This is a genomic window from Flavobacterium sp. (assembly GCF_027533505.1).
GTDB lineage: Bacteria > Bacteroidota > Bacteroidia > Flavobacteriales > Flavobacteriaceae > Flavobacterium.
Genome location: NZ_JAPZUB010000006.1, coordinates 1 through 57,671, shown reverse-complemented (window position 1 = coordinate 57,671; position 57,671 = coordinate 1). Strand labels below are relative to the sequence as shown.

Sequence of the window (57,671 nt, the reverse complement as noted above, 5' to 3'; positions counted from 1 at the left end):
TTTACCCATCGATCATTTTTGTGATATGTTTCGCAGTGCAACCAATGTGTTGGGGAATGCATTAGCTACAAGTGTGGTAGGGAAATGGGAAAAATAAAAAAATGTTAAGGGAATCTTTCATTTTCAAGACTTTTTCCTAAATTTGTACAAACTTAAAAATAAATCAATGAAAAAAGTATTACTCGCAGTTTTAATGTTACCCGTTGCGCTACAAGCACAAGTTCTGCTAACAGAAGACTTTAATGGATTAACGGTAGGTAATGTTAGCGATAACATTACTGGCGCTACACCTGGTCAAGGTGACTATTTCTTTTTTGCATCCAATGGTGCAGCCCCTACAACATCAACAAACGCTGCTGTAACAAATGCACAGATTGTGTCACTTGGAGCTGGAGATTTAGCTCTTTCACTACTTGGTCCCAATGGTAATAATGGATCTCGCTTTGTTTGGCAAGATACTTTCCCTGGCATATGGGCAACCCGTACCTCAGGAAACAACATCATTGAATTGGAGGTCGATATCAATCCTGGCGATGGAACCTCTACAAGTCGCAATACTTTTGGTGTGTATATTTTTAATGCTGCAGGAGATCGCGTTTTAGGTGGTTTTGTAGTACGTGCGGCAACGCGTGAGTTGTTTTTAGTAGCGTATTCTACACCTGCTGGAAATCCTGTGGGGAACTACAATTATAGTTTAGCTGCTGCTCCAGGTATTCAATTACCCGCCAATACGGTTAGTAGAATCGGGGTTTCATACAATGTTACAACGCGTCAAGTACTCATCAAAGGGCCAGGCATTGCAGCTGCAGGTGTTAGCGTAGTCGGAAGTTCTACTGCTACTGATCCAGCTGAAATTGATTTTGTATCCTTCTCAGGAAATACAACTGCTGCACCTAACTCTGAATCGACCACTATGGTAATGGACAATTTGGTTGTTCGTGCTTCAAATACAGATACATTATTAAATACTACCGAAATTACTTCTGAGGGTACTCTTACAGTTTTCCCGAATCCCTCCTCTGATGTTTTCAATGTGAATTCTCCCTCAGCATTTACTTCTTACACCATCACAGACATCAACGGAAGAGTAGTAAAAACGGCTAGCATGGAAGCTGCAACTCAAGCACAAATCAATGTGGTTGACCTAGCTCCCGGCGCATATATTTTAAATATTGTTTCTGAAAATGGTTCAGCAACACACAAAATTATCAAGCAATAAATTATTAATTACAAATCTTACTTGATAAAAAAAGACTAAGCTTTTGCTTAGTCTTTTTTGTTTTTAGCGCCCGAGGCCATAAGCATCACGGCTCCCACCAAACCGATAATGACAAGGCCAAATAGGACAATCATAACAAAGGCACCGTTATCCCATGAATACAGCGGTAAAATTCGATTTAACATCTTTTCTCTTTTTTTAAATTATACGTAAAGGTATGGGGATAAAAAAAGAAAAGAGCTGATAATTGTCATATAAACCGATGTTGCCAACTCACGTCAATTAAACCGCAGGTTGTCTTTCGGCCAAACCATTTATAGCGATTTTTAGCAACGATTGTATACATTTTGTCTGTAACAACATGAGGAAGAATTTTAAAAATCAATATCCCGTAAAAAAACCAAGGTAATGATTTTACTATTTCAAAAATGGCTGTAGATTTGAGATAATACGCTTTTTTGGGGATATACAAAATAATACTCTCCACCTTTTGATTTTCAATCCCTAAATATTTTTGAACTGATTTCCCGGTTTCAGATTGAAGTTCCGTAAAGTAAAACACTTCTTTTTTATCATGACGCAAGAGCACACGAACCCAATAATCGCATAACACACAATGTCCATCGTAGAGGATTAGTTTTTTGGAATCGGGTAGGGAAATCATTTTTTGGGTCGTTCTACAAATTCCAACATCTCGAGACTTACTTTGGACGTGAAAAGTCCGTAATTTACAGTAGCCTTATTTTTTTCAATACTATCCAATGTCCCCACCGCTTTTCCATCGGTCATCCGAACACGATCTCCCAGTTGAAGTGTCATTTTGGGTTTGGCGCTGGCCTCTTGTTGGGCTTTGATCTTCTTTTCCTTTTTCTCAGTTCGAATGGATTCTACGGCAACATTCAATTCGGCAACCACCTTTTTTTGAACGATTTCTTTTTGTTTTTTCTCTTTAGCGCTGATTTTTTTACGCTTTGAATTTTCAATTTCCACAAATTTAAGAAAATCTCCAATCAGCACTTTTTTATTTTTATCCAAAAAATATTTCTCTGCAATATCATCGATTTTCTGTCCCATATAAATCAACCGCTGATTGGCATCATACATTTCCTGATAGCGCTCCAATTTTTCCTGAATTTTTTTATTGGTTTGCTCTAAACGTTTGCTTTCTTCCCGTGCTTTACTTTCTTCTTCTTTGAGGTTTTCCGACGTTTTTTCCATACGGCTCCGCTCTTTCTGAAGCTTGGCAATGGTTTTGTCAAAGCGAACTTTCTCGCCTTCTACTTTCTTTTTTGCCCGATTAATCAATCCATAAGGAATTCCATTTTTTTGGGCCACTTCAAAGGTAAAACTGCTTCCTGCTTGACCGAGGTGTAATTTATAAAGTGGTTCCAACGATTGCTCATCAAATAACATGTTGGCATTGGTCGCACACGGCAATTCGTTGGCTAGTATTTTTAAATTGGTATAGTGCGTTGTGATGATCCCAAAAGCTTCCCGATGGTAAAACTCTTCCAAAAATACTTCTGCCAATGCCCCTCCTAAATCAGGATCAGAACCTGTACCAAACTCATCGATAAGAAACAGGGTTTTAGCATTGCATTTTTTTAGAAAGTAATTCATGTTTTTCAACCGATAACTGTAGGTACTTAAATGATTTTCAATCGATTGATTATCTCCGATATCGGTTAAAATACGATCAAACAAAAAAGTCTCGCTGCGTTCATGTACTGGAATGAGAATACCCGATTGCAACATCAATTGCAAGAGTCCCACCGTTTTCAAAGCAATCGTTTTCCCACCAGCGTTGGGTCCAGAAATCACAATAATACGGTTGTCTTGGGTCAATTCTAGGGTTTGAGGGTAGGTAACTTCATTTTTCCTTTTGTTGGTCACATACAAAATCGGATGGTAAGCTTCCCGTAAAAAAATACGTTTCTCTTCGGTGATGTTGGGAAGTACACCCTGAATTAACTGGGCATATCGAGCTTTGGCATGAATGACATCTATGGTACTCAAATACTCCTGATATTGATGGAGCAATGCAGCAAAAGGGCGAATCTCAAAAGTAAGACGTTTTAAAATGCGTACGATTTCTTCCCGCTCTTCGTATTCATATTGATTCAATTCGCGGCTATACTTCAATGTTGCTTCGGGCTCAATGTAGGCAATACTTCCCGTCTTTGAACTGCCCATGATCGAACCCTTGACTTTACGGCGGTACATGGCCAAGACGGCCAATACTCTGCGGTTTTCAACTACTGTTTCTTTGATATCATCCAAATAGCCTAAACTTTGGTAATGGACTAAAGCTTGTCCAAAACTTTGGTTCACTTTACCGCGCACCATGTTGATATTCCGACGGATATTAACCAAATCGGGAGAGGCATTATCACGAATAACACCATATTTGTCAATGACAGCTTCAATTTTTTGAATAATGACTTTGGTGAATTCTACTTCCGAAGCCAAATGATGGAGCGAAGGATAATAGGTGTTGAATTTTTTTAAAAAGAGTAAATGGGTATTGACCGTCTCTGAAATCGCTGCCATTTTTCGAAAGCTTTCTACTTCAAGGAAACTATCCTCAATTGAAAGCATTTGTATGTCGGACGAAAGGGTTTCAAACCCATGGTTGGGAATCGCATTATTGTTTGAAAACGAGGAAACATACTCCGAAGTTTGGTGCAACGCAGCCATCAATTGTTCTTTATTTGAAAAAGGGGCTATTTGTTGCGCCTTTTCCAACCCTAATTCAGTGACACAGTATTGAGAAATAGTTTCCAAAACGGTGTGAAATTCGAGATCTTTTCGCGTTTTTTCTGTAATTGCAATCATAATAAAATTCAACCAATCAAAGGTACAAAGTCAACCGTGCCTATCCTTTACTTTTTCCTTATTTTTGATAAAAAATTAAGAAATGTTGTGTGTGCCGTCTACCTGGTCTTTTTTACTTCAAGAAGAGATAGAAAAACCTTATTTTCAGGATTTAAACCGTTTTATCTCAGAGGAGTACAGCCATAACCTTTGCTTTCCACCCGTTGCGCAAATTTTTACTGCTTTTGACCATTGTACATTTGACAATACCAAAGTGGTCATTATCGGGCAAGATCCCTACCATGGATTGGGACAGGCACATGGATTGTCGTTTTCTGTTCCTGATACCCTACCGTTTCCGCCCTCGTTGCACAATATTTTTAAAGAATTAGCGTCCGATTTAGGCATTCCTGTGCCACAATCGGGGTGTCTTCAGCATTGGGCAACCCAAGGGGTACTTTTGTTGAATGCCATTCTGACTGTTCGAGCGCATGAAGCAGGAAGTCACCAGCGAAAAGGATGGGAGAAATTTACGGATGCAGTGATTCAAAAACTCGCCAATGAAAAAAACAATCTGGTTTTCTTATTGTGGGGGAGTTACGCCCAAAAGAAAGGACAATGGATTGATCGATCGCGCCATTTGGTGCTCGAATCAGGACACCCTTCGCCACTGAGTGCCAATCGCGGACTTTGGTTTGGAAATCGTCATTTTAGTCAAACAAATGCTTATCTCTTAAAGCATCACAATCAAGAAATTAGGTGGTAATTAGTTGACTGTAAAGGTATAAAAGCCGCTGTTGTTCAACGCATTAGAAGTGGTGTAAATCAGCAAAGTTATTGCATCCGATACCGAATTGGAGCGCAATTCTACAACATCTGTTTCTTCACTATTGTACCCATAACTCAAGCGGTACGTACCCGAACTCAACAAAGGCAAGCCGGCTCTAAATACATAGGCGTCTTGAGTGGAATTATAGGGTGCTGTAGCTAAATAAAAGCCAACATTTTGGAGCTGTCCACTGCTTACATCCATTTGATTTGCAGGCACCGAAACAGGAATCCATTCAGAACCACTTTGTTTTTCTAAAACATATGAAAAGGTTAAGGAAGGTGCATTATTTGTCGTTTTTCGTATGTCCAAAGGTGTACTTTGTCCCAACTCATTTACCAAACGATCTACGACACAATTGACCGTAATTTTGTCCCCTACAGCATAATTGGCTTGGGTTTCAATAGTGACCAGTCCATTAACACGAACATATTCGGTATTGTAAAAATCATCATCGTTGGTATCACAACTGCTGAGGCTTACGACAAAAAAACTAAGAAATAGTAAAACAATTTTTTTCATGACTTTGAACATTAAAAACGATACCCTAAATTAATACCTACACGACTAATCACATCGGGACTCATTTCTTTATTGGTAAGATTGGAGCCAAATCCGACGAGGACCTCCAAAGCAAAGGCGTCTTTGAAATACATTTTATACCCTAAACTTCCTCCTAAAGCAAAATCATTGTATTGGGTTTCTTTGATGGTATAAAATCCATTTCCGCCACTGTTTTCTCGAACAATTTCTTTAAAATCACCCCCATTGGCTGAGGCAAAAATTTCGGCAAAATAGTACCGTGCTTTACTCTTAGAAAGCGCGTAGCGTACATACGGATTAATTTCATACCGTGGAATATTGTTCCGAAATCCGTTGTTGTAATCCTCCTCAATTCGTGCACTATTGGAGAAATTACCATTGACGCCTACAGAAAAACTGCCCACGAAAAATCGCTCGTAACTAATACTAATTTTACCATACGCTAAGGCCTGAAGGACATCAACACGAAATTCATTTTTCTTATCTACTAAGGGTGAGGTTTGCTCTTGCGACCAAGAATAACCAAAACTAAAAAGGAGTAGGAGTATAACTAATTTGCGCATAGTTTCGAATTTATAGGGCTAATATACTAAATATTTTAGCCGAGACCACTTAATTCAACGTCAAAGCACTTAAAATTTCTTCTTTCATAAATGGACCCCCCGGATATTTGGCAGTGTAATCCAAGTTTAACCACACATTGCCCCGTTCGTCGATGTGATAATGCACGGCTTTGTGCTGACTTTCGTTGGGGAAAAGCACTTTTTTAATTAAATAATTGACGGTTTCCATGTCTTTTCGTGTACCAATGTACAATTCAGGGTAAATATGACCCGGGGTATGAATCAATCGTGGAATGCCTCCAATCGATTTAACTGCTGCCGCCATAAGAATGGAATGGTCGTCACAATCGCCCGAAAGGTATTTAAGCGATTCGTCGGCTCGTGCAATATATTCGTGTCCTACAGGATCGTGAACATAATTCCACTGGGAATTGATTTCTTTAAAAACAGCAAAACACTGAATAAGGGTCTGATAATCCTGATACCCTTGAACCGATTTAAAATGGGTATTAATCGCTTTTAGGGCAAAGTTGCGCACCTGCGGATGGTCATAATCAATGGCTTTGATGATTTTGGATTTGTTAGGAAAAGGAAGCAACCGATCAATCACAATATCCTGCGGAAATGGACTTTCCTCCATGGCATAGAGCATCGATTGATATTCTTCAAATACATTTTGGAATCCGTAACCCCCCACCAAGGTGCCCCAAATCAAAAAAAGGAGATAGCCCGCAATACTTATAAAAATTACTTTTCGAAGGCGTACTAAAATCCATTGAAATACTGCTAAAATTAGCAATAATAGTCCCACACGATCAATCGCTAACGGCCATTCGGGATCTGTAATATTTTGATGCAGAATTAAAAAAATAGGAATCGTAAGCAGTAGGTTGAGTACCCCAATAATGACTTTATCCCAAGGATTGGGAATCGCGAGTTTCTCTTGCCATTGACGGAAACGCGAAAAGAAAGGATTTGTCATTGAAGGACTTACTACAGTATGTTTACAACGGTAGCAAAGGTATCTTTTTTATCGATAAGGTGTAAGTTCCACAAATGATTTTGAACCAACTCAAATTCTTTTTCTGACAACGGATTTTGACTCCACTCAGTGCAGGAGAGCCAAGCTTGAAGCGCTTCCTCTTTTTGATGAAAACGTTGTGCGAGTTGGGCTACCAATTGGGTTTGTTCTTTAAAATGTGTTGTTTTGGCATTGATTGTATTTACGATTGAACGTACTGCCTCTTTTTCATTGGCGAGTACTTCATCGCGAACCGCAATCACAAAACAAGGCCACGGGGTGGGACAAACACCAAGGCGACGAAAAACGCCAGCATCGACTAAGGGTTGGGTCATGAAACGCTCCCACATAAAATAATCAGCGGTTCCTTGTTGTAAGGCATCCACGGCGCCGTCTAGGGTATGTACGATTTCAAACTGTAAAGTAGCAGTATCCCAACCTTGTTGTTGCGCATGAACGTACGCCATCAAATGCGAACCCGACCCGTAACGCGAAATAGCCGCGGTAGTATGTTGTAGGTTGGAAATATCCTGAAATGCAGATTTTCCATCCACATGAATGCCCCAAAGGAGGGGAGTAGCAACATACACTTGCACTATTTTGGCGGGACACCCTCCGAGTATATCCTTGACCATGCCTTCGGTCAAAACGACCGCTACATCGGTCTCGCCAGAGCGGAGCATTTGACACATTTTTCCCGTACCTTCAGGGATATCGGTCCATTGTAAATCAATACCAACACGCTCAAAATCACCATTGGTGATGCTTTGGTACCAAGGCATATTAAAATGTTCGGGAACTCCTACAATTTTTATAGATTTCATGGTTTTAATGTGGGATTATTGAAAGCGTACCAATTCCAAAGTACACCTGCAGGATCAGGGTAAGTTGCTTGAAAGATAAACCCTGTTTTATGTAATATGTGGTTTGAGGCACCATTTTCACGATGGGCATACGCATGCATCATTGGAATATTCATCGTTTGAAAACCAAACTCAAGCCATTTAAGGGTAGCTTCGGTAGCATACCCTTTGCCCCAATACGCTTCGGGAAGACGGTACCCGTAATCATAGAAATTCGTATGCCCATTTTCAACATGATCGTCGATAAATTTGATTCCTGTCCACCCAATAAATTCATCGGTTTCTTTTAAAAAAGTGGCAAATCGTCCAATTTGGTTGCGATGGTATTGTTCCAAAATATACGCAATAGTTTTAACCGATTCTTCCTGGTCAAGCGTGGGTTGTTGCCATAAATATATGTGTACCTTCGGATTGTTATCCATGGCAAACAAATCGGCAGCATCGGCGGTTTTGAAGGGACGCATGTACAGTCTTTCGGTTTCTAAACGTTGTATCATTTCGGTTAGTTTTAGCCCCGATAGAGCCGATATCCTCGAAGCTTTAGCGGAGAGATAAAGGCGAAAGCGGGAAATAGCTCCAAATTAGGATTACGCCAATTTATGGAGGGTGTATTCAATTAACGCGTCAACTGCTTTGTAGGGATCGGCACTAAATGTCCCATTGGCACGGTTGGCAATGATGGCATTTAAGGACAAACATTCATGTCCTAAAAGTTTACCTAAGCCATAAATAGCCCCCGTTTCCATTTCTAAATTGGTCATTTTGATTCCTTCAAATTCAAAGGCATCCATTTTTGTATTGAGTTCAGCGTCTTGAATAGGCAAACGCAAAACCCGGCCTTGAGGACCGTAAAATCCGCCTGCTGTACCCGTAAAGCCTTTGTAGATTTGGTCACTTTCGATACGTTTTACCAAGGTTTCAGAAGCCTTGATCACATAGGGCCGACCCTTTCGCAAGTCCCAACTCGTTTGTTGGATAAATGCGTCTTCAATATTTTTTTCTGAGATGTCATCAATTAAATAGGAGCGAAGCATATTGTCAAGTCCTAATCCGTATTGGCTCATGACAAAACTATCGACGGGAATGTCGGCTTGCAACGAACCGGAGGTGCCGATTCGAATGATATTTAGCGACGTTAATTCGTCTTTCACGGTTCGCGTAGCCAAATCAATATTGACCAAGGCATCCAACTCATTCATGACAATGTCAATATTGTCGGGACCAATTCCGGTGGACATCACCGTTATGCGTTTGCCTTTGAAATACCCAGTTTGCGTTTTGAATTCCCGTTTTTGTTGCGAAAATTCGATGCGCTCAAAATGTTGGGTGATTTTTTCGACACGATTTTGATCCCCCACAAAGAGGATGTCGTGAGCAATGTGTTCGGGAAGTAAATTTAAATGGTAAACACTTCCGTCGGGATTGAGTATTAATTCGGATGAAGCTATCATCGGTTATTGTGATTAGTGACCTGCCTATGCCGGCAGGCAGGTTAGTGACTGGTGATTAGCCCCGAAACTTCGGGGGTGACTGGTGATTAGTGACTGGTGATTAGTGACTGGTGACTAGTGATTGATGAATTAGAAAAAATTGAATTACTTATTTAGGTTTACACATTAACTCCTAATTCATAACTCATAACTCATAATTTCTATTCATCCTCCCACGCGTTTAACTTTAAAACCTTTGTCTTTTAACAAGTTCATGATTTTATCGCGGTAGTCGCCTTGAATGATAATTGCACCATCTTTAAAACTACCACCCACGCTTAATTTGGTTTTGATTTCTTTGGCTAAGATTTTAAAATCTTCATCTTCACCTTCATATCCTTCAATAATTGTGGTTGGTTTTCCTTTCCGCTTTTCATATTTGCAAATCATGGGTTCTTTTTGAACGAATAATTCGTGTGCTTTTTCTTCTTCAGGTTCGAAATCTGCCGCAACATGGTCGGGAAAAAGTTTTTTTAATTGGTCTTCTAGGTTACTCATGGGAGCCTACTTTTGTTATTTTGTTTTTTTGAAAAATCAAGGGCTTAAAAACTAAATTCCAAATCCCAACAGTACATTGGAATTTGGAATTTTTAGTTTCGGAATTATTGAATTTCCTTATTTTTTAATCAATCCTAATTCCACCAAACGCTCATTTAGGAAATCGCCTGCGGTGATGTCTTCATACAATTTCGGATTCTTTTCATCGATACATTGGGGTAAGCAATCCAATTTCATATCGCTTACAGGGTGCATGAAAAACGGAATCGAGAAACGTGAAGTACCCCACAATTCACGGGGTGGATTTACCACTTGGTGAATCGTTGATTTTAATTTATTGTTGGTATGTCTTGACAACATGTCGCCGACATTTATCATCAATTCATCGTCTTGTGCAATAGCATCGATCCACTGGCCTTCATGATTTTGAACTTGTAACCCTTTTCCTTGAGCTCCCATTAGTAACGTAATCAAATTGATATCACCATGGGCGGCAGCTCGAACGGCTCCGTCTTTGGGTTCGTCGGTAATCGGCGGGTAGTGGATGGGGCGTAAGATACTGTTGCCATCTTTGATGTAATTGTCAAAATAGAATTCGTCCAAACCAATGTGTAACGCGAGCGCGCGAAGGACATAGACTCCGGTTTTCTCAAGCATTTGATAGGCTTTTTTCCCTACTTCATTAAATTTGGGTAACTCTTCAACGATAACATTATCAGGGTATTCGCCTTCCCATTTAGAGCCTTCACTCACATATTGGCCAAAATGCCAAAACTCTTTTAAATCCCCCGCAGAGCGTCCTTTGGCATGTTCTTTACCAAACGATACATAACCGCGCTGACCGCCAATACCTGGGATTTCGTATTTTGCTTTGGTTTCCAATGGAAGAGTAAAGAAGTTACGCACTTCATCATACAATTCTCCCACCAATTGGTCATCAAGAAAATGACCTTTTAATGCTACGAATCCGATTTCTTCGTAGGCTTTTCCGATTTCATTTACAAATTTTTGTTTACGTGCCGGATCATCCGACAGGAAATCACGTAAGTCAACACTTGGAATTTGTTGCATACTAAACCTTTTTTGTTAATAACTTAAACGCTGTGAAATCAAAGCGCAATCACAAATGTACAGTTTTTTATTCAGTTGCAAACGAAAGTTATCAACATCTCCTTTTGGTCATTTTATCGGTAAAAATAGGTCGCCTATCGAGAAAACTTGTGCCCTCCCAAAACATCCTTTACTTTAGGAGGGATAATCCCTTAATACCTAGCCTTATGAAACGAAACTACTTCTTGTTCCTTTTGTGTACCACATTCGGTTTTGCACAAACGGGGTCGTTGTGCAATAACCCCATTGTCATTTCATCCTTACCCTTTACCGTTTCGGATAATACCGCCAATTTTGGTGATAATTACGACCCGCAAACCACAACGCATCCCACTTGTGCCACGACCACTTTTGGCAATTATTACCATGGAGGCAATGATGTGATTTATGCCTACACTCCTTCTGTGAGTCAAACTCTTAAAATTGAAATTCCCAACGCACTGGGTTGGACAGGAATGTTTGTCTACACCGATTGTGCAGCTATCGGAGTGCAATATGCGGCTTGTGCCACGGGAGTTTCTGCTGGCGCTCGTACGATAAACAACTTTTCAGTTACAGCAGGTCAAACGTACTACATTTACATTTCAAGTTGGCCTTCTCCGCAAACCGTGACGTATACCCTGAATGTAACTGAAGTGGCATTGTCTACCAATGATCTGAGTTCCGCTTGGGAGCAAACCTTGATTTATCCCAATCCCGCAGGAAATATGTTAAATGTTAAGAGTTCCTTGCCCTTAGAAAAAGCAATATTGTATAATTCCAATGGACAACAACTAGGCACCGTTCCATTAATTGACAACACCATCGATGTAACACAACTGCCAACAGGCCTGTATTGGGTTGAACTCATGACCAACGAGCAACAAAAGACCGTAAAACGATTTATGAAATCGTAATTTCTTACTTACATAAAAGCGATTCAAAAGCACACAAATAAGTGTGCTTTTTTTATGGAAAAACACCTTGAAATCCTACATCGTTTTAGTACATTTGGCGTCACAAACCACAAACAAAACGAATGGACTTTAATCGTCACAATTTATCCAACGAACAATTGTTGGATTTGTATAAAAAATTACTGAAACCCCGTTTGATCGAAGAGAAAATGCTCATTCTTCTCCGTCAAGGAAAAGTATCTAAATGGTTTTCAGGCATCGGACAGGAAGCAATTTCAGTGGGAATTACCGCTGCTCTGGATAAGGACGAATACATTCTTCCGATGCACCGCAATCTCGGCGTATTTACGGGAAGAGACATTCCTTTGCACAAACTTTTTTCGCAATGGCAAGGTAAAAAATCGGGCTTCACCAAAGGACGTGATCGCAGTTTTCACTTTGGCACGCAAGAGTATAAAATCATCGGCATGATATCGCATCTGGGGCCCCAAATGGGCGTCGCCGATGGTATTGCCTTGGCCAATAAGTTAAAGAGAAATGGCAAAGTCACCGCTGTGTTTACAGGGGAAGGCGCTACTTCGGAAGGCGATTTTCACGAAGCCCTAAATGTGGCAGCCGTTTGGGAACTTCCTGTTTTATTTGTCATCGAGAATAATGGGTACGGCTTGTCAACCCCAACAAACGAACAGTACCGTTGCGAGAATCTTGCCGACAAAGGCGTGGGTTACGGAATGGAAAGCCACATTATAGATGGTAATAATATTTTGGACGTTTTCACTAAAATTAGCGAACTCAAAGCGTCAATGCAGGAAAATCCTCGTCCTGTATTGTTGGAGTTTAAAACGTTTCGTATGCGCGGTCACGAAGAGGCGAGTGGGACCAAATATGTTCCACAAGAATTGATGGACCTGTGGGCTGTCAAAGATCCAATTTCTAACTACCAAACCTTTCTGAAAAAGGAAGGAATTCTGTCGGAAGCACAAGACGAGGCTTTTCGTACAGAAATCAAGCAAGAAATTGATGCGCATTGGGCGATTACTCAAGCCGAACCTGACTTTGTAGCTGATTTAAATGAAGAATTAAATGATGTATACGAAGCCTTTGATTATCAAGAAGTAAGTCCATCTAATGAAACTGAAAATATTCGCGTAATTGATGCTATTTCTAGTGCGTTACGCGAAGCGATGCAACAACATCCCAATTTGGTCCTTATGGGGCAAGATATCGCCGAATATGGGGGGGCTTTCAAAATCACCGATGGGTTTGTGGCGCAGTTTGGTAAAGAGCGCGTTCGCAATACGCCCATCTGTGAAAGCGCTATCGTATCAGCTGCCAATGGTCTCTCCATCAATGGCTACAAAGCAATTGTAGAAATGCAGTTTGCCGATTTCGTTTCAACAGGTTTTAATCCCATCGTCAATTTGCTGGCCAAACAGCGTTACCGTTGGGGCGAAAAGTCGGATGTCGTGGTACGTATGCCCTGCGGTGGCGGTACCCAAGCAGGTCCTTTTCACTCCCAAACCAATGAAGCATGGTTTACCAAAACGCCCGGACTCAAAGTAGTGTACCCCGCATTTCCTTTTGATGCCAAAGGACTCCTAATTACAGCCATCAACGATCCTAATCCAGTGATGTATTTTGAGCATAAATTATTGTATCGAAGTATTTACCAAGAGGTGCCTAAAGGCTATTATACGTTACCTTTTGGAAAGGCTTCTTTACTTCGTGAAGGCGATCAAGTGACTATTATTTCGTTTGGCGCTGGAGTGCATTGGGCCCTAGAAATGTTGGACAAACACCCCGAAGTTCGTGCTGATTTATTGGATTTACGCACGCTGCAACCGTTGGATGCCGAAGCGATTTTACAATCGGTTAAAAAAACCAGCAGAGCCATTATTTTGCAAGAAGATTCGTTGTTTGGAGGGATTGCAAGTGACATTTCGGCCCTGATTATGGAACAAGCGTTTGCGTATTTGGATGCCCCTGTTGTGCGTGTGGGAAGTTTAGAAACCGCAATACCATTTATGAAAACCCTTGAAGATCAATACTTACCCAAGGAACGTTTTGAAAAGGCGTTATTGGAATTGATAGCCTATTAATTTTTTTTTGGAGCTATTTCCTGCTGTCCGCTGTATCTCACTCCGTAAACTACGTGAGGATGCCGCTACCATCAGGGCTAGCCGTGAAAATATCAAGTAAAGTAAACTAAACCTAACTGCCCGTATAGTTAGGTTTTTTCAATTTCTACATAAGGGCATTGGCTTGGGGATGCCCCTTAAATGATTCAAATTTCAAGTACAAAACCAATTCATATTGCCCTTTTTCGCATTTCACGTATATTTGTGCTCTTATTTAAAATGTGTGAATTCGACCAATAAACTTAAAATATTCAACGATCCTATCTACGGATTCATTTCGATTCCCAATTCCTTGGTTTTTGATCTTATTCAGCATCCCTATTTTCAGCGATTACGCCGCATTTCGCAAATGGGATTGTCGTATCTTGTTTATCCTGGAGCGCATCATACCCGGTTTCACCACGCTTTGGGGTGCATGCACATCATGCAAAAGGCTGTAGAAACGCTCAAATTCAAAGGGGTTCAATTTACCGACGAAGAGGAAAATGCATTGTACATTGCCATCTTGTTGCACGATATCGGTCATGGCCCTTTTTCGCATGCCATGGAACACAGTATTGTAGAGGGAATTCAGCATGAGGAAATTTCTTTGCAATTTATGCACGCTTTAAATCGGCATTTTAACGGCCAACTTGATTTGGCAATTCAAATTTTTAAAGGCGATTACCACCGGAAATTTATGCTTGAATTGATTTCCAGTCAGTTGGATATGGATCGCATGGATTACCTCAAGCGCGACAGTTTTTATAGTGGTGTGGCCGAAGGAAACATCAACAGCGATCGTTTGATCCAGATGATGAATGTCGCTGAAGATCATTTGGTTATAGAAGAAAAGGGCGTTTATTCGGTAGAAAAGTTTCTCATGGCACGCCGACTCATGTATTGGCAGGCCTATTTGCATAAAACATCGGTCGTAGCAGAGTTGATTTTGACAAAAATCTTAAAGCGCGCCAAAGAACTCAAGCAAAAAGGCCTCGTGCTTCCATGCAGCGCTCCGTTGCAATTTTTTCTCCAAAATAAAGTAGCGCGAACCGATTTTGATGGGGAAGTGCTGACCCAATTTGCCTTGTTGGATGATTATGATGTCATGGGGGCTATCAAATCGTGGCAATTTTCTACCGATTTTGTGTTGGCAGAACTATGTAAAATGATTGTCAATCGCGAATTGTTGAAGATTGACATGTCGGAAGAAAAGCCTGAACTGACAAAAATTCAATACTTAAAATCCCAATTAACACAACAATATCCTATTTCTGAAAAAGAAACCGATTACTTTGTTTTTAAAGGCAAGTTGAAGAATATTGCCTATAATAAAGAAAGTGTGCCCATACGAATCATCAAAAAAGACCGGTCCGTAGAAGTATTGGAAGATACTTCAGAACCCCTTCAAGTGAAAGCCTTATCGAAGGCAGTGACCAAGTATTTTGTATGTTATCCGAAAGTATTGCTGGGATAAAACGGCTTATTTTGTTAAATTTTATATTTTTGTCGGAATGAAATTTACAGCAGAACAAATAGCGGGTATTTTAGGCGGAGAAGTGGTTGGAAATCCACAGATTGAAGTCTATAAATTGGCCAAAATTGAGGAGGGAACCGCGGGTTCTTTATCCTTTTTAGCCAATCCGAAATACCAAAATTATATCTACACCACGCAAGCGTCTATCACGATTGTGAACCACACGTTTGAGCCTGAACAACCCATTACTACCACTTTAATCAAAGTGGAAGATGCCTACAAGTCCTTTTCCAAACTGTTGGAGTATTACAATCAAGTAAAATTGATGAAATCGGGTATTGAACAACCCACCGTCATTTCAGAGGGGGTTACCTATGGCGATCATCTTTACTTGGGAAGCTTTTGTTACATTGGAAAAAATGTGAAAATTGGAAACAATGTCAAAATTTATCCCAATTCATTCATAGGAGACAATGTAGTCATTGGAGATAATTGTATTTTGTTTGCGGGTGTTCGAATTTACTCTGAAACTGAAATTGGGAACCATTGCACCATCCACTCCGGAGTTATCATCGGTTCAGATGGATTTGGATTTGCACCTTCAGAAGACGGTACCTTCAGCAAAATTCCTCAAATCGGTAATGTGATTTTAGAAGATCATGTAGAAGTAGGAGCGTGTACAACTATCGATCGCGCGACCCTTGGTTCTACCGTCATTCGTAAAGGCGTAAAACTTGATAACCAGATTCAAATTGCCCATAATGTTGAAATTGGCGAAAATACTGTAATTGCCTCGCAAACCGGAATTGCGGGTTCAACCAAAATTGGTAAAAACTGTATGATTGGGGGGCAAGTGGGTATAGTAGGCCATATCACGGTTGGAAATAATGTACGGATTCAAGCGCAATCGGGTATCGGAAAAAGTATTCCCGACGGCGAAACGATTCAAGGAAGTCCAGCTTTCAATTATGGCGATTGGAATAAATCGTATGTTCATTTCCGTAATCTTCCCAAAATTGTGGCCGAATTGGACAATCTCAAGAAAAAACTTAGCTAAACAGAATTAATACAAGTATTATGGTTAAACAAAAAACCATTCAAACCGAAATTACCCTTACGGGTGTTGGACTTCACACAGGAAAAGAAGTGACCATGACGTTAAAGCCAGCACCTGTCAACAATGGCTTTACTTTTGTACGTGTGGACTTGGAAGGGTCACCAGTTATTGAAGCCGACGCCAATTATGTAGTAAATACCCAACGCGGAACCAATCTTGAAAAATTGGGTGTAAAAATTCAAACGTCAGAGCATGTTTTGGCGGCTTGCGTGGGATGTGATTTGGACAATGTAATTATTGAATTGAATGAGTCGGAGCCGCCCATTATGGATGGTTCTTCCAAATACTTTGTAGAAGCAATCGAAAAAGCCGGTATCGTTGAGCAAGAGGCTGAACGGTATTGTTATGTGGTGAAAGAAGTTATTTCGTATATCGATGAAAGTACGGGTAGCGAAATCATTGTAATGCCTGCCGACGATTACCAAGTGACCGCTATGGTAGATTTTGGTACCAAAGTGTTGGGTACCCAAAACGCAACGCTAAAGAGCATGTCCAATTTTAAAGCGGAAATTGCAAGCGCGCGTACCTTTAGTTTTTTACATGAGTTAGAAACGCTTTTAGACAACGGACTCATCAAAGGAGGGGATTTGAACAATGCCATCGTGTATGTCGATAAAGAAATCTCCGAAAAAACCATGGAGAACTTGAAAAAGGCTTTTGGCAAAGAAAATATTTCGGTCAAACCTAACGGTATTTTAGACAACCTTACGTTGCATCACCCCAACGAAGCAGCACGTCACAAACTGCTAGATGTTATTGGGGATTTGGCCTTGATCGGTTGCCGTATCAAAGGGAAAGTGATTGCCAACAAACCCGGACATTTCGTCAATACGCAATTTGCCAAAAAACTTTCTAAAATCATTAAGATAGAGCAACGCAATCATGTGCCTACTTATGATTTGAACAAAGAACCGTTGATGGATGTGACCAAAATCATGAAGATGTTGCCCCATCGTCCGCCTTTTTTATTGGTAGATAAAATCATTGAAATGTCTGAATCCCATGTGGTTGGACTGAAAAATGTGACCATGAATGAAGACTTTTTTGTGGGTCATTTTCCTGGTGCGCCTGTCATGCCAGGGGTTTTAATTGTAGAAGCAATGGCACAAACGGGAGGGATTTTAATTTTAAGCTCTGTTCCTGATCCTGAAAATTACCTAACGTATTTTATGAAAATCGACAACGTAAAGTTCAAGCATAAAGTTTTGCCAGGCGATACGTTAATATTTAAATGTGATTTGATTTCGCCCATCCGTCGCGGAATTTGCCATATGCAAGCCAACGCTTATGCCAATGGGCGTTTGGTCGCTGAAGCGGAGCTCATGGCACAAATCGTCAAAAACCAATAAACTATGAATCAACCGCTAGCCTATGTGCATCCCGGTGCAAAGATTGCTAAGAATGTAGTAATCGAGCCATTTACCACAATTCATAACAACGTCGAAATCGGCGAAGGAACTTGGATTGGCTCCAACGTGACCATTATGGAAGGGGCTCGCATCGGAAAGAATTGTAACATTTTCCCGGGTGCCGTAATTGCTGCAGTACCCCAAGATTTGAAATTTGGAGGGGAAGATTCACTAGCCATCATCGGTGATAATACTACAGTTCGAGAATTTGTAACCATCAACAGAGGGACTATCGCTTCGGGACAAACCAAAATTGGAAGTAACTGTTTGATTATGGCTACCGCTCACGTAGCGCACGATTGCCATATCGGTGATAATGTCATCATAGTGAATGGCGTTGCCCTCGCTGGACATGTCGTTGTAGGTAATTTTGCTATTATTGGGGGATTAGCAGCAATTCATCAATTCATACATATTGGTGAACATGCCATGATTTCTGGCGGTTCTCTGGTTCGAAAAGATGTTCCACCTTATACAAAAGCGGCCAAAGAACCTTTGTCGTATGTGGGGATTAATTCGGTTGGCTTGCGCCGTCGTGGATTTTCAACCGAAAAGATTCGCGAAATTCAAGACATTTACCGCATTTTATACCAAAAAAATTACAATACCTCGCAAGCCGTCGGGATTATTGAAGCTGAAATGGCGGCTTCACCCGAGCGTGATGAAATCTTAGACTTCATTCGTAACTCATCCCGCGGAATTATGAAAGGGTATTCTGGAACCTATTAATTAAATAAACTAAATTTTAAAACATAAATTCAAATGGCATCTACGGCAGATATTCGTAACGGACTTTGTATCAAATTCAATCACGACATTTATAAAATTATTGAGTTTCTTCACGTGAAACCTGGAAAAGGCCCCGCATTCGTGCGTACTAAATTAAAATCATTAACTACTGGAAAAGTATTAGACAATACGTTTTCTGCGGGTCATAAAATCGATGTGGTTCGAGTAGAAACCCATACATTTCAGTATTTGTACAACGAAGGCAATGATTACCATTTTATGAATACCGAATCCTATGAACAAATCACGTTAAACAAGGAGGTATTGGATGCGCCTCAATTTTTGAAAGAGGGAACCAATGTAATGGTACAAATTAACACCGAAACCGATATGCCGCTGTCGGTAGACATGCCTGCTTCTATCGTGTTAGAAGTAACCTATGCCGAACCGGGTGTGAAAGGAAATACAGCGACCAATGCGACCAAACCTGCGACTGTTGAAACGGGTGCCAATGTCAATGTTCCTCTGTTTATTAATGAAGGGGATAAAATTAAAATTGATACTGCTACAGGAGATTATTTGGAACGGGTAAAAGAATAACACATGAAGTTCCCGCAAACGCATTCGTTAAAAGAAATTGCAGCCATCATCGATTCCCAATATGTGGGAGCCGATGATTTTCCTGTGGAAGGGATGAATGAAATTCATGTCGTAACGCCAGGAGACATTGTTTTTGTTGACCATCCGAAGTATTATGACAAAGCGTTGCAATCGGCGGCTACCATAGTACTCATTAACAAAGAAGTGCCTTGTCCCGAGGGAAAAGCGTTATTGATTTCCGACGATCCGTTTCGGGATTTTAACAAGCTCACCCGGTATTTCCGTCCTTTTGTGGCAGCACAAGCAGCCGTTTCTTTGTCGGCTGAAATAGGCGAAGGGACCGTAATTCAACCGAATTGTTTTATTGGAAATCACGTTCGTATCGGTAAAAATTGCATTATCCATTCCAATGTATCGATTTACGATCATACGCAAATTGGTGACAATGTGATCATTCAAGCCGGAACAGTGCTGGGTGCTGATGCATTTTATTATAAAAAACGACCCGAAGGATTTGATCAATTGCTTTCTGGTGGACGTGTAGTTGTCGAAGATCATGTGGGTATAGGTGCTTTGTGTACTATTGACCGCGGCGTCACAGGGGATACTACCATTGGAGAAGGCTCAATTTTGGACAATCAAATCCACGTAGCACACGATACCATAATCGGAAAAAAATGTCTCATTGCAGCCCAAACAGGTATTGCCGGTTGTGTAGTGATTGAAGACGAAGTCACTATTTGGGGGCAAGTGGGCACCAATAGTGGGATTACTATCGGAACCAAAGCCGTCATTCTAGCGCAATCAGGGGTGACAAAATCAGTAGCCGGTGGAATTACCTACTTTGGCACGCCCGCAGAAGAATCACGCGAAAAATTAAAACAAATGGCCTACGTCAAACGTTTGCCTGAATTGTTGAATAAAAAACCGGAATAATGCAACCGAAAGATATAGTTTTAGACTTATATAAATCAGATGTTTTATTGCATCGCGATGAAGTAAAACAGTTTTTGCATCCCGAATTAATTATCGAATGGAACAGCACCAAAGGATTTGTTCAGATGGATGCTGAAGATGTACTCAACTTAAGTGAAGAATTGAATCGGGCTTATGTTCGTTCCAAAATTCGTATTTCTCATATCATTCAAGAAGGAAATTTCGTGTCAGTGCGCTATTCCCATTTTGTAAAAACTATTGAAAATCCGAGAGAAGAGATGTTGTTGGCTAATTTCTTTGTGATTTGGGAAATAAAAGATCAAAAATTATATCGGGGCTATCAAATGAGCCAATTTGGATAATGCACAAAGCATTTTGGGGTACTGGAATCGTACGTCTTATATTGCTAGCGCATCTTTTGACCCAACTTTTTCTGTACAAAGCGTGGACATTGCATCGTGTTTTCCCTACTCTTACTGTTTTTTCATTCGCAAGCACTATTCCCAAAGAAATTCCATTTAGTATACATAGTGCTACCCTTATACTCACCGTAGTATTGTTATGGAAAATCAATTGGAAAAGGGGGATAGGGTGGTGGATGGCGCTTGTCGTGCTTACTTGGTGTTTGGATTATGTATTTTGGCAACCTTACACCTATTTTTTTTTGGCGGTGGCCGGTATCCATTGTTTCTCAACGTCGCGTGAGCGGTTTTTTACCCGATGCTTGCTGCTTCTTTCGGCACTTTATACATTCAGTGGTCTCCATAAAATCAATGGTGCTTTTTTGTATACGATTTGGGATGCCTACTTTTTAAAAAAACTTGTTGGGATTACGTCCACAGATTCCTCTTTTTTAATTTTTCATTATGCGGGATTATTGGTGGGTTTGATTGAAATCTTGTTCGGTGTAGGATTGCTGTTTCAACGCACGCGTTTTTGGGCGTTTCGCGGATTGGTAACGATGCATGGATTGATATTACTAGGGCTGTCTCCCTTAGGATTATTTTCCAATGGAGCTGTCGTACCTTGGAATCTAGCGTTGTTTGGCATCAGTGTTATGGGATGTGTTGCCTCAAAAAAGAAATTTTTTGACGCTCCGTGGCCATTGGAGTTCAAAAAGCAGGGTTTAGTAATCTTCTTTTTTTGGATCTTGCCCGTATGGGGATATTTCGGCTATTATAATCAGTATTTTTCTTTCAATGTATACAGTGGAAAAGGCAAGTCACTTTATATTTTTTTTGACCAATACAACGACTGTCCAAAACCGTTACGCCCGTATTTATACCCCAAAAAAATGGATAACCAAAAGTATTGGGTTGTGAGTCCAAAGCGTTGGTGCAAAGGCGAACTCCATCTTTTGCTTCCCAATGATGATTATATATTGAATTCATTTGCAATGGCTTACGAAAATCAATTTCCCAAATCAAAAGGCTATTGGTATGTCACATCCTATCCTTTTACAGCCGATACCTCCCACAAGATAAAAATGGGTAATCCGCTACAAGTCGGGTGTATAGAAAATTTGCAAAAAAAACGATAAAATTCTATGAATAGTGCATCCTATTCTAAATCTGTTTTCCTATTTTTGTGACACCTTTTAACAAACATATAAATAACTGTCATGAGTGTTTTAGTCAATAAAAATTCCAAAATAATCGTTCAAGGTTTTACCGGTAGTGAAGGTACTTTTCACGCGTCTCAAATGATTGAATACGGCACCAATGTAGTCGGTGGTGTTACTCCAGGTAAAGGAGGAACTACCCACTTAGATCGTCCTGTATTCAATACCGTTAAAGATGCTGTAGACCAAGCTGGAGCCGATACGTCGATTATTTTTGTTCCCCCTGCCTTTGCTGCTGATGCGATTATGGAAGCGGCTGATGCTGGGATCAAAGTAATCATTGCCATTACAGAAGGTATTCCTGTCGCAGATATGATGAAAGCTTATGACTATATCAAAAATAGATCGTGTCGCTTAATCGGACCCAACTGTCCTGGGGTAATTACTCCTGAAGAAGCAAAAGTGGGTATTATGCCTGGTTTCGTTTTCAAAAAAGGGAATGTGGGTATCGTTTCCAAGTCGGGAACGTTAACCTATGAAGCCGCTGATCAAGTGGTTCGCCAAGGATACGGTATCACTACTGCGATTGGTATTGGAGGTGACCCCATTATTGGAACCACCACCAAAGAAGCGGTCGAATTATTGATGAATGATCCTGAAACGGAATGCATCATTATGATTGGTGAAATCGGTGGTCAGTTGGAAGGCGACGCTGCTCGTTGGATTAAAGCCGACGGTAATCGCAAACCTGTAGTGGGATTCATTGCAGGTGAAACCGCTCCCAAAGGACGTACCATGGGTCATGCTGGTGCTATTGTAGGTGGGTCTGACGATACCGCTGCTGCAAAAAAAGCCATCATGAGAGAATGTGGAATTCACGTGGTGGATTCTCCAGCTGAAATTGGTAAAAAAGTAAAAGAAGTATTGGGCTAATTCTCCATTCTTGCATAAACAAAATCCCGCTGTAATCGAGCGGGATTTTTTGTTTTATTCCTATTTGTCTTTCGAATTTAATTCGGAAATGGATTCGACCATTTTATATCCGTGTAGACATTTGTCCCACTCAACGTTCGCATAAAAGCGATAACTGCATTCACCTCCTGTTGATTCAAATTGAGTTGTTGCCCAAATCCGTTAGGGCGCAGTTTGGGGTCAAGGTTGGTATTGCCTGGAGCTAAATTAATCGTACCATAATGTCCTATCGCAGCCTGAAGCGAGAGAATCACGCCGGTATGCATCATGGGACCATTAACGGTTCCGTCGGTTTTTACTAAATCGCGTAAACTAGGAGCGCGGGTAACATGAATGTCAATACCGCTTCCAGCAAGTGTTCCGATAATTCCATTGTTACCACTGTTGGGTGCGATATCAAATTCAGGAGCCGCATGACAGCCCGCACAACCCAATCCACCGCCGGTACGAATCCCTTGCGCATCAAACAGCGGAGGTGTCAAAAATAAATTTTTCCCCATATTTTCTTGATTGGTAAAATTGGGAAAAGGAACACCATCATTGGCTACTAGATTGCGCCCTTGATCGTATTTGGAGTCAAACGATTGAATACTGCGGATAAATTGCGCAAGGGCATTTTGAATTTTTGCCTCAGTAATTTCGGGGGAACCGTACACAAACTGAAAAAGCTCTTGATAGTAACTTAATCCATTAAGTTTGGTAATCAAGGCCGAAAAATCCTCATCGCCATTCGTGCCGCTGAAGCCCATCTCACCATGATTTCGAATGGGTTGGGTGGTTTGAGCTTCAAGGGAAGCAGCACGTTCATCCCAGAAAAACTTAGATTCAATCGAAAATCGCGTATTGATTAATCGCATCGAATGACGTTCCGTTAAACCATTGACGCCTGAACTCGCTACAAGTCCATCACTAAATGCATTCGCTTGTTGGTGACAAGAGGCACAAGAAATACTATTGTTGGACGACAGTTTTTTGTCGTAAAATAATACCCGTCCTAAAGTTGCTCCTTTGTTGGTAATGGGATTGGTTTGTCCGTTAAACTTGGTGATGTAACTCGGAATGGGTTGATTGGCATAGTTGGCCAAATTATCCAAATCAAGGTTAGTTCCAAAAGTTGCCTCAACGGCAGGATAAGCGGGAACGGCTACATAGTCTTCGCTTTTTTGACAAGAAAGCGCTAGAAAGCCAATCAATAGAGTTAGCGTAATTCGTTTCATACTAGGTTAGGTTGGTTTTGACACAGCAAAAAGCAGTGAATAATTGATTAGACTTGAATTACACAAAAAGGTTTACTGGACGTTAAAGATTTTTTTCAACGCGCAATTATTCGTTATATTTGACACTTTGTTAATCGATATTAAATCATTCACACATGAAATTACTCGAAGGTAAAGTAGCCATCATCACGGGGGCCAGCCGTGGGATTGGAAGTGGTATTGCAAAGGTTTTTGCGCAACAAGGAGCCCATGTGGCATTTACATACAGTTCCTCTGCCGAGTCGGCTTTGGTTTTAGAAAATGAATTGCTTGCTCTAGGGGTTAAAGCAAAAGGCTATCAATCGAATGCTGGGAGTTTTGAAGAGGCGCAACAATTGGTCGATGCCGTAATTGCCGATTTTGGTACCGTTGATGTTTTGATTAATAATGCGGGAATTACCAAAGACAATTTGTTGATGCGAATGAGTGAAGAGGATTTTGATAAAGTCATTGAAATCAACTTAAAATCTGTTTTCAATATGACCAAGGCGGTTCAAAAAATCATGTTGAAAAACCGCAACGGTTCTATTGTCAACATGAGTAGTGTGGTTGGTGTAAAAGGAAATGCGGGTCAGGCGAATTATGCAGCATCCAAAGCGGGAATGATCGGATTCACCAAATCGATTGCTTTGGAACTCGGTTCGCGAAACATTCGTTGCAATGCGATTGCACCGGGTTTTATTGAAACCGAAATGACAGCCAAATTAAATCCCGATGTAGTGCAAGGATGGCGTGATTCAATTCCGTTAAAACGCGGCGGTACGCCCGAAGACGTAGCCAATGCTTGTTTGTTTTTAGCCTCCGACATGAGTGCCTATGTCACGGGACAAGTCCTTAATGTAGATGGAGGGATGCTAACCTAATTTTTATACTAATATATGGCGATAAACACCTTGTTATGGCTTGTGCTAGCGCTTATTGTAGCGGGTGGCTTGTCGTATTTTCATTATATTTATAAAGCTAAAACTGTTAACCTAACGGTGAAGGTTTTGGCTTTTTTGCGTTTTTTGGCCATTTTTGGATTACTCCTTTTACTGATTAATCCGATTATTCGACGATCAACTTTGCAAATTCAAAAACCTCCTTTGGCTGTTGTTGTGGATAATTCGTCCTCAATCAAAGAATTAGGAGCTCAAGAGACCTCAAAAGAAATTTGGAAAAAAATCACTTCCAATACACAATTGCGAGACAAATTTGATATTCAATCGTTTTATGTCGACTCCGAGAGCCGCACTTTTTTTGACGATAGTAGTTTAACGTATCAAGGTAAAGCGTCGCGTTTGGATCTCGTCGGACCTACCGTACATAATTTGTATAAAAATTTACCGTATACAACTATTGTACTCACGGACGGGAATCAAACGTCAGGCAGTGATTATGTTTTTGGTTTTCAGGCCGATCATAAGGTTTTTCCTGTGATTATGGGCGATACTACTCAGTATTTAGACCTACGCATTGCCAAAGTAAATGCGAATAAGTATGCTTTTTACAAAAATCAATTTCCCGTAGAAATTTTTGTCAATTATAACGGAACAAAGCCTCTTCAAGCCACGTTTTCGATACGAAAGGGCACTTCGGTAGTATATCGTCAAGCGCTATCCTTTTCACCCAACAAACGTGCTCAAGTGGTCAACGCTTTGTTACCGGCCAATGTACTTGGAGTGCAAACGTATTCCGTAAACATTTCCTCGAATGAAAAGGAGAAAAACACCTACAACAATACCCAACGATTTGCGGTTGATGTGATTGATCAACGAACAGAAGTCGCTTTGATTTCAGAAATAGAGCATCCCGACCTTGGCGTATTGAAACGGAGCATTGAATCGAATGCACAACGAAAAGTAACCTTGCTTAAGCCTCAGAATGCAAGTGATTTGCAGAAATACAATATTTTGCTGTTGTACCAACCCACGGCTCGTTTTAAATCGGTTTGGGAAGCCAATAAAACCCAGCGATTGAATACGTTTATCATCACCGGAAATCATACCGATTTTGGTTTTTTAAATCAAATGCAAAAAGCAGCCACCTTTAAAATGTCTAGTCAAAAAGAGGATTATCAAGCGTCGTATCGTTCAGATTTTTCCCTCTTTGCTTCGGAGGATATCGGATTTGAACAATTTCCACCCTTAGAGAATCCTTTTGGCAATGTATCCATAAGCTCGAGCGTCCAACCGCTTTTGGAGTCGCGCATACGCACTATAGGAACTGGAGATCCGTTATGGTTTTTCACAGAAAATGAGGGACAACGAAGTGCTATGCTTCTCGGTGAAAACATTTGGAAATGGCGGGCCCATGTCTTTGTTGCTAAACAATCGTTTGAACCATTTGACCAATTTTTGGACAAAACAATGCAGTATCTTGCCTCAAATGATGCTAGAAAATCGTTGGTCGTCAATCACGAACGGTTTTATAATTCGGGGGATCCGCTCGAAATTACAGCTCAATTTTTTAATAAAAATTATGAATTTGATGCCAAAGCGCGGTTAAGTATCACATTGGTTAACAAACAGAACCAACAAAAAAAGCAATACGATTTGTTGTTGTCCAACCAATATTATAAAGTAGACTTAGAAGGGTTAACACCCGGAAAATATGCCTTCACAGTGCGCGAATTGAACACCAATACTCTTTATAGTGGGGCGTTTGAAGTTTTGGATTTTAACATTGAAAAACAGTTTGTTAATCCCAATGTAGACCAATTAAAGCAGTTGGCACAACATACGCAAGGAAGGGTTTACGTTCCGAGTCAAATCAATCAATTGATTGAAAAATTGATTGCTGATCCCAATTATCAGCCCATTCAAAAGGAACAAGTGGTCAAATCGCCATTGATTGAATGGACTTGGTTGTTGCTCCTAATTACCGTATTGTTGGCTGCAGAATGGTTTATTCGCAAGTACAACGGGATGCTTTAGCGTTGAATTGTAACTAACATACATAATTTTATTTCCTTTTTTTCTATCGACTCCCTTAATATTTGCTTAATTTAGAACAACCGTTTCACCGTAAACTTTTGTCCTATGTTACCTTTACAAAAAAAAGCCATGAAGATTTTGTTGGTTGAGGACGAACAAGGCATCGCTGACTTTATTCAGCAAGGGTTACAAGAGGAAGGCTTTCAAGTAACGCACGCTCTCGATGGAGTGCAAGGGCTCAAAAGGGTTCATGAAACCCCCTTTGATTTGTACCTTCTGGATTGGATGTTGCCCAAAATGAACGGCTTGGAGTTATGTAAAACCATTCGTGCCAAAGATGTTGAAACTCCCATTTTATTTTTGACAGCCAAAGATACTGTGCAAGAAACGATAGAAGGACTCCAAGCGGGCGCCAATGATTATATTAAAAAACCCTTTAGTTTTGAAGAACTACTCGAGCGTATCAAGGTTCATTTCAGAAATACACAGGTGGCCGAGATTTTTACCTTAGGCCCTTTTCGATTGGAACCCCACCGCTACAAGGTTTTCAATCTGAATGAAGAAATTGTACTCACCCAGCGCGAGTTTGAACTGCTCCTTTTTTTGGTGAAAAATAAAGGAAAAGTTTGCACCCGAAATCAAATTATTGAACAAGTTTGGCATATCCATTTTGAATACGATTCAGGCGTCATTGATGTATTTATGAATGCCATTCGAAAAAAGTTACAACTCACCAAAGACAGCGATTATTTAAAAACCGTTCGTGGCGTAGGGTATATGGCCGAAGCACTATGAATAAATCAACCGACATAGCCGTCAAGACTACTTATTTCAGCATTCTTGGGAATGTACTGTTGGCGCTACTTAAAGCAATCAGCGGCATTCTAGGGAATTCGTATGCGCTTATCGCAGATGCAATCGAGTCCACGACCGATATTTTTGCCTCTCTTTTGGTTTTGTTAGGGATAAAATATGCCAATCGTCCTGCCGATGCCAACCATCCCTATGGACATGGGAGAATCGAACCTTTAGTAACCTTTTTGGTAGTTGTTTTTTTGGTGGGATCCGCAGCATTCATCGCGCATGAAAGCATTCAAAACATTCAACATCCGCATGCATTGCCCCATCCTTTTACATTGGTCGTGTTGGGCGGAATCATCCTTTGGAAAGAAGTGTCATACCGCATTGTAATCCAAAAAAGTAAACTCATTCATAGTTCTTCCTTAAAAGCCGATGCATGGCACCATCGCAGTGATGCTTTGACGTCGCTAGCAGCTTTTGCGGGTATTGCTATTGCACTCTCCATGGGGCCTGGGTATGAAGCTGCCGATGATTGGGCGGCACTGTTGGCCTCGATTTTTATTGTCTACAACAGTTACCGCATTTTTCGTCCCGCTTTGGGGGAAATTATGGACGAACATTTTTACGATGATTTGGTGGATGAAATTCGACGTAAAGCCCTTCTTGTTCCAGGAATTATCACCACCGAAAAATGCTTTATTCGAAAAGCGGGCATGAAATACCATGTCGATCTTCATGCAGTAGTCGATGGAAATTTGACGGTGAAAGAAGGTCACGATTTGGCACACTCCTTAAAAGACGCGCTTCGAGAAAGCTTACCCCAATTAGGACATGTTTTAATTCATATCGAGCCCCATGATGAAATTCGCTGGAACACTTAAAAACCGTATTGCATTTTACTACATTCTCACTACGGCCATTTTGGTATTTGTAGCGTTTTTGGCGGTTTACAGTATCGTAAAAATTACGGTTTACCACGATTTGGATCGCGATATACAAACAGAGGTCAAAAAACACCTCTCAGAAATTTCTGTACAACAAGGTGTTATTAAAATTGAACATGAGGAGGAATGGCGGGAACGTGAGCACAATACATTGGATGTAAATCCAGTATTTATTCAGTTTTCCGATACGTTAGGGAAGGTTTTTGAAAAATCACCGAATCTCAAAAAACATGTATTAAAGATTCATCCCGAACAGGAAGACAAAACGCTGTACGACTGCCAGTTGGAAGGCAATCAAATTCGGCAAATTCAAGTTCCACTCTATGAAAAAGGTGAAAAAATAGGCTATCTTATTATTGCTATGTCTTTGGTCGATGGCTTGTCGGTGCTTCACAATTTGTTTGTCATTTTGGTATTGGCCTATCCCACGATCCTTTTCATTTTATTTCTCATCGCACGATCCATTGCCGGCAGAAGTATTCGACCCATTCAGAATGTGATTTCAACCGCTCGAATGATTACCCGTGACAATTTAAAATCGCGTATAACACCACCGGCCAATCGAGATGAAATTTTTACTTTGACGGATACGATAAATGCCCTTTTGGATCGCATTGAACAAGCCGTAGAACGCGAGAAGCAGTTTACCTCTGATGCCTCTCACGAATTGCGAACTCCTTTGGCAGTTATTCGAGGCACGCTGGAAGTATTGCAACGAAAACCACGATCGGTAGAGGAGTACAATCAAAAAATTAGCCACTGTATAACGGAAGTCGATCGTATAAATTCGATGATCGAGCAATTATTGGTGTTAGCGCGTTTGGAAAATCAAAAACAATCCATAACTGTAGAACCCCTTGTTTTAAACGAAATTATCAGTTCGTGTTGGACACATTTTGACGCCAAAATTAGGGACAAACAAATCCATATCAAAGAGTCGTATACCGACATTTTTGAAGTGGCCAGTGACCGATATTTTCTAACTATAATCCTCCACAATCTGGTGTCCAATGCCTTAAAGTATTCTCCAGCAAAAAGTACGATTGAAGTCACCATTCAATCGCAGTTCAACGGAACGCTAGTGTGCCTCAAAGATCAAGGTATGGGTATTAATCCAGTCGAATGGGCAACCGTTTTTCAACCGTTTTACCGCAGTAAAGCCGCCCAAGATCAACCCGAAATCAAGGGACACGGACTGGGTTTGTCGATTGTAAGTCGCTTGTGTGAACTTTTGGGTATTCAAATTTCACTCGACTCTAACGAGGGAGGAGGTACCTCGATTTTCTTGTTTTTTTCTGCCGAAAATTAAGCCGTTCTTAATTTTTTTCTGCTTGGGTTCAGCTACCTTTGTAGCACAAAAGATGAATTATGCTCCAAAGACTCATTGCTTTTAGTTTAAAAAACAAACTTATTGTCTTACTATTTACCTCAATCATCGTTGGTTTTGGTATACATTCTGTCTTTCAAATCTCTATTGGTGCCGTACCCGATGTTACCAATAATCAAGTACAAGTTATTACTACGTCGCGCAATCTTTCGACCCAAGATATCGAACAGTTTATTACCTATCCTGTAGAGATTGAAATGGCCAATTTGCCGGGAGTAAAAGAGATTCGTTCCATTTCAAAATTTGGACTTTCTGTGGTTACCATTGTTTTTGAAGACGATATGGGAACCTATTTGCCCCGACAATTGATTGCCGAAAAAATTATTGCCGCTTCTGAAAAGATACCTCCAGGATTTGGTACGCCGCAAATGGGACCGATTACTACGGGATTGGGAGAAATTTATCAATATACGCTTGAAGTTAAACCCGGTTATAAAGAGTTATACGATGCCACCGACTTACGCACCCTTCAGGATTGGCTGGTCAAAAGGCAATTGTCGGGGATTAAAGGAGTGGTCGAAATCAACACCTGGGGAGGCTACTTAAAACAGTATGAAGTAGCCATCAATCCGGCCAAACTCAAAGCGATGCAAATTGCTACATCAGAGGTATTTACAGCATTGTCATTAAACAATAGTGTTGCCGGAGGTGCCTATATTGAAAAGGTCAATCAAAGCTATTTTATACGGGGAGAAGGTAAAGTTCAATCCCTCGAGGATATTGGAAATATCGTAGTTACCAACAAGAATGGAGTGCCGATTTATGTAAAAGATGTAGCGCAAATTCGATTTGGTCATGCCAATCGTTTCGGAGCCATTACGGGCAATGGGCAAGGAGAGAAAGTGATGGGGCAAATTATGATGTTGAAAGGAGGTAACTCCAAACAGGTGATTCAAGAGGTCAAAACACGAATTGCATCGTTACAGCAATCGTTACCCGAGGGCGTGTATATCAATCCCGTTATTGAACGTTCTGAATTGGTTGGGAAAACAACATTTACAGTAACCGAAAACTTGATTTTGGGGTGTTTGATTGTCATTTTTGTTGTGGTACTTTTGTTAGGGAATTGGCGGTCGGGATTGGTCGTCGCTTCAGTGATCCCGCTTTGTTTGTTGTTTGCCATTTCGTTTATGAATGTTTTTGATATCGATGCCAATTTGATGAGTTTAGGGGCTATCGATTTTGGAATCATCATCGATGGAGCTGTTATTATCGTGGAGTTTATCGCCTTTCAAATTGCGCACAAAGCCAAGCATTTAAAACATTTAACCAAGGAAGAACAGCAACTTCAAGTCGATGCGATTACCTTCAAAAGTGCTTCCAAAATGATGAACTCGGCAGTTTTTGGACAGTTGATTATTCTTATCGTTTTTATTCCCATTTTATCCTTGTCGGGCGTAGAAGGCAAAATGTTTAAACCCATGGCGATGACTTTCAGTTTTGCCTTGATAGGAGCTATGTTGTTTTGTTTCACTTATGTTCCCGTTGTGGCCTCTTTGGTTTTGAAACCGGAGGAAGAATCCAAAGACTCCTTTACGGTTCGTTTGATTCGCCGATTAAATTCGTGGTATTTACCAACGATTCGATGGGCACTTGATAACACCAAAAAAGTACTGTACGGAGCGGGTGCGTTGCTGCTAGTGACTGTTGGACTTTTTACAACGATGGGAGGAGAGTTCATTCCCACCTTGGATGAAGGCGATTTTGTGATACAACCCGTTTTGAAAACCGGAACCTCTTTATCAAAAACCATTGCCATTACCACCGAAATTGAAAAAACAATTCTAAAGAACTTCCCTGAGGTTGAACAAGTGGTAAGTCGTATTGGTGCGGCCGAAGTACCGACCGATCCGATGAGTATGGAGGAAAGTGATGTGATTGTAAAATTGAAACCCCAAAGGGAATGGACCTCGGCTACAACCAAAGACGAATTGGCAGATAAGATTAAAACGGCTGTTGAACAACATATACCAAATATTGAAATTGAATTTACACAGCCCATTGAAATGCGGTTCAACGAATTGATCTCGGGAACACGTAGCGATGTAGCGATAAAAATTTTTGGTGAAGACTTAAATGTGTTGGCTGAACGTGCGCTTGCCATAAAAAATGCGATAAAAAATGTAGAAGGTGCTTCAGATATCATTGTTGAAAAAACAGAAGGTTTACCCCAAATGTCAGTACAATACGATCGTGCCAAAATAGCGCGTTACGGAATGAATATTGAAGCCCTTAACGACTTGATTTCGTTGGGATTTGCTGGAAAAAGTGTGGGCACTGTTTTTGAGGGTGAAAAACGGTTTGATTTGGTCATTCGTTTGGATCAAAATAACCGTCAAAGTATAGAGGATTTACGCAATCTCTATGTCACCACACCGCAAGGAGAGCAAATCCCTCTTTTTCAGTTAGCCAAAATCGAATACACCGAGGGGCCGGCTAAGATATCTCGTGACAACACCCATCGCCGTATTGTCGTGGGAATCAATGTTCGCAACCGCGACATGCAAAGTGTAGTCGATGATATTCAGAAAATAATTCAAACCCAAATTAAATTACCATCGGGATATTACATTACCTATGGCGGGCAATTTGAAAATCTAAAAAGTGCTGAAGCGCGTTTATTGATTGCGGTTCCCATCGCGCTTTTCCTCATTTTTGTATTGTTGTATTTTGCGTTTCAATCGGTACGCGAAGCCTTGATGGTTTATTCGGCTATTCCTTTATCGGCGGTAGGAGGGATCCTGTTTTTGTTTCTGCGTGATTTGCCATTTAGTATTTCGGCTGGGGTCGGTTTCATCGCTTTATTTGGAATAGCAGTACTTAATGGAATTGTGTTGATCGAACATTTTAAAGAACTTAAAAAAGAAGGAATGCAAGATATTAATGCCTTAATTTTAAAAGGAACTTCCGATCGATTGCGGCCCGTGCTGTTGACCGCTGCTGCGGCTGCATTGGGATTTTTACCTATGGCCATCTCAAGTTCGGCAGGCGCTGAAGTGCAACGTCCACTCGCCACCGTAGTCATCGGGGGATTGTTGACCGCTACCATTTTGACCCTGATTGTATTACCCGTTTTATATAAAGTTTTAGATACTAAAGAAACGAAAAAAGCCAAATTAAAAGTCAATACCAAATTACTTGTCTTGGCGCTATTTTTTTCATCTTTCTGGGGTTTTGCACAACAAAAAAATACCGAGTTGGCGGGATTGTTGGAAATAGCAACGACCAACAATGCAGCACTCAAAGCGAAGAATATCGATGTTGAACGTGCAAAAGCTGCTATCAAAACGGCCTATTCTATTGACAAAACTACGTTGTATTACAGCTATGATCAAAATAATTTAGCCTTAAACGATATTCCTATAAAAGTCTTTGGTGTGCAGCAACAGTTTAGTTTTCCTACAGTGTATGGAGCACAACGAAAAGTGCTGGAAGCCGAATATGAAAAAGAGAAAGCAGCTTTTGAAATCCAAAAGGTAGCCATTTTTCAGGAAGTTGCACAGCATTATAATACCTTGGTCTATTTGAATCATCAAAAAGAAATGTATCGCTATTTGGATAGTTTGTATCAAAATTTTTCTAAAGCCAGTGGACGAAAATTTGAATTGGGTGAAAGCAATTATTTGGAAAAAATTACCGCTGAGAGCAAGTATCGTCAAATCCACACTAAGTTGGAACAATTGGATATGGCACTAGAGGCCACGTATGCTCGGTTGCATGCGGTGTTACAAGATAAAGAGGTTCCTAGGGTTGCTACAAAAAAATTAGAACCCATAATGGAATTGGATTATAGTTCAAATAAAAGCCTTTACGAGTTTTATTTTCAAAAAGTTAGTGATGTAAACAATCGTACTATTGCGCTACAAAAACAAGGCTGGTTGCCCGATTTGAGTTTGGAATACTTTCAAGGCCGAAACAACGGATTATCATCCTCATTGTATGGCTTTCAAGTAGGGGTTTCTGTTCCCTTATTTTTTGGGGCTACGCAAGCCAAAATAAAAACAGCGCAATTGGAGCAACAACGTTGGGAATTTCAGAAGCAGCATGACATTCAACGTTTAGCGCAAACGATCAAAGCCCAACAAAAAGAACTTGAACGGTATCAAAAAGCCATGCAATATTACCAGGATACCGGGAAACAATTGGCCGATGAAATTACCAAAGTAGCCGATCGAAGTTTTAAACAAGGTGAAATTGACTTTTTTCAATACATCATCAGTTTGGAGAATGCAACCGAAATTCGTGCCGCCTATTTGGATGCGGTTTACCATTATAATGCCCTTCATTATCAATTACAGTATTTGACACTTCCTTAATTATGAAAAAAATAATCGTAATACCGCTGATTTTACTCGCACTAGGGTGTAAAAACGAATCGACTACTTCTGAGGAAATAGCGCAAGATACAGGCTATGTAACCGTGTCACAACAGCAATTTAATACCATGGAGATGGCCCTGAGTACGCCTGTTTTCAAGGATTTCGATGTCACCATCAAAGCTTCGGGAAGAATAGATGTTCCTCCAAAAAATCGGGCAAAAATCACAACTTATATCGGAGGGTTTGTGAAGTCTTCCAACCTGTTGATAGGGGATAAGGTGCAAAAAGGACAGGCGTTATTGACTATTGAAAGTCCCGAGGTGGTCGATATGCAGAAAGAGTATCTCACCGTAGCCCGACAGATTTCTTTTTTAAAGTCGGAATTCACACGGCAAAAAACCTTATACGATGAAAAAATTACCTCACAAAAGAATTACTTAAAAGCCGAAAGCGACTATAAAACGGCTTTGGGTCAATACCAAACATTGCGGCAAAAGTTGGTGATGTTGCATATTAACCCCAATGCAGTTGAGCAGGGTAAAATAGCTTCAACAATTACGTTGTATGCTCCAATTTCGGGTGATGTAATTGCGGTAAATGCAACTGTCGGAATGGCTGTCAATCCGTCGGAATCGTTAATGGAAATTGTCAATACCCGCGAATTGCATGTCGAATTGAGTGTTTTTGAAAAAGATATTTTACAAGTAAAAGAAAATCAGTTGATCAAGTTTACTGTTCCTGAAGCATCTCAAAAAGAATATACAGGAAGTGTTCATTTGATAGGTAAATCAATAGAAGGTACTGAGCGCACTACCAACGTACACGGACATTTGGATGAAAAAGAAAAACAAGAACTACTAACAGGAATGTTTGTTGATGCTCGTATCGTGATTGATCGCAAAAAAGGGTATGCAATTCCGAAAGACGCGGTAGGAAAAACGAATGACAAATATTTTGTACTTTTATTTCATCACAAAGATGCCAAAGGATTCCATTTTACCAAAGTGCCTGTTCAACTGGGCGGTACCTCCGAGGATTTTGTGGAAATAATATTGAAAGGAAAAATTAATCCCAAAGCGAAACTTCTGGTTAAAGGAGTTTTTGATGTAACCAACTAAGCATGAACGCATCGCAACTAGAAACACAACTGCAAACCGAAGTCGACACGGCATTTTTGTACCGAAGTATTGCAGCGGTGCAAACGGATGCGAATTTGCAGAAAGTTTTAGAGGCGTTAGCGGCAATTGAGGATGCACACGCCAATCATTTTTATAAAGAATTGTTACAGGGAAATGCACAAGCTATTTTTCCTAAGCCTTCTCGACGCGCGCGATTACAATTGCGTTTGGGTAAACTATTTGGCTACAATGCCATAATTAGTAGTTTGGCTAGTGTAGAAAAGCAAATGGCAACTTCATCGGTACGAAGTAAGCAAAAAACAGGAGAACCGGTTTCAGGATTTGAACACAACCATTTGCGGATCATTGAAGCGGTTAGTGCAAACGAAGCCCTAAATGTATCGGGAGGTTTGCTTTCGAAGTTGGAAAGTCGGCACAAATCGGTAGGAGGAAATGCGCTTCGTGCGGCAGTGTTGGGCGCCAACGATGGGTTGGTATCCAACATGAGTTTAGTGATGGGAGTTGCAGGTGCTGCGGCACAAAATGATACAATTTTATTAACGGGAATTGCGGGCTTGTTGGCGGGAGCTATTTCGATGGCTTTGGGTGAATGGTTATCAGTGCAAAGTTCACGCGAATTACACAAACGGCAAATTGACTTGGAAATGAGCGAACTCGAAGCCTCCCCCGAAGAAGAAAAGAAAGAGTTGGTTTTGTTGTATCAGGCGAAAGGGTTGTCTGAAAAAGAAGCACAGCAATTGGCAGATAAAGCATTTGCCACACCTGAATCGGCTTTAGATACCCTAATTGTTGAAGAATTAGGCATTGACAAAGACGAGTTAGGCGGTTCGGCTTGGGAAGCTGCGATTACCTCTTTTATTTTGTTTGCCTTCGGTGCGATTATTCCTCTTTTTCCATTCTTTATCCTTTCGGGGCATCAAGCGGTATTGCTTAGTTTAGCATCGAGTGTGGTAGGTTTGTTTACTATTGGAGCCTCCATCACCTTGTTTACGGGAAAATCGATTTGGTTTTCGGGGATGAGACAAATCCTATTTGGGTTAACCGCAGCCGCAATAACGTATGGCATTGGGGCATTGATAGGCGTGCAATTGGCTGGATAATACAATTTTAATTTTTATATATTTTACTTATGAACGAAGCACATTTACATTTGGTAGTCAATCATTTTCCTATTGTGGGCGTAATTTTTGGATTTTTACTCTTGGTAGGCAGTTTGGTTTTTCGCAACAAAACATTACAAAACACGGCTTATTTTTTATTCATTATCAGCGCTATAACCACTTTAGTCAGTATGCAAACTGGTGAGGGTGCTGAAGAGATTGTAGAAGAACTGCCCGAAATTGGACACGATATCATCCATGAACATGAGGAAATCGCTGAAAAAATGGCATTGGTTATGTATGCCTTAGGCGGAATTTCCTTGGCAGGTTGGTATATGAACACAAAAGAAAATGCCAAAGCAAAATGGGTGGCGGTTTTGGCAACACTAGTCGCTATTGCAGGAATGATTTTGGGAAGTTTAACGGGTACCAGTGGGGGCGAGATTCGTCACACGGAAATTCGCGAAGCTTCAACACAAAGTTCAGCCACTCAAGAAACAGCCCCTAAAGGCCATGACGAGTAAATAGGTGAACTTTGAGGCTATAAAAAACGGACGTTCTTAGGAGCGTCCGTTTTTTTTATGCGTGTTCAAAAAGTTGGATTTGACTTTTCAGGCGTTCGATGAGCATGTTCATCATTCGTTTGTTTAAATTGGAAGAATTTTGAATATAATCCCGGTATTCGTTGACCGTAAACAAACCTATGACAATGCCTTTGAGGGAGTTTCTAAATTTAATGTCCCGTTGGATGACATTTTCGATATACGCCATTTTTTTATCGGGTGATAAGTCAAAAAACACATTCTTTTGCTTGACGGCATAATTTCGAAAAACCTCAATGAACAAATCATTTTGCAACTTCAAGATTGGACGAAGTGTTTGATTTTGAAAAACCTCTTCAGAGGAAGAGAAAGGGGTAATGGTGCCAATGGCTTCGCCGCGCAATTCCATCAAGCTGGGGTCTCTGGGTTCCATTTTTTCTTTTAAAGGTAACTAAAAAAGCCCCTGCGTTGAAGCAGAGGCTTTAGTAGTTATTAATAGCTTTTTGTTAATTACTTCACACGGAATGTAACACGACGTACCAGTTTACGTGCGCCATCGGAGTTCGGATCTACCGAAGTATCTTCTCCTTGAACCACAACGTTCATACGATCAGCACTGATCCCCGCTTTCACTAGGATTGCTTTTACAGCTTCAGCACGTTTGTTCGCTAAATTATTGTTGTATGCCGAAGAACCAATTTCATCCGCATGTCCGATAATGTCAATTTTAGCTTCAGGGAAGTTACGTAAATACGTCAACATGAAATCAATACCTTCCGTAGATACGTTGGTTGGTGTTGACTTATTGGTGTCGAAATACGTAGTAACATAGCCTTCGTTGATCAGTTTTTTAACCATATCTACATTGGACTTCTCTGAAATCTCTTTGGTTGATTTGTCGACGTAGCGCTCCAATTCATCCGGTACACCGTTACGATTCATATCCACCATCTTACCACGGGTATCCACAGCTACACCAGCTACTGAATTGTTCTCTTGGTCTAAGTAATCCGGCACACCGTCTTTGTCGGTATCGTTCATCAACGTCTCCATATCGTCTACACGCTTACCTAACGCTTCAATTTCTTCCGATTTTTTATCACGGATAGTAGCCCAATCACCATGCATATCATTAGCACCGAAGGAATACGATAAACCAATGGTTCCAGAAATCATCTGACCGTTTAAGTTGTTGGTGATATCAGCGTAGGTACCATCCCAGTTGAAATGCTGACGGTAGTTGTTTTGTACCGTGATATCCAACATGGCTGCCAAACGATTGGTAATTCTGAATTGGGGGGTAATCCCAACGACTAAACCACCATTCCATTCCGTAACATTGTAGTTGTGATCGTTTTCAACAATATTTTTAGTTTTTGAAGTCATCGCATCGATTTTAATACCAGCATGTGCCAATAATCCAAAGCGATTCAGTGTTTCTTGAATGCCAAACAAACGACTTAGGTTCACCACCCCTTGGATGGATACTCCAAATTGTTGCATTTTGAAAGGTAAACTTCCATTTCCTTTAATATTTCTAATTTCTTCGAAGTGAAGTGCTCCTTTGAAACCGAAGTTAGGGCTAAACATATAACGACCCGCTAAGGCAAAACTGTTCGCTTGTGGTTTACCAAAGAAGGTACCTGGATCACTTGAAAAATAACCTGGTGCATACGGTTTAACACCTTTCGCTTGCCCTACAGAGGCTTCAATAGTCCAACGGTTGAATTCTGAAGAGGAAACAGTATCTTTAGCAACCTCCTTTTTTTGTGCATTTAGAGCGACAGAAGTAGCCAATACTAAAGACAACAAAGTAATTTTCTTCATACGGTATAGGTTAAATTTATACTTTGAGTTGCAAATATAAGCCTTTGAAGCAAATAGCCAACAAAAAGTGTTAAAAGATTCCGTATTTTTACCAACACAATCATTAACAATTGTAAGAAAAATACCTATAGTATAATTCTGTTAATAAATTAAATGCGAATTAGTTATGCGATTCCACACCCGAAAATGGGTCAAACCCGAAGATTTAAATCCGAACAGCACCTTGTTTGGCGGTCGATTATTAGCCTGGATTGACGAAGAAATTGCGCTTTATGCCATCATTCAACTCGAGACACCTCGCATAGTGACCAAACACATGTCAGAAATCAACTTTCGGAGTTCAGCTCGACAAGGCGATATTGTTGAAATTGGTATTGATGTTTTGAAATTTGGAACCACTTCACTAACGCTAACTTGTGAAGTGCGCAACATGATGACGCGTGAAACCATTATTACCATCGACCACATCACTATGGTGGGTGTTGATGAATTTGGGAAGCCCAAACCACACGGAAAAACAAAAATAGAGTATATCAGCGATCGGTTAAATCGCTCTAGTTAGTGTTCGTATCGACAGCCAGTGTGGATGATAATTCAAATATTTCCAAATCAAAATAGGGGACTGAGGCCATTACATGATCAAAAATATCGGCCATAATGTATTCGTATTGTTCAAAGCGCTGATCTTTGGAGAAGGCGTAAATTTCAAGAGGAATTCCTTGGGCAGTCGGTTGCAATTGTCGGCACAACAAAATCATATTTTTATTGAGGCCGGGATGCTGTTCCAAATAGCCCGTTATATATTTTCGGAACAAACCAAAATTGGTCATATTGCGTCCGTTTACCAACAACGATTTGTCGATTTGATGGGCTGCATTAAACTTCGTTATCTCTTGTTGGCGTGTATCGATATAGTTGGAAATCAATTGAATTTGTTTCATTTTTTGAAGTTCGTGCTCTTCCAAAAAACGAATGCTTTTGGCTTTTATCAGGATTGAACGTTTGATACGACGTCCATCGGAATCTAGCATTCCACGCCAGTTTCGGAACGAGTCAGATATGAGACTGTAGGTTGGAATTGTGGTAGTGGTATGGTCGAAGTTTCGAACCTTTACAGTTGCCAAATTGATTTCGATAACATCTCCATCGGCACCATATTTATCGAAGGTGATCCAATCGCCAATGCGCACCATATCGTTTGTGGCTACTTGAACGCTTGCTACAAATCCGAGAATCGTATCCCTAAAAATCAAGATTACAAAGGCCGAAACCGCTCCAAGAGTTCCGAGCAAAGTATTGGTCGATATTTCAAAAATACGCGAAATGATAACGCCTGAGCCAAATACCCAAAGCATAATCATGATAACTTGTATAAAGCTGTCTATCGGTTTATCGGCGTACTTTGGTTTTTCTTTCAAAAAATCGCGTATGGACTTCAATATACTTCGAATAATCCATAAGGTGAGCACCACGATATAAACGCCTACGACTTTTCCGAAAAACGCTTCCCAATACACATATTCCTCTAAAATAACAGGTACCGACTTGTAAATAAATAAAAAGGGAATGAGGTAGGAAATGTATTTTGCCGTTTTGTTGTTGACCAATAGATCATCGAAGTTGGTTTTGGTTCGCTGCGCGACTAGCGCTAAAAAAGTAACCAACGTAAATCTAAATATCCAATAGATGATGTAGGCCACCCCAACCATCTCAATCATATTCACAATAAGGCTCGTATAGGAAGCAAAGGTGTCTCCAAATCCTAATGTTCGGATTAAGGGATATAACCAACCGTAAAGTAATTCCAGTTTATGATGCATTTTTCACAAAACGTTTTTCGGCTACAAAGGTACCAAACGGAAGGAAGGAGGCCAATTCTACCCAAAATAAATCTTTCCAACTCCAATTTTGTTGCGATTTGAGGGCAAAAGCAAGATAAACATACGCGATAAACAAAATCCCATGGGCCATCCCTATGGGAAATAAAAGTGTTTTATACAAAGTTAAATCTGAGGGTTTTATCAACAGCATATTGATAAACAAAGCGATATACGATAGTCCTTCGCCCCATGCTACCCAGCGAAAAATTGTTGTCATACTTTTTTGAGGGCAAAAATAGGGGAGTGATCCCTTTGATAATAATTAATTATCGAAAATTTAACCAAAACAAACGCGTCGAAAATTAGGAGGAACGTCTTTTTTAATGTTATTTTTGCAAAATTTCATTTTTGATGTCCGAACTACTCCATAACGATGAATTTGAAGTCCGTAAAGAACTTTACGACTACCAAATTCGTGACATCAACGCTATTTTTGAACGTCTCGATCACGCCCCAGCTCCCTACCATTTACTCTATCAATTGCCGACAGGAGGGGGGAAAACGGTGATCTTTTCTGAAATTACACGACGTTACTTAGAGAAATATCAAAAGAAAGTGGTCGTACTTACGCACCGTATTGAATTGTGTAAACAGACTTCAAAAATGCTCACCCATTTTCAAGTAAAAAACAAAGTCATCAACAGCACCATCAAAGAGTTGCCCGACCAAGATGAATATGCCTGTTTTGTGGCGATGGTTGAAACCTTGAAGAATCGTTTGAATGACAAAAAATTAGCGATACAAGACGTTGGTTTAGTAATTGTCGATGAGGCGCATTTTAATTCGTTTCGAAAATTATTCAGTGCGTTCAAAGAAGCTTTCATTTTGGGCGTAACAGCAACGCCTTTAAGTTCGAATATCAAGTTGCCTATGTATCAAAATTACAACGAATTGATAGTAGGCGACACCATTCAGGAACTCATTGATCAAGGGTATTTGGCCAAAGCGACAACCTACAGTTACAACGTAGGTTTAACCTCCTTAAAAGTTGGTATCAACGGCGATTACACCGTAAAATCCTCCGATGAATTGTATTCCAATTTGATGATGCAGGAAAAATTGCTGCATGCCTACATGGAAAAATCATTTGGTAAAAAAACATTGATATTCAACAATGGTATACATACGTCATTGTATGTCTTTGAAACGTTTAAAAAAGCAGGCTTAAACATTCGTCACCTCGACAATACAACGCCCAATGATGAACGAAAATCGATTTTGAAATGGTTTAAAAAAACACCCGATGCGATTCTAACCTCAGTGAGTATTTTAACCACGGGATTTGATGAGCCAACGGTTGAAAGCATCATTTTGAATCGTGCGACCAAGTCAATAACGCTTTATTTTCAAATGATAGGAAGGGGCTCCCGACGTTTGCCCGATAAAAAAGAGTTTACCATCATTGATTTAGGCAACAATGCCTTACGCTTTGGGTTATGGAATGCCCCGGTCGATTGGCAACAAATATTCAAATCGCCCGAATTTTACCTGGCTAGTCTAAGAGATGATGCCGAAATCGAGCGAAATTTCACCTACGAAATGCCCCCTGAATTGCGTAAAAAGTTTGCAAAAACCACCGATTTCACCTTCGATCTTCATGAAGAGTTTAAGAAAACGGTAAAAAATAACCTTAAAGCCAAAACCGTTATTGATTTATCAATACAACAACATGCGCGCATTTGTGTCGAAAATGCTGAGGATGCGATTCAAGCCAAATTTTTAGCCAAAGAATTGCATGATGATATTGAGTATCGCGTACGGCAGTATTGTGTTCTACTTGGAAACACGACCAAAAATTACCGCCTTTGGTTGATTGAAGATTACAAAGAAAAATTGGTCCTTGAAATCGCACGTAAAATGCGTTTAAAATTATTTTCCTGAAAATTGTACTACGAATTTTATCGTAATTCGATGAAATACATCAATTTATCGATGTGTGTTGCATGTAGAAAATATTCAACGACACTACATTCACAAAAAACTGCATTTCATCGAGTATATTTATGTTTATACCTGATTTCGTTTCATCGACAAACTGTCAAAAATATCTTTGTTTTAAATATGAGTTTTAATCGCCCCAGATTAAAAAATCCTATTAGATTCTTATGCGAAACAAACATGAAGTAATGCTGATCATGGAAGGGACATACCCTTTCAATGGCGGAGGAGTCTCCACGTGGGCACATATGTTGTGCAACCGGGTTGACAATGCAGAATACACGTTGTATTCTATCAACGCCCAATACGAGAAAAAACCCAAGTACACTTTGAGTCCCAATGTCAAAGAATGCATCCAAGTACCGCTGTGGGCGCCTATGGAACCCCATGAGTTGGTAAACTATGGTAAAAAGTACTACAAATCGGTGGTTCGAAAATTGAAGGCAGAAGACGCTGAAATTCAAAACCAATTTTTGCCTTTGTTTACGGAATTGTTGGAGGTGATTTATGCCGAGACACAAGACCCGAAAGCACTCGATAAACTTTTCTTTGCCCTGTGGAATTACTTCCAAAAGCGCGATTACAAAAAAACCATGACACACCCTTTGGTTTGGGATTGCTACAAGCGTTTTTCACAGCAACAAATTGAAAAAGACGGGCATTACACAGCGACTTTACAAGATTTAACTATCGGGATGCGTTGGATTTATCGCTTTTTACTCCCGATTTCAATCCCCGTAAAAAAAGCAACTATTGCGCATTTAACATTGGCGGGGTTTCCGGTGATTCCTGCTTTGGTATTAAAATACAAATACGACACCCCTTTAGTGGTTACGGAGCACGGTGTTTTCATTCGCGAGCGATTAATTGCCATCAACCAATCGGAATATTCTTTTTTCTTAAAAAATCTCTTGATTCGCTTTTCAGAAGCCATTACCCGTTTGGTGTATCACAAAGCCGATCGCATTTTGTCGGTCAATAATTTCAACAAAACTTGGGAAACCACATATGGTGCCGACCCTAATAAAATTGAAGTCATCTACAACGGTATTGATAGCGATGTGTTTGTCGCAAAAGCCAAACCGGCCCACCGAAAAGATATTCCTACTGTTGTGGCTGCCGCACGAATTTTTGAATTGAAAGATATTCTTACCATGATTCGTTCTTGCGCCGTAGTAAAAGCCACGATCCCCAATGTTGAATATTGGGTCTATGGCGACTATGATGCTGTACCTGAATACACAGAAGAATGCCGAGCTTTGATTACCGCTTTGAAATTGGAAAAAAACTTTTTCTTGGCGGGGTATCACAACGCTCCACATGAGTTGTTTTGTGAAGGTGATGTGTCTATTCTGACCTCCATTTCGGAAGGTTTTCCCTACACGGTTCTTGAATCCATGAGTTGTGGAATTCCAGTTGTTGCCACCGATGTGGGTGGGGTAACCGAAGCCTTGGATTCCTCTTGTGGACGTGTGTGTAAACCTAAAGATCACATCGCGATAGGAAATAGTGTCATCGAACTACTTCAAAATGAAGCGTTACGTAAACAAATGGGGGTTGCTGCTCGCCAGCGCGTACTCGATCACTTTACAATCGATACCTTTATTTCCGCTTATGAAAAAGCGTACGATGCGGTGATGGAAGCCAAATTTAACAATGCCATTTACTTGCATCAGTTGGTGGATGAAATTGCGATGGAAGCATCCTAATCCTCAGAATCCCTTAACCTACCATGGAAAACCAAACCCAAAATCTAAAAGACCTTACCTCCGAACTTCAACACCGACTTGGGAAACCTGTGAGTCCGCAAGTGGTGGAAGCGGCCATTGAATCGCTAGGAATACGTCCTAAAGACATTCCTGTCGATTATGGTTATCCTTCTATTGAAGCTTTGGCAGCTGCTATTTATCAAACCCTTCGGTCGCTCGATCAAGAAGTTCCATTGCGCAATTTTCGGGAACGCGAAAGTGAGGCCAGGGAAACAATTACTATTTCGGATTATGCAACAGTGAAAATGAAATTGTTTTCCCAGTATTATTCGTTGGGAATTTTTCATCTGCTTCCAGTATTTATTCAAATTGCGGCCATTGTTTTGTTTGGGTATTCGCTTTGGACGTATACAGGCTTCAACGAAATTCAATCGACTGCTGTTGTTTTGGGAGTTATCGTCGGAATGGTGTCCACCGGCGGATTTGTGCAAGTCATTGGAAAACAAGCCTCCTTTTATTGGAACTATAAGGATTATGCTATGGTACAACAAACCATTTCGTACCTGTTTAAATTGGGAATGAAAACCCTTTTCTCGGTATTGTTTGGTATCTTCTTGGTTAACTTCTTTTTTCACATCTATCCCTACGAAGTGCTGCTCATCGTGTTTTGTTATGCCTTTTTTGTAGGCTTGCTACTTCTCATTTTAGCCCCTTTGCATCCTGTGAAGCAGCGTTGGATGATAACCGTTTCGATTTTAGCAGGGACTATCGCCGCCTTAATACTAAAAAATAATTCCCATTACCCCATCTATATCACGCATTGGTTTGGGATTACCATCACGATTTTGGTGACACAAGTTTTTCTTTACTTTTTCTTTAAAAAAATACAAAAAAAAGGATTGAATGCCCACACTGCCCCCTTGAAGACTCCGGTGGTTTTATTTCACAATTACAGTCATTTTCTGTACGGAATGCTGTTGTATGCCTTTATATTCATTGATCGAATTTTAGCCTGGTCGTCGGGGATACAAGAAAACCCTCCTTTTTTGGTGTATTTTGAAAAGAATTACGAATTGGGTATGGACTTGGCGATTTTGGTATTCTTACTTTTGGCGGGGGTCTTGGAGTTTAGTATTGCTACCTTCACGCGCTTTATCGATATTGGTCAAAAACATACCGCTTCCGATCAAATTGCCAATTATGCGCTTGAAATGCAACGCAATTATCGCATTCATGTGATGGCGCTTTGGATTACAGGAGGCTTTGCCTTTGGACTCATTTTTTACCTATTGCAAGCTCCTTGGGCCTTAAAAAACCATTTCAAACCCGAAATGATTACGCAATGCCTTACCATTTTCATTGTGGGAGGTATTGGATACATTGTTTTGGCTTGGGGAATTCTTAATACACTATATTTGTTTACGTTAGGACAAATTATTAAACCTCTTAAAGCGATAGTGTATGCTATCCTCGTCAATTTCTTAGTAGGTTTTATCTTAAGTCGCTTTGTGGCTTATGATTACAGTGTGTTTGGAATGTTGGTCGGTGCAATCGTTTTTATGGTGCTAACGTGTCGTGCCTTGCGAAGCTTTTTTAAACAATTGGATTATCATTATTATGCGGCGTTTTAATTCTCTTTGGATTCCCATATTACTCATCGTACTTGTGCTTATGGCCCTGCAATCTCCCCCAAAAATGAAAATTTTGTATTGTTACGGTAAATTCAAACCCGAGTTGGTCAAAGGGTATGATTTGGTCGTGGTGGAAGCGGCGCATTTTTTTCCAAGTAATGTTCGCGTCTTAAAAGCCCAGAATAAAAAAGTCATTGCATACATAAGTTTAGGAGAAGTCAATCGTTATGCGGCTCATTTTGAAAAATTAAAAAATTCCACTTTGGGAAAAAATGAAATCTGGGATAGTTATTACCTCGATATTCGTTCAGAACAAACGCAATCCACCTTATTGCAACTCATGAAAGGATTATTTGATCAAGGATATGACGGTTTGTTTTTGGATAATTTTGATAATTTCAATCAATGGGGACCTCAAAAGGAGCACAAAGAGGCATTTATCGGTTTTGTGAAACGAATTAGAGAAACCTACCCAACTAAATTTTTAATTCAAAACGCCGGAATTGAATTGGTACCTCAAACCTATCCATGGGTGGACGCTTTGGCGGTAGAATCGGTGGTGACGGACTATGATTTTAAGTCAAAAAAATACCGATTACGGACATCAAAAGAGTACCAGCGCTATCGTGAAGAATTGTTGCAATTGTATGCCAAGTATAAATTGCCTACCCATTTGATTGAGTATGCCGAAAGTGCGGAGTTGAAAAAAGTTGTAGAAAAAGAACTAGAAGACAGTCCTTTCGATTTATTTATTGGAAGTATTAGTTTGCAAAAATTACCCCAAAACACAAAGTAGTATGGAATTATTCTGGACCAGTTCGATTTTAATGGGGTTTGTGCGTTTGTGCGTTATTGTCTTATTTCTTTTTTATTTAAGCCGAAAATTCATTGCCGTTGACCATCGTTTACATTTATTGGACTTTATCGTACTCAATTGGTACCGGTATGCTTCGGTTTTGACGCTCACCTTGTTTTTCTTAGTCGAAGTAGGGGCCTATAATCTTTTCAATTGTTTTGTTATTTTCACCTTGCTATTGCTTATTGATTGGTTGGGTTGGAAAAATATTATTCGTCCGCGATCGTATTTCTCCAAAAAATTTAAAGAGCATGCTTTACGCTATTTGAAATTTGTGGAAACCAAAAAGCCTTTAACCTATTGGTTGTCCTTTCGAAAAAGTGCCCCTGAACAACGAACGCAAAACTGGATTCTGTTTTTTACCCCCATTTTCATTGGAATAACAGCCTTTTTAAGTCGGTACTATTTTGTGCAATACGACAATTATTCGCTCTCAGATGCTTGGATTAATGACTTGACGAAATTGATCAAATTTGATAATCAGTATTGGTTTACCTACGAATTAGCTACTGATGCTGAACTGGCCCTTGCTAATTTTTACAGCAAAGTAACCGATGTAAGTCCCATTATAGGATTACAAGTTATAGCCATACTTGAATCGACAATTTTAACCCTAATTCTGTTTTGGGTGATTCATCGATTGGCGCCTTCACGATACATTGCACCTTTGTTGGCCGCTTTATTTTTTGCCTTGGTTTATGTAGTCACACCCATCAACGTTTACTATTTATTGAAAGGAAACCCCTTGTTTCTTGCCTTGGCTTTTGCACTACCCGCCTTTGTTTTTTACATCCAACCTAAACAATTTAGCGGCAGTACACTAAATTATCTGTTTAGCTTTTTTGCAGTTTTTGTATCTGTAGGACTAACCGATTTGATTACTTTTTTCATTTTAGTCCCTTTGTTTCTGGTTGTTGGACTTTTTACAACTACGTTGAGTGTAAAAAAATACAATATTAGAGTACTGGGAGTTTATGTTTTATCAGTAGGAGTCATTTATACGATTTATTATTTCGCTTGTGCTTCCCAAAAAGTGCCTTTGGATTATTTCTTGCAATCCAATATGCTTTCGGTGAGTGCGTATACGTATTTACCGCAACTTATTTTACCTTATAAAACAATCATTTATTATACCCAATGGTGTGCAATGATTGGAACAATACTATGGGCCGTTCTTTATTTTTTCCAAAAAGAGAAGGGGAGAGGACCACTTGCTTTTTTTATGTACTTTAATGTATTGGTGATTGTTACCCATATCAAAAGCGAATGGTTAGATCGCGACTTGCTTTACAATTCATTTGTGGTAATCATTCCCATTGTACTTGGTTTTACTGTCGCCATGTTGATTCGATTGTTTCAAATTATACCTTTTCCTTGGTTCCGATTTACGCCACTATTCATGGGGTTCACTTTTGTAGGTATGTTGTACGGTGCTTTTACTTATCAAAAATCATTTCTTCAACAACTTACCCCTTCCGATGCATCGCCCAAATACATGTTGAATGCCTACGACAATATTGCCAAAACGTATTTTAATTACACCTACACAATAGTAAACGATCGAGCAACCCAAGTCATTAGTAATAATTCGCATTTCTTCATTAATTATGAGGATTTCCTCAGCCAATATTTGGAAAAAGATGCGCAATATGAACGCATTAAAAAGAATAAGAAAATTTTACAAAGTAATCCGGATCAAATTTTATCCAAAAGTGTTTTAGTTTTTGTGTTAGATAAGAATCACCCTCGAGATAACTCCTCATTTTCCGAAAATATAAAGTATTACGACCCTTTAATGAAGCAGCTTCAAACCCTAAAAAACCGCGGACGTGAAGTCAATGTATTTTACCGTTCTCCATTACTAACGGTGTATGAAGTGGTCAATAATCCGAATGAAAGTAAAATCTCGGAGATCATTTTTAAATAGCCTACGTATGAAAGCAACAGTCCTACATAAACATTTCGCACTCTTTTTCATTTGTCTCGTTTTGCTGTTGCAAAGTTGTGGTAAACGCGAGGATTGGAATGATTTTTCGTTTGATTTATTAAAAAACGAGCAAGAGGAAACTTTTGAAAATCTTCAGCCCTACGCATTACCCGGGATGAGTGATCAACCCGTGGTACTCACCTTGTTGGATGTAAAATCGAAGAGCAGCAAAGCCTATTCTGATGCTATTCAAAAATCTTGCGACTACACCAAACTTCCCTTTCGCGCTACAGACATCGATAGTTGGAATGCACAACCGAGCATTTCTAAATCCGTTCGGGTGGTTATGATACACAATACCAAACGCGTAGCCGATGCTGGAATACCTGTTTTGTTGAATTTTGTGATACGTGGGGGAACCGTATATGTGCCTTTTGCCGTTGAAGATCATCGTTTTGCCTATTTACTTGGATTTCAATCACGTGCCAACTGGGAAACCGATACCACCTCCAAAGGATGGCATTACACCACTCCCGTATTTCCGAGTATGGCTGGAAAAAAAATTGGCACAGCGATTCCACTTTACGGTTTTACCGCCGATAATTTCAGTCCATCAATCAAAATCTTGGCTACAGCGGCCAATAATCCCAATTATCCTACCATCATTGAAAATCCCATTGGGAAGGGGCGGGTTATATTTTACAACACCTCTTTTGATTTTACCAAAATTGACCGCGGGTTCCTGTTTGTAGGTATTTTAAAAGGAATTGAAGGCGTACCTTACTCCGTAGCCAATACGTCGACCGTTTTTCTGGATGATTTTCCAGCACCCCAATACAATATCAAAGCCGAACCCGTGTTGACCGAAATGAATAAAACGACAGCCGAGTTCGTCTCCGATGTATGGTGGCCCGATATGCGAAAACTAGCCAAAGAGTTTGATATTCCCTATGCTGCGATGTTGACCTTTGATTACCGTAACAAAATTGTGCCTCCGTTTACTTTGGATCAATGGAATTTATTGAAAACGAATAAGCGCGATAAGGTCGAATCATTATCGGATTGGTTGGTCGATGATGTGAAAAATAACGGTCACGAAATGGCTTTCCACGGGTATAATCACGTTTCGTTAACCAAAAAATTGTGGACCAATCCGAAGTTTATCCCGATGGCCATGAATACGGTCAAAAAGAAATGGGAAATCAATAACTACGGGAGCTTTCCAGCAACATATGTGCCGCCTTCCAACATTATTGATGCAACTGGACTTAAGCTGTTGAAAGCGTCTATGCCTTCCTTACAGTTTATGTGTAGTTTGTATTTGGGCGAAAAACCCGTAGGAGGGGACCGGGAGTTTGATTTTGATCCTTACGAGAAACAATTTTTTGATTATCCGCGGATTTCCAGTGGATTTTATTTCTCAGAAGATGAGGAATATACCATTCAATCCTTGTATTTGATAACGGGAATTTGGAACCATTTTGTGCATCCTGATGATATTTATCAAATTCCGGCCACTGCCGATAAAACCTCGGGAGGGTATAGCTTACGGAATCAAAAAACCTATGGTTGGCACAAGTCGGTGAACAGTGATAAAGCCATGTTTCCCGAATTTAGAAAATTCATCATCAATTTTAAAAAACACTACCCATTGTTGCGATTTACCGATGGAAGAACTGGCGGTAAATTGGTGTGGTCATGGCGCGCCACACAAATGAAGCATGAAACCAATGCGGGGGTATATACGGTAAAAGCGACCAAGTCGTATGCCCAACCACAAAATTATTGGTCGCTATTTTCAGAGCAAAATCATGTTGGCCTTTATAGCAACGCTCTGAAAAGCAAGGGGTATACTGTACATCAATCGCCCATGTTGAATGGCTATTTGTTGAGTATTGCAACGCCAAAACAAGAAATTAGTTTACCCGATTTATTTCCAAAAACCACCCAATCCTCGGTGGCTTTGGCCGAAGTAAAAAAAGAGGTCCTGGTTGCCTACCAGACATTTCAAAAAGAACTACGGGATTACCAATCGGGAAAATATTGGGATGATTTGCAAATTGCCCAAGAGATAGCCTATCGAAAAGCCTTTCGGGAGCGTTTAGCCAATACCCGCGAAATCGATTCGGTACAGTGGAATAAATATGCCAAAATGCTATCATGGGAGGAAAAAGGAAAAGAGGTTTGGGATTTTTATAGTGAGCATGTACAAAAGTATTCCAGTGTAAATAATGTCATGTACTCGGCCGAATTGGATCGCCAAATTGGATATTTACACGATGCCGATAAAGAAAAATGGATGTGGGAACAACTTAAAGTTAAACCCGATTCAGTAGCGTTATGGAAAGAGTATATCGCCAATTTTGATATCGAAGCCTTTGAGCCAAAAATTCGAACCGCCTTGCAAACGATAGCGCGATTAGAACCCACTACAGCGCATAAAACGGCCTATATTCAGCATGTATTGGATGTCGATCCAGTAGCCGCTAAAAAAGAAATCATGACACTTACCCCGAGTGCAGAATGGAGTGATTTGGCCGATACTATTGTTTGGATGTATGCCGATGAAGAAAACTATACCGCAGCTTTAGCGTGGGCTGAATATGCGAAAGAAATTGGATTTGCCCAAAAAATGAATTGGCTGTTGGAAACCCGACAGTACAAGTTGGTTGAGCCGTTGTATAAAGAGTATATCGCCAAAAATCCGGACGATCAAGAAGCGAAGTCATTGATGGTGGGTTATTATCACGACCAAGGGCAATTCAAAGAGAGTTGGATTATAGCCAATAGCATGAACGATTCGCCTGAGAAAGAAACGGTTCGTAAAATGTTGAACACCGATGTACCCTATGAGAAAACGGAATTACAACAAGACTTGATTGCACATCACAGCGCATTATTTTATCCCGAAGTTTTGAAAAAATTACAAAAGGAAATGCGTTTGAATTTTGGAGATTTTGTGGAGTTTAATTCCGCTATGGAAACCAACCAAAACGATCCCGCCATTTTGAAAAATTTGTTTACCTACAATCGCTATGATCGTAAAAATCGAATTCACAGTTTCGGAATTGCATACAATGAATATTATAAATTGGAGTTTGTAGACGAAATTTATACCTCCAATCAATTTAATTATACTGTCGGATTGGAATACAAGTTGACAACGGCAGTAGTTGATGGGAAACCTCAGTATTGGGCAAGAGGGCGTTTTGAAATGGATCGTTTTTCCAACGGCTTTGTACAAGGTGGTGTTGGATTTAGTCATGGGAAAGAGAAATCATACAAGACCGCCGATTTAAGTTTTTTTCCCGCGGAAACTTCGGGAGGGTTGAATGAAAAGATTTATAACATTCAATTGCGAGGCTATCACGATCGCCATTTTTTCAATAGGATAGAAGCGTCTTTAAATTTTGAGGCCAATTATTATACTGATGGATTACTATCACGAACCTTGGTAGAACGCGATCCCAATCCAAGAGCAACCGATATCATGCGAACGGTAGTCACCGAATTGCCCGATGGGTCATTGTTGTTTGAAGAGTTTGATGATGCATTCAATGCCGAATTGACTGTGCGTTTTGTTTGGGACAACCGTAAAGTTAGAAAGTTTAAAATATTACCTTTTCTTGAAACCCATGGGTATTGGGGAAGTCGAGATTTGGCGGTTGGTTTTCCCTATTGGATGCTGAAAGATCGCTTTTACACCGGTGGAGGCGTAGGTTTGGAATTTGGAACCGATAATTTTAATCTCAATGTTGAAGGCGGAATTTTCCACGATACCTTTAGCAGCGACTTCAAACGACTAACTTCATTAATGAGTTACCAATTGATGGATTTTACAGCGTTTACTATCAATTTTGAATTGTATGAGCAGGATAAGTTTTATTCCAACAATGTGATGTTGGGCATCAAGCATAATTTTAAACCACGCCAAAAACGATAACAAAAAAGGGATTCCAATTGAATCCCTTTTTTGTTAGTCATCACCCAAAACAATGGGACGCGTATCTTTTATTCCATCTTTCTCTATATCAACAAAATAAATGCCGTTACTTAATCCTTTTACATCAAGAATAACTTTGTCCGATTGCTGGGTTTTTTGGGTCGTTATTTTTTGTCCTAACGCATTGTACAAGGCAACCGTATACAATTCAATATTGGTTAATTGAATCGTTAAAAGGTCTTGTGCCGGCACAGGATAAATCACCGCCTGTGGGTTTGCGACATCTGCTAAAGCCAAGGGGGCAGTTATATTGATATTGAAATTCAAATTATTAAAACCGGTAGTGGCATCCCACATGTTTTGATTGGCCATTCGAATGGCGTATTCGGGGCGGTTAGCGAGACTGGGACTTGCATCGGCTACATGCAAATAGACACTGTAATTTCCAACCGGTAATGAAGTAGGTAACGGAATGTTTTCAGAAACTACAATCTCTGTTGTACCCAACCATCGTCGGGGGTCGGTATTCATAGGTAAGGAGATGAGTTGTTGCGTGATGTTATTTTTCAAGACCAAAGCCACGGTGCGCGCATTGTAGGGAGCTGCATACCCTGTGTTGACTAAACGCAACGTGACGGGTAAAGTAGCCCCTAAAACAGCATTTTGGGGCAATGTACTATTACGCATTTCAAAACGATAGCCTAACTTTTTTTCCATGTCGGAAAAGCAATTATTACTTTCAAATCCGTTGATGACGCCCGGGAAATAATCGATGTTCATAAACGACCAATGGAATTTGGCCAATTCTGCTACGGCGGTAGCACATCCTGAACGAGGTAAATTCACAGCGCAGGTTTCACCACCCATGGGGACAAACTTGGTTTCTTGCTCCAAATACGGATATTGCGTGGTGGGATTTTCGTACGTTCCATAATCGGTAGCACTCGCTAAAAAACAGTCGTTGTGGTGACCGATACGCGCTACATTGCTTTGTGAAAATCCTTGTGCTGACGACAAAGCGGTATTGGAATACATTTGTTGTTTAAAAGCAGGGTAACGAATTTGAACCATGCGACTGGCGGGAAGAGCATTCAAAATCGCATTTAAGATATCTTTACGATGGTTATTATTAGCGGGTGTCAAATCGGTTTGATTATAACCCCAACCACCAAATTCAGCTTGGCTGGTGTAATACCATTCGCCCCAAAGACCGATAAATCCGGCTTGCATCACACTAATCACATCTTCGTTGGCCTGTAATAATGGCGCAATTTGTTGAATATGCGTTAACATCATCGCCTTGGACGCATCCCGTTGCATTGCATCTTCATTGTCAGAATACGCAAAACGAATTATGCATTTCAACCCTGCGGCACGAACTTTATCAAAGTCCAATTGCATTTGCGCGAGATACGCGCTAGAAATGGGACTGTTAATGAAATTTTCTAAGTAGAATACGCGGTAAATCAAACTTATTTTTTGATTGATCCGGTAATTTGTCAATGTGGTTGTGTTTAACGCTGTGTAGGCGTTGGAATGGGTTTCGGTAAATTTGAAAAAACCGCGCTCAGGATTTGAAATTACTTCAGTTGAAGGTTGGTAGTTCACAGTTGAATTTTGAGCCGCTGTCCATTGTATGAACAAAACACTAAGGGAAATCCAAAAAGTTTTCATACGCAATGTTCGGTTAAGTTACGATAGATTTGGAGTTGTTCATTTCTTGGGGAAAAAATCAACATCCTAAAAGTATAGATAAAATAGCTTGTAATACCGACGAAAAGCAATTTAATTCAAAAATCATCGGTAAACTACATCTTAAGTGATTTAAAAGTAAGAAAATATGTACAAATATATTTAATCGAAAAAACGATAATTTCAAACTATAATTTATATTATGTAAAATAGAAAATTGGAAAAGAAGACCAAGGTTATAAACATTGTATCGTTAAAACTAATCCATAAAACCACGCCTCTTTATCGAAATTGGGACAAACAAATGTATAACTTTGTAACTTAATTTATCCGTTATGAGTAATGCAATTGCGTATCGTGTTGCCGACTTTTTAAAAGATTTTGAGCCCTTTAGTTTTTTGAGTTATGACGAACTTGTAGTTATTGCTCAATCAATTCGTGTTTTAAATCTGGATAAAAACAAAACATTATTTCAAATTAACGACGCCTTACACGACAGTTTTTATGTAGTAGCGAATGGAATCATTCAGTTGATGGTAGTTGCTGATGCCGAAGAAATGCTTTTAAACAAATGTCATGCAGGCGATATTTTTGGATTGCGGCCCTTTTTTGCCAAAAACAATTATCAAATGACGGCCAAAGCCAAGGATGATTGTATAGTGTATGCCATTCCTATCACTGTTTTTAAACCCTACGTATCCAAAAATCAAGCGGTTTTAGATTTTTTACTGGAAAGTTTTGCAACCAATTCGAAGAATCAATCGGATAAAATGGCCAAGGGACTTATCACCGATTCCATAGCTTTTAGCGAAAATCAATCCGATTTATTGTATTTCCAAACCCTGACTTACAATCGATCGCCGCTTAAGATTGGAATCCAAACAACTGTGAAAGATACCGCGCAATTCATTACCGATAATTTATACGATAGCGCTGTAATCACCGAGCACGGAAATCCTGTAGGGATTGTAACGGATAAAGATTTTCGTGCCAAAGTAGCTACGGGTCGTGTTGCCATTTCGCAACCCATAACCCAATTGATGAGCGCACCAGTAGTCACGGTGATTGAAAATATTTCTGTAGCCGAAGCGCAATTGGTGATGTTGAAACATGGAGTTACTCACCTTTGCGTCACGCATGATGGCACCGATAAATCAGAAGTTAAAGGTATTATATCAGAGCATGATTTGGTGGTAGCACAAGCCAATAACCCCGGGGTTTTACTGAAAGAAATCCGAAAATCAACGACTGCCAAAGAACTAAAATCAGTGCGCGATAAACTCACAGATATCATTCAATCGTCGCTTCAACGCAATATCCCCTTAACTCACGTCCAAAGTATAGCGGGTGAGATTACGTTGGCACTGGTCAAACGTGCTGTCGAATTGGCGATTTTAGAATTAGGCTCCCCTCCTGCCCGTTATGCTTGGTTATGTATAGGCAGTCAGGGACGAAAAGAACAATTATTGCTCACGGATCAAGATAGTATTTTAATTTTTGAAGACGTGCCTGCCGATAAATATCGCGATACCAAAGATTACTTCATTCGTTTGGCTAAAAAAGCAACGGCAACACTTGAGAAAGTAGGTTATAAACTTTGTGCACAAAACCATGTTGCTAGCAATATGTTGTGGTGTAAATCGCTGACTGACTGGATTAAACAGTATAACAGTTGGATGAATACTCCTGGTGAAAAATCCAATGAAATAAGCAGTGTCTTTTTTGATTATGAAATGGCCGCTGGGGAGCAAAAAATCGAAGATGCTTTGACTGAAGTTATTTTTAAAAATGCTAAAAATAATGTCTTATTCTATGATTTCTTAGGGAATGATGCCCTGCGAAAACCACCCCCTTTAACATTCTTCAAAAAATTCAACCTCGAAGAGGAAGGTGAATTTAAAGGCAAGTTTGATCTAAAAAATCGAGCCATTTTACCACTGGTTGATGCGGCGCGTTTACTTACTTTAAGCAATGGGATTAAAGGAATCAATAGTACCTTTCAACGGTACAAACAACTGGCTATCCTTGATCCGAAGCATGCTGCAATCTATCTTAATTGTGCCGAAGCCTTTTTAACATTATCCAAATTTAGTACCGAAGAAGGATTAAAAGAAGATTCCAACGGGCATTACCTATCTTTGGAAGATTTGAATAAAGTGGATAAAGAGAGACTTAAAGCAGCGTTAGCGCCCATGCGTGACGTAGAGGAATTGATCAAAGATAATTACCAACTCACCCAATTTTCCTAATTATGTTGGATTGGCTCAAAAACATACAGAAAGAATATCCAGAATTTTGGAAGACATATCTGGAGAAAATGGATAAAAAATCCAATCGTTATGTAGCGTTTACCCTTGAGACTACCGGATTAAATTCGCGTAAAGATGTTATTTTATCCATTGCTGCCATCGGTATTGTAAACGATCAGGTGTTGATCGGTGATGTTTTTGAAATTGCCATTCCACAATACAAATATTTGCATGATAACGGCATTACCCATGACTTTGTTTTGGAGAGTAAAATGCCAAAATTAGCGGAACCGGCTGCGATTGAAAATTTTATTGCCTTTATTGAGAACGCTGTTTTAGTCGGTCACCGCACTTATTTTGATGTAGAAATGCTCAATGAAGTACTCGAAAAATTAGGCTGTGGACGATTGCGTAATGAGGCCTTGGATATTGAAATTATGTACAAAAAAGTACATGATTTGTCTGAAAAGAGTATTGCTTTGGATGAAATGGCGAAAGCCTACAAACTTCCCGTTACCGAGCATGTCTCACCTACCGATGATGCCTATAATATAGCGTTGATGTTTCTGAAATTAAAGTCCAAATTGGGTTTGAAATAAATCGGAAGTAATTGATTTATTAGATTGGTTTAAATAATTGAAATTCAATTTTTTGTAAAATAAAAAAAACTGCCTTCATTATCGAAAGCAGTTTCACTCCATAAAAACTAAATTAAATAGTCATCCCTTAAAAAACAAATAACTGTCTGATTGTTATTTTATTACAATAAAATTTAGCTAGAAATAGATGATAATTATTGCCAAAAATGGTATATTTGAGTATAAAATAGTGGCAATATGTTAGGCAAAATAA

49 protein-coding genes (1 of these 49 running past the window's edge) are annotated in these 57,671 nt (G+C 40.0%); 32 read left to right on the top strand and 17 right to left on the bottom strand.

The window, feature by feature from the left end; all coding sequences use genetic code 11:
• Both O9316_RS01955 and O9316_RS01950 read left to right on the top strand, forming a co-directional pair.
• Nucleotides 1–97 carry the end of a dicarboxylate/amino acid:cation symporter gene (locus tag O9316_RS01955; RefSeq protein ID WP_298204975.1) on the top strand. Its footprint begins 1,145 nt before the window's first position, so the window shows 97 of its 1,242 coding nt (coding positions 1,146–1,242); its start codon lies off the left edge, out of view; the stop codon is at nt 95–97.
• Between the two features lie 96 nt (nt 98–193).
• On the top strand, nt 194–1,219 hold the full coding sequence (locus O9316_RS01950) for a T9SS type A sorting domain-containing protein (protein WP_298346925.1): 1,026 nt from the start codon (nt 194–196) through the stop codon (nt 1,217–1,219).
• Nucleotides 1,220–1,266: 47 nt separating this feature from the next.
• Here the strand turns inward: O9316_RS01950 and O9316_RS01945 are convergent, their stop codons facing one another.
• The 3 genes from O9316_RS01945 to O9316_RS01935 all read right to left on the bottom strand — a co-directional run bounded on the left by O9316_RS01945 (nt 1,267) and on the right by O9316_RS01935 (nt 4,054).
• Nucleotides 1,267–1,404, bottom strand: a complete 138-nt coding sequence (locus O9316_RS01945; protein ID WP_298204973.1) for a hypothetical protein — start codon at nt 1,402–1,404, stop codon at nt 1,267–1,269.
• Between the two features lie 65 nt (nt 1,405–1,469).
• Nucleotides 1,470–1,883 carry a thiol-disulfide oxidoreductase DCC family protein gene (locus O9316_RS01940; RefSeq protein ID WP_298204972.1) on the bottom strand — a complete coding sequence of 138 codons (414 nt, stop codon included), beginning with the start codon at nt 1,881–1,883 and terminating at the stop codon, nt 1,470–1,472.
• Nucleotides 1,880–4,054, bottom strand: a complete 2,175-nt coding sequence (locus O9316_RS01935; protein ID WP_298204971.1) for a DNA mismatch repair protein MutS — start codon at nt 4,052–4,054, stop codon at nt 1,880–1,882. Before O9316_RS01935 ends, O9316_RS01940 begins: the two co-directional genes overlap by 4 nt.
• An 82-nt stretch (nt 4,055–4,136) precedes the next feature.
• Here O9316_RS01935 and ung point away from each other — a divergent pair, with 82 nt between their 5' ends.
• Nucleotides 4,137–4,799 (top strand): uracil-DNA glycosylase, encoded by a 663-nt coding sequence (gene ung / locus O9316_RS01930; RefSeq protein ID WP_298204970.1) that lies wholly within the window; start codon nt 4,137–4,139, stop codon nt 4,797–4,799.
• Here the strand turns inward: ung and O9316_RS01925 are convergent, their stop codons facing one another.
• The 8 genes from O9316_RS01925 to O9316_RS01890 all read right to left on the bottom strand — a co-directional run bounded on the left by O9316_RS01925 (nt 4,800) and on the right by O9316_RS01890 (nt 10,911).
• Complete coding sequence (locus tag O9316_RS01925; protein ID WP_288041266.1) at nt 4,800–5,384, bottom strand: hypothetical protein; 585 nt, start codon at nt 5,382–5,384, stop codon at nt 4,800–4,802.
• Between the two features lie 11 nt (nt 5,385–5,395).
• Complete coding sequence (locus O9316_RS01920; RefSeq protein ID WP_288041267.1) at nt 5,396–5,968, bottom strand: hypothetical protein; 573 nt, start codon at nt 5,966–5,968, stop codon at nt 5,396–5,398.
• 49 nt (nt 5,969–6,017) lie between these two features.
• The gene (locus O9316_RS01915) at nt 6,018–6,950 is read right to left on the bottom strand and encodes a transglutaminase (RefSeq protein WP_288041269.1); all 933 of its coding nucleotides are present in this window, start codon (nt 6,948–6,950) and stop codon (nt 6,018–6,020) included.
• Nucleotides 6,951–6,961: 11 nt separating this feature from the next.
• Entirely contained in the window at nt 6,962–7,813 is an 852-nt protein-coding gene (locus O9316_RS01910) for a substrate-binding domain-containing protein (RefSeq protein WP_288041270.1), read from the bottom strand.
• A complete protein-coding gene (locus O9316_RS01905) occupies nt 7,810–8,349 on the bottom strand; it encodes a GNAT family N-acetyltransferase (RefSeq protein WP_298204969.1) in 540 nt (179 codons plus the stop codon). Before O9316_RS01905 ends, O9316_RS01910 begins: the two co-directional genes overlap by 4 nt.
• Nucleotides 8,350–8,439: 90 nt before the next feature.
• A complete protein-coding gene (locus tag O9316_RS01900) occupies nt 8,440–9,303 on the bottom strand; it encodes a nucleoside phosphorylase (RefSeq protein WP_298204968.1) in 864 nt (287 codons plus the stop codon).
• Between the two features lie 204 nt (nt 9,304–9,507).
• Nucleotides 9,508–9,840, bottom strand: a complete 333-nt coding sequence (locus O9316_RS01895) for a translation initiation factor (RefSeq protein ID WP_298204967.1) — start codon at nt 9,838–9,840, stop codon at nt 9,508–9,510.
• Between the two features lie 117 nt (nt 9,841–9,957).
• Entirely contained in the window at nt 9,958–10,911 is a 954-nt protein-coding gene (locus O9316_RS01890) for a 2-oxoglutarate and iron-dependent oxygenase domain-containing protein (protein ID WP_298204966.1), read from the bottom strand.
• Nucleotides 10,912–11,117: 206 nt separating this feature from the next.
• Here O9316_RS01890 and O9316_RS01885 point away from each other — a divergent pair, with 206 nt between their 5' ends.
• The 11 genes from O9316_RS01885 to sucD all read left to right on the top strand — a co-directional run bounded on the left by O9316_RS01885 (nt 11,118) and on the right by sucD (nt 22,725).
• Nucleotides 11,118–11,846: a T9SS type A sorting domain-containing protein gene (locus tag O9316_RS01885; protein ID WP_288041275.1), complete on the top strand. Its 729-nt coding sequence runs from the start codon at nt 11,118–11,120 to the stop codon at nt 11,844–11,846.
• Between the two features lie 122 nt (nt 11,847–11,968).
• The gene (locus tag O9316_RS01880) at nt 11,969–13,945 is read left to right on the top strand and encodes a dehydrogenase E1 component subunit alpha/beta (RefSeq protein WP_298204965.1); all 1,977 of its coding nucleotides are present in this window, start codon (nt 11,969–11,971) and stop codon (nt 13,943–13,945) included.
• A gap of 262 nt (nt 13,946–14,207) precedes the next feature.
• Entirely contained in the window at nt 14,208–15,440 is a 1,233-nt protein-coding gene (locus O9316_RS01875) for an HD domain-containing protein (RefSeq protein ID WP_298204964.1), read from the top strand.
• 37 nt (nt 15,441–15,477) lie between these two features.
• Nucleotides 15,478–16,497: a UDP-3-O-(3-hydroxymyristoyl)glucosamine N-acyltransferase gene (gene lpxD / locus O9316_RS01870; protein ID WP_298204963.1), complete on the top strand. Its 1,020-nt coding sequence runs from the start codon at nt 15,478–15,480 to the stop codon at nt 16,495–16,497.
• A 20-nt stretch (nt 16,498–16,517) separates the two neighbouring features.
• A complete protein-coding gene (locus O9316_RS01865; protein WP_298204962.1) occupies nt 16,518–17,906 on the top strand; it encodes a bifunctional UDP-3-O-[3-hydroxymyristoyl] N-acetylglucosamine deacetylase/3-hydroxyacyl-ACP dehydratase in 1,389 nt (462 codons plus the stop codon).
• Nucleotides 17,907–17,909: 3 nt separating this feature from the next.
• Entirely contained in the window at nt 17,910–18,695 is a 786-nt protein-coding gene (gene lpxA / locus O9316_RS01860) for an acyl-ACP--UDP-N-acetylglucosamine O-acyltransferase (RefSeq protein WP_073362287.1), read from the top strand.
• A 33-nt stretch (nt 18,696–18,728) separates the two neighbouring features.
• A complete protein-coding gene (gene efp, locus O9316_RS01855) occupies nt 18,729–19,295 on the top strand; it encodes an elongation factor P (protein WP_298204961.1) in 567 nt (188 codons plus the stop codon).
• A 3-nt stretch (nt 19,296–19,298) separates the two neighbouring features.
• Nucleotides 19,299–20,231: a UDP-3-O-(3-hydroxymyristoyl)glucosamine N-acyltransferase gene (locus O9316_RS01850; protein ID WP_298204960.1), complete on the top strand. Its 933-nt coding sequence runs from the start codon at nt 19,299–19,301 to the stop codon at nt 20,229–20,231.
• Nucleotides 20,231–20,593, top strand: coding sequence for a nuclear transport factor 2 family protein (locus tag O9316_RS01845; RefSeq protein WP_298204959.1), 363 nt, complete (start codon nt 20,231–20,233; stop codon nt 20,591–20,593). The genes O9316_RS01850 and O9316_RS01845 overlap by 1 nt, the downstream gene beginning before the upstream one ends.
• Complete coding sequence (locus O9316_RS01840) at nt 20,593–21,771, top strand: hypothetical protein (protein WP_298204958.1); 1,179 nt, start codon at nt 20,593–20,595, stop codon at nt 21,769–21,771. Before O9316_RS01845 ends, O9316_RS01840 begins: the two co-directional genes overlap by 1 nt.
• Nucleotides 21,772–21,852: 81 nt before the next feature.
• Entirely contained in the window at nt 21,853–22,725 is an 873-nt protein-coding gene (sucD, locus tag O9316_RS01835; RefSeq protein WP_287782276.1) for a succinate--CoA ligase subunit alpha, read from the top strand.
• Between the two features lie 77 nt (nt 22,726–22,802).
• On the opposite strand, the gene O9316_RS01830 is transcribed toward sucD, so the two are convergent.
• The gene (locus O9316_RS01830; protein WP_298204957.1) at nt 22,803–23,981 is read right to left on the bottom strand and encodes a cytochrome c peroxidase; all 1,179 of its coding nucleotides are present in this window, start codon (nt 23,979–23,981) and stop codon (nt 22,803–22,805) included.
• Nucleotides 23,982–24,136: 155 nt separating this feature from the next.
• Between O9316_RS01830 and fabG the strand changes: the two genes are divergently transcribed.
• From fabG to O9316_RS01785, 9 genes are all read left to right on the top strand, one after another.
• Nucleotides 24,137–24,883 carry a 3-oxoacyl-[acyl-carrier-protein] reductase gene (gene fabG, locus O9316_RS01825; protein ID WP_298204956.1) on the top strand — a complete coding sequence of 249 codons (747 nt, stop codon included), beginning with the start codon at nt 24,137–24,139 and terminating at the stop codon, nt 24,881–24,883.
• Between the two features lie 15 nt (nt 24,884–24,898).
• Nucleotides 24,899–26,935: a hypothetical protein gene (locus tag O9316_RS01820; RefSeq protein ID WP_298204955.1), complete on the top strand. Its 2,037-nt coding sequence runs from the start codon at nt 24,899–24,901 to the stop codon at nt 26,933–26,935.
• 129 nt (nt 26,936–27,064) lie between these two features.
• Nucleotides 27,065–27,730 (top strand): response regulator transcription factor, encoded by a 666-nt coding sequence (locus O9316_RS01815; RefSeq protein WP_298204978.1) that lies wholly within the window; start codon nt 27,065–27,067, stop codon nt 27,728–27,730.
• Nucleotides 27,727–28,617 (top strand): cation diffusion facilitator family transporter, encoded by an 891-nt coding sequence (locus O9316_RS01810; RefSeq protein WP_298204954.1) that lies wholly within the window; start codon nt 27,727–27,729, stop codon nt 28,615–28,617. The genes O9316_RS01815 and O9316_RS01810 overlap by 4 nt, the downstream gene beginning before the upstream one ends.
• Nucleotides 28,592–29,989, top strand: a complete 1,398-nt coding sequence (locus tag O9316_RS01805) for a HAMP domain-containing sensor histidine kinase (protein WP_298204953.1) — start codon at nt 28,592–28,594, stop codon at nt 29,987–29,989. The genes O9316_RS01810 and O9316_RS01805 overlap by 26 nt, the downstream gene beginning before the upstream one ends.
• Before the next feature lie 59 nt (nt 29,990–30,048).
• The gene (locus O9316_RS01800; RefSeq protein WP_298204952.1) at nt 30,049–34,383 is read left to right on the top strand and encodes a CusA/CzcA family heavy metal efflux RND transporter; all 4,335 of its coding nucleotides are present in this window, start codon (nt 30,049–30,051) and stop codon (nt 34,381–34,383) included.
• Between the two features lie 2 nt (nt 34,384–34,385).
• The gene (locus O9316_RS01795; RefSeq protein ID WP_298204951.1) at nt 34,386–35,504 is read left to right on the top strand and encodes an efflux RND transporter periplasmic adaptor subunit; all 1,119 of its coding nucleotides are present in this window, start codon (nt 34,386–34,388) and stop codon (nt 35,502–35,504) included.
• A gap of 2 nt (nt 35,505–35,506) precedes the next feature.
• Complete coding sequence (locus O9316_RS01790; protein WP_298204950.1) at nt 35,507–36,625, top strand: VIT1/CCC1 transporter family protein; 1,119 nt, start codon at nt 35,507–35,509, stop codon at nt 36,623–36,625.
• 29 nt (nt 36,626–36,654) lie between these two features.
• A complete protein-coding gene (locus tag O9316_RS01785) occupies nt 36,655–37,149 on the top strand; it encodes a DUF2231 domain-containing protein (protein ID WP_298204949.1) in 495 nt (164 codons plus the stop codon).
• A gap of 55 nt (nt 37,150–37,204) precedes the next feature.
• On the opposite strand, the gene O9316_RS01780 is transcribed toward O9316_RS01785, so the two are convergent.
• Nucleotides 37,205–37,600, bottom strand: a complete 396-nt coding sequence (locus O9316_RS01780) for a glyoxalase (protein ID WP_298204948.1) — start codon at nt 37,598–37,600, stop codon at nt 37,205–37,207.
• A gap of 77 nt (nt 37,601–37,677) precedes the next feature.
• Entirely contained in the window at nt 37,678–38,994 is a 1,317-nt protein-coding gene (locus O9316_RS01775) for an OmpA family protein (RefSeq protein WP_298204947.1), read from the bottom strand.
• 166 nt (nt 38,995–39,160) lie between these two features.
• On the opposite strand from O9316_RS01775, the gene O9316_RS01770 reads away from it, so the two are divergent.
• Nucleotides 39,161–39,556, top strand: coding sequence for a hotdog domain-containing protein (locus O9316_RS01770; protein ID WP_073362248.1), 396 nt, complete (start codon nt 39,161–39,163; stop codon nt 39,554–39,556).
• On the opposite strand, the gene O9316_RS01765 is transcribed toward O9316_RS01770, so the two are convergent.
• Nucleotides 39,549–40,814, bottom strand: coding sequence for a mechanosensitive ion channel domain-containing protein (locus O9316_RS01765; protein WP_298204946.1), 1,266 nt, complete (start codon nt 40,812–40,814; stop codon nt 39,549–39,551). The genes O9316_RS01770 and O9316_RS01765 overlap by 8 nt on opposite strands.
• Nucleotides 40,804–41,091 carry a DUF3817 domain-containing protein gene (locus O9316_RS01760; RefSeq protein ID WP_298204945.1) on the bottom strand — a complete coding sequence of 96 codons (288 nt, stop codon included), beginning with the start codon at nt 41,089–41,091 and terminating at the stop codon, nt 40,804–40,806. The genes O9316_RS01765 and O9316_RS01760 overlap by 11 nt, the downstream gene beginning before the upstream one ends.
• A gap of 134 nt (nt 41,092–41,225) precedes the next feature.
• Here O9316_RS01760 and O9316_RS01755 point away from each other — a divergent pair, with 134 nt between their 5' ends.
• The 6 genes from O9316_RS01755 (at nt 41,226) to O9316_RS01730 (ending at nt 52,878) form a co-directional block, all read left to right on the top strand.
• Nucleotides 41,226–42,755 (top strand): DEAD/DEAH box helicase family protein, encoded by a 1,530-nt coding sequence (locus O9316_RS01755; protein WP_298204944.1) that lies wholly within the window; start codon nt 41,226–41,228, stop codon nt 42,753–42,755.
• Between the two features lie 224 nt (nt 42,756–42,979).
• Nucleotides 42,980–44,521 carry a GT4 family glycosyltransferase PelF gene (gene pelF, locus O9316_RS01750; RefSeq protein ID WP_298204943.1) on the top strand — a complete coding sequence of 514 codons (1,542 nt, stop codon included), beginning with the start codon at nt 42,980–42,982 and terminating at the stop codon, nt 44,519–44,521.
• A 23-nt stretch (nt 44,522–44,544) separates the two neighbouring features.
• Nucleotides 44,545–46,152 (top strand): hypothetical protein, encoded by a 1,608-nt coding sequence (locus O9316_RS01745; protein WP_298204942.1) that lies wholly within the window; start codon nt 44,545–44,547, stop codon nt 46,150–46,152.
• A gap of 64 nt (nt 46,153–46,216) precedes the next feature.
• Nucleotides 46,217–46,948 (top strand): endo alpha-1,4 polygalactosaminidase, encoded by a 732-nt coding sequence (locus O9316_RS01740; protein ID WP_298204941.1) that lies wholly within the window; start codon nt 46,217–46,219, stop codon nt 46,946–46,948.
• A gap of 1 nt (nt 46,949) precedes the next feature.
• The gene (locus tag O9316_RS01735; protein WP_298204940.1) at nt 46,950–48,935 is read left to right on the top strand and encodes a hypothetical protein; all 1,986 of its coding nucleotides are present in this window, start codon (nt 46,950–46,952) and stop codon (nt 48,933–48,935) included.
• A 7-nt stretch (nt 48,936–48,942) separates the two neighbouring features.
• Complete coding sequence (locus O9316_RS01730; RefSeq protein ID WP_298204939.1) at nt 48,943–52,878, top strand: DUF2194 domain-containing protein; 3,936 nt, start codon at nt 48,943–48,945, stop codon at nt 52,876–52,878.
• A gap of 33 nt (nt 52,879–52,911) precedes the next feature.
• Here O9316_RS01730 and O9316_RS01725 read toward each other — a convergent pair whose 3' ends face one another.
• The gene (locus O9316_RS01725) at nt 52,912–54,552 is read right to left on the bottom strand and encodes a DUF4832 domain-containing protein (protein ID WP_298204938.1); all 1,641 of its coding nucleotides are present in this window, start codon (nt 54,550–54,552) and stop codon (nt 52,912–52,914) included.
• Between the two features lie 353 nt (nt 54,553–54,905).
• Between O9316_RS01725 and O9316_RS01720 the strand changes: the two genes are divergently transcribed.
• Together O9316_RS01720 and O9316_RS01715 are read left to right on the top strand one after the other, a co-directional pair.
• Nucleotides 54,906–56,819 (top strand): DUF294 nucleotidyltransferase-like domain-containing protein, encoded by a 1,914-nt coding sequence (locus O9316_RS01720; RefSeq protein ID WP_298204937.1) that lies wholly within the window; start codon nt 54,906–54,908, stop codon nt 56,817–56,819.
• 2 nt (nt 56,820–56,821) lie between these two features.
• A complete protein-coding gene (locus tag O9316_RS01715) occupies nt 56,822–57,418 on the top strand; it encodes an exonuclease domain-containing protein (protein ID WP_298204936.1) in 597 nt (198 codons plus the stop codon).
• The last annotated feature ends 253 nt before the right edge of the window (nt 57,419–57,671 follow it).

Bases quoted from the DNA above. Each gene is read 5' to 3' on its own strand.
- O9316_RS01950 (WP_298346925.1), top strand. From the start codon at position 194: ATGTTACCCGTTGCGCTACAAGCACAAGTTCTGCTAACAGAAGACTTT.
- O9316_RS01945 (WP_298204973.1), bottom strand. From the start codon at position 1,404: ATGTTAAATCGAATTTTACCGCTGTATTCATGGGATAACGGTGCCTTT.
- O9316_RS01940 (WP_298204972.1), bottom strand. From the start codon at position 1,883: ATGATTTCCCTACCCGATTCCAAAAAACTAATCCTCTACGATGGACAT.
- O9316_RS01935 (WP_298204971.1), bottom strand. From the start codon at position 4,054: ATGATTGCAATTACAGAAAAAACGCGAAAAGATCTCGAATTTCACACC.
- ung (WP_298204970.1), top strand. From the start codon at position 4,137: ATGTTGTGTGTGCCGTCTACCTGGTCTTTTTTACTTCAAGAAGAGATA.
- O9316_RS01925 (WP_288041266.1), bottom strand. From the start codon at position 5,384: ATGAAAAAAATTGTTTTACTATTTCTTAGTTTTTTTGTCGTAAGCCTC.
- O9316_RS01920 (WP_288041267.1), bottom strand. From the start codon at position 5,968: ATGCGCAAATTAGTTATACTCCTACTCCTTTTTAGTTTTGGTTATTCT.
- O9316_RS01915 (WP_288041269.1), bottom strand. From the start codon at position 6,950: ATGACAAATCCTTTCTTTTCGCGTTTCCGTCAATGGCAAGAGAAACTC.
- O9316_RS01910 (WP_288041270.1), bottom strand. From the start codon at position 7,813: ATGAAATCTATAAAAATTGTAGGAGTTCCCGAACATTTTAATATGCCT.
- O9316_RS01905 (WP_298204969.1), bottom strand. From the start codon at position 8,349: ATGATACAACGTTTAGAAACCGAAAGACTGTACATGCGTCCCTTCAAA.
- O9316_RS01900 (WP_298204968.1), bottom strand. From the start codon at position 9,303: ATGATAGCTTCATCCGAATTAATACTCAATCCCGACGGAAGTGTTTAC.
- O9316_RS01895 (WP_298204967.1), bottom strand. From the start codon at position 9,840: ATGAGTAACCTAGAAGACCAATTAAAAAAACTTTTTCCCGACCATGTT.
- O9316_RS01890 (WP_298204966.1), bottom strand. From the start codon at position 10,911: ATGCAACAAATTCCAAGTGTTGACTTACGTGATTTCCTGTCGGATGAT.
- O9316_RS01885 (WP_288041275.1), top strand. From the start codon at position 11,118: ATGAAACGAAACTACTTCTTGTTCCTTTTGTGTACCACATTCGGTTTT.
- O9316_RS01880 (WP_298204965.1), top strand. From the start codon at position 11,969: ATGGACTTTAATCGTCACAATTTATCCAACGAACAATTGTTGGATTTG.
- lpxD (WP_298204963.1), top strand. From the start codon at position 15,478: ATGAAATTTACAGCAGAACAAATAGCGGGTATTTTAGGCGGAGAAGTG.
- O9316_RS01865 (WP_298204962.1), top strand. From the start codon at position 16,518: ATGGTTAAACAAAAAACCATTCAAACCGAAATTACCCTTACGGGTGTT.
- lpxA (WP_073362287.1), top strand. From the start codon at position 17,910: ATGAATCAACCGCTAGCCTATGTGCATCCCGGTGCAAAGATTGCTAAG.
- efp (WP_298204961.1), top strand. From the start codon at position 18,729: ATGGCATCTACGGCAGATATTCGTAACGGACTTTGTATCAAATTCAAT.
- O9316_RS01850 (WP_298204960.1), top strand. From the start codon at position 19,299: ATGAAGTTCCCGCAAACGCATTCGTTAAAAGAAATTGCAGCCATCATC.
- O9316_RS01845 (WP_298204959.1), top strand. From the start codon at position 20,231: ATGCAACCGAAAGATATAGTTTTAGACTTATATAAATCAGATGTTTTA.
- O9316_RS01840 (WP_298204958.1), top strand. From the start codon at position 20,593: ATGCACAAAGCATTTTGGGGTACTGGAATCGTACGTCTTATATTGCTA.
- sucD (WP_287782276.1), top strand. From the start codon at position 21,853: ATGAGTGTTTTAGTCAATAAAAATTCCAAAATAATCGTTCAAGGTTTT.
- O9316_RS01830 (WP_298204957.1), bottom strand. From the start codon at position 23,981: ATGAAACGAATTACGCTAACTCTATTGATTGGCTTTCTAGCGCTTTCT.
- fabG (WP_298204956.1), top strand. From the start codon at position 24,137: ATGAAATTACTCGAAGGTAAAGTAGCCATCATCACGGGGGCCAGCCGT.
- O9316_RS01820 (WP_298204955.1), top strand. From the start codon at position 24,899: ATGGCGATAAACACCTTGTTATGGCTTGTGCTAGCGCTTATTGTAGCG.
- O9316_RS01815 (WP_298204978.1), top strand. From the start codon at position 27,065: ATGAAGATTTTGTTGGTTGAGGACGAACAAGGCATCGCTGACTTTATT.
- O9316_RS01810 (WP_298204954.1), top strand. From the start codon at position 27,727: ATGAATAAATCAACCGACATAGCCGTCAAGACTACTTATTTCAGCATT.
- O9316_RS01805 (WP_298204953.1), top strand. From the start codon at position 28,592: ATGATGAAATTCGCTGGAACACTTAAAAACCGTATTGCATTTTACTAC.
- O9316_RS01800 (WP_298204952.1), top strand. From the start codon at position 30,049: ATGCTCCAAAGACTCATTGCTTTTAGTTTAAAAAACAAACTTATTGTC.
- O9316_RS01795 (WP_298204951.1), top strand. From the start codon at position 34,386: ATGAAAAAAATAATCGTAATACCGCTGATTTTACTCGCACTAGGGTGT.
- O9316_RS01790 (WP_298204950.1), top strand. From the start codon at position 35,507: ATGAACGCATCGCAACTAGAAACACAACTGCAAACCGAAGTCGACACG.
- O9316_RS01785 (WP_298204949.1), top strand. From the start codon at position 36,655: ATGAACGAAGCACATTTACATTTGGTAGTCAATCATTTTCCTATTGTG.
- O9316_RS01780 (WP_298204948.1), bottom strand. From the start codon at position 37,600: ATGGAACCCAGAGACCCCAGCTTGATGGAATTGCGCGGCGAAGCCATT.
- O9316_RS01775 (WP_298204947.1), bottom strand. From the start codon at position 38,994: ATGAAGAAAATTACTTTGTTGTCTTTAGTATTGGCTACTTCTGTCGCT.
- O9316_RS01770 (WP_073362248.1), top strand. From the start codon at position 39,161: ATGCGATTCCACACCCGAAAATGGGTCAAACCCGAAGATTTAAATCCG.
- O9316_RS01765 (WP_298204946.1), bottom strand. From the start codon at position 40,814: ATGCATCATAAACTGGAATTACTTTACGGTTGGTTATATCCCTTAATC.
- O9316_RS01760 (WP_298204945.1), bottom strand. From the start codon at position 41,091: ATGACAACAATTTTTCGCTGGGTAGCATGGGGCGAAGGACTATCGTAT.
- O9316_RS01755 (WP_298204944.1), top strand. From the start codon at position 41,226: ATGTCCGAACTACTCCATAACGATGAATTTGAAGTCCGTAAAGAACTT.
- pelF (WP_298204943.1), top strand. From the start codon at position 42,980: ATGCGAAACAAACATGAAGTAATGCTGATCATGGAAGGGACATACCCT.
- O9316_RS01745 (WP_298204942.1), top strand. From the start codon at position 44,545: ATGGAAAACCAAACCCAAAATCTAAAAGACCTTACCTCCGAACTTCAA.
- O9316_RS01740 (WP_298204941.1), top strand. From the start codon at position 46,217: ATGAAAATTTTGTATTGTTACGGTAAATTCAAACCCGAGTTGGTCAAA.
- O9316_RS01735 (WP_298204940.1), top strand. From the start codon at position 46,950: ATGGAATTATTCTGGACCAGTTCGATTTTAATGGGGTTTGTGCGTTTG.
- O9316_RS01730 (WP_298204939.1), top strand. From the start codon at position 48,943: ATGAAAGCAACAGTCCTACATAAACATTTCGCACTCTTTTTCATTTGT.
- O9316_RS01725 (WP_298204938.1), bottom strand. From the start codon at position 54,552: ATGAAAACTTTTTGGATTTCCCTTAGTGTTTTGTTCATACAATGGACA.
- O9316_RS01720 (WP_298204937.1), top strand. From the start codon at position 54,906: ATGAGTAATGCAATTGCGTATCGTGTTGCCGACTTTTTAAAAGATTTT.
- O9316_RS01715 (WP_298204936.1), top strand. From the start codon at position 56,822: ATGTTGGATTGGCTCAAAAACATACAGAAAGAATATCCAGAATTTTGG.